67 protein-coding genes (1 of these 67 running past the window's edge) are annotated in these 56,606 nt (G+C 54.0%); 59 read left to right on the plus strand and 8 right to left on the minus strand.

Features of this window, described 5'->3' with window-relative positions:
• Positions 1–220 precede the first annotated feature (220 nt).
• The 8 genes from OCY70_RS32775 to OCY70_RS32805 all read left to right on the plus strand — a co-directional run bounded on the left by OCY70_RS32775 (position 221) and on the right by OCY70_RS32805 (position 5,782).
• A complete protein-coding gene (locus OCY70_RS32775; RefSeq protein ID WP_261948913.1) occupies positions 221–619 on the plus strand; it encodes a hypothetical protein in 399 nt (132 codons plus the stop codon).
• 409 nt (positions 620–1,028) lie between these two features.
• Positions 1,029–1,163 carry a hypothetical protein gene (locus OCY70_RS36450; protein WP_390955206.1) on the plus strand — a complete coding sequence of 45 codons (135 nt, stop codon included), beginning with the start codon at positions 1,029–1,031 and terminating at the stop codon, positions 1,161–1,163.
• Complete coding sequence (locus OCY70_RS32780; RefSeq protein WP_390955203.1) at positions 1,111–1,383, plus strand: phage neck terminator protein; 273 nt, start codon at positions 1,111–1,113, stop codon at positions 1,381–1,383. The genes OCY70_RS36450 and OCY70_RS32780 overlap by 53 nt, the downstream gene beginning before the upstream one ends.
• A 52-nt stretch (positions 1,384–1,435) precedes the next feature.
• Entirely contained in the window at positions 1,436–2,449 is a 1,014-nt protein-coding gene (locus OCY70_RS32785; RefSeq protein WP_213430767.1) for a DUF3383 family protein, read from the plus strand.
• 100 nt (positions 2,450–2,549) lie between these two features.
• Positions 2,550–2,870 (plus strand): phage structural protein, encoded by a 321-nt coding sequence (locus tag OCY70_RS32790; protein WP_390955201.1) that lies wholly within the window; start codon positions 2,550–2,552, stop codon positions 2,868–2,870.
• A 55-nt stretch (positions 2,871–2,925) separates the two neighbouring features.
• Positions 2,926–3,189 (plus strand): hypothetical protein, encoded by a 264-nt coding sequence (locus tag OCY70_RS32795; RefSeq protein WP_213430768.1) that lies wholly within the window; start codon positions 2,926–2,928, stop codon positions 3,187–3,189.
• Positions 3,190–3,372: 183 nt separating this feature from the next.
• Complete coding sequence (locus OCY70_RS32800; protein ID WP_261948915.1) at positions 3,373–5,049, plus strand: phage tail tape measure protein; 1,677 nt, start codon at positions 3,373–3,375, stop codon at positions 5,047–5,049.
• Positions 5,050–5,611: 562 nt separating this feature from the next.
• Complete coding sequence (locus OCY70_RS32805) at positions 5,612–5,782, plus strand: hypothetical protein (RefSeq protein ID WP_261948916.1); 171 nt, start codon at positions 5,612–5,614, stop codon at positions 5,780–5,782.
• 129 nt (positions 5,783–5,911) lie between these two features.
• Here the strand turns inward: OCY70_RS32805 and OCY70_RS32810 are convergent, their stop codons facing one another.
• Positions 5,912–6,067, minus strand: a complete 156-nt coding sequence (locus tag OCY70_RS32810) for a hypothetical protein (protein ID WP_261948917.1) — start codon at positions 6,065–6,067, stop codon at positions 5,912–5,914.
• A 105-nt stretch (positions 6,068–6,172) separates the two neighbouring features.
• Between OCY70_RS32810 and OCY70_RS32815 the strand changes: the two genes are divergently transcribed.
• The 15 genes from OCY70_RS32815 (at position 6,173) to OCY70_RS32880 (ending at position 15,441) form a co-directional block, all read left to right on the plus strand.
• Positions 6,173–6,409: a hypothetical protein gene (locus OCY70_RS32815; protein WP_261948918.1), complete on the plus strand. Its 237-nt coding sequence runs from the start codon at positions 6,173–6,175 to the stop codon at positions 6,407–6,409.
• Positions 6,410–6,415: 6 nt separating this feature from the next.
• Entirely contained in the window at positions 6,416–6,754 is a 339-nt protein-coding gene (locus tag OCY70_RS32820) for a phage baseplate protein (protein ID WP_261948919.1), read from the plus strand.
• Positions 6,714–7,037, plus strand: a complete 324-nt coding sequence (locus OCY70_RS32825) for a LysM peptidoglycan-binding domain-containing protein (protein ID WP_261948920.1) — start codon at positions 6,714–6,716, stop codon at positions 7,035–7,037. The genes OCY70_RS32820 and OCY70_RS32825 overlap by 41 nt, the downstream gene beginning before the upstream one ends.
• Positions 7,038–7,046: 9 nt before the next feature.
• Positions 7,047–7,280, plus strand: a complete 234-nt coding sequence (locus OCY70_RS32830) for a phage baseplate plug family protein (RefSeq protein WP_261948921.1) — start codon at positions 7,047–7,049, stop codon at positions 7,278–7,280.
• Complete coding sequence (locus tag OCY70_RS36455; RefSeq protein ID WP_390955204.1) at positions 7,258–7,374, plus strand: phage baseplate plug family protein; 117 nt, start codon at positions 7,258–7,260, stop codon at positions 7,372–7,374. Before OCY70_RS32830 ends, OCY70_RS36455 begins: the two co-directional genes overlap by 23 nt.
• On the plus strand, positions 7,367–8,155 hold the full coding sequence (locus OCY70_RS32835; protein ID WP_213431198.1) for a phage protein: 789 nt from the start codon (positions 7,367–7,369) through the stop codon (positions 8,153–8,155). The genes OCY70_RS36455 and OCY70_RS32835 overlap by 8 nt, the downstream gene beginning before the upstream one ends.
• Before the next feature lies 1 nt (position 8,156).
• On the plus strand, positions 8,157–8,480 hold the full coding sequence (locus OCY70_RS32840; RefSeq protein WP_261948922.1) for a hypothetical protein: 324 nt from the start codon (positions 8,157–8,159) through the stop codon (positions 8,478–8,480).
• A gap of 51 nt (positions 8,481–8,531) precedes the next feature.
• Entirely contained in the window at positions 8,532–8,888 is a 357-nt protein-coding gene (locus tag OCY70_RS32845; RefSeq protein WP_213431200.1) for a DUF2634 domain-containing protein, read from the plus strand.
• Positions 8,881–10,041: a baseplate J/gp47 family protein gene (locus OCY70_RS32850; RefSeq protein WP_213431201.1), complete on the plus strand. Its 1,161-nt coding sequence runs from the start codon at positions 8,881–8,883 to the stop codon at positions 10,039–10,041. Before OCY70_RS32845 ends, OCY70_RS32850 begins: the two co-directional genes overlap by 8 nt.
• Complete coding sequence (locus OCY70_RS32855; protein ID WP_213431202.1) at positions 10,034–10,675, plus strand: hypothetical protein; 642 nt, start codon at positions 10,034–10,036, stop codon at positions 10,673–10,675. Before OCY70_RS32850 ends, OCY70_RS32855 begins: the two co-directional genes overlap by 8 nt.
• A 17-nt stretch (positions 10,676–10,692) precedes the next feature.
• The gene (locus tag OCY70_RS32860; protein ID WP_261944935.1) at positions 10,693–13,512 is read left to right on the plus strand and encodes a hypothetical protein; all 2,820 of its coding nucleotides are present in this window, start codon (positions 10,693–10,695) and stop codon (positions 13,510–13,512) included.
• Between the two features lie 11 nt (positions 13,513–13,523).
• On the plus strand, positions 13,524–14,162 hold the full coding sequence (locus OCY70_RS32865; protein WP_261945329.1) for a hypothetical protein: 639 nt from the start codon (positions 13,524–13,526) through the stop codon (positions 14,160–14,162).
• A complete protein-coding gene (locus OCY70_RS32870) occupies positions 14,159–14,308 on the plus strand; it encodes an XkdX family protein (protein WP_213430592.1) in 150 nt (49 codons plus the stop codon). Before OCY70_RS32865 ends, OCY70_RS32870 begins: the two co-directional genes overlap by 4 nt.
• 79 nt (positions 14,309–14,387) lie before the next feature.
• Positions 14,388–14,804 (plus strand): phage holin family protein, encoded by a 417-nt coding sequence (locus tag OCY70_RS32875; protein ID WP_213430591.1) that lies wholly within the window; start codon positions 14,388–14,390, stop codon positions 14,802–14,804.
• Entirely contained in the window at positions 14,791–15,441 is a 651-nt protein-coding gene (locus tag OCY70_RS32880) for an N-acetylmuramoyl-L-alanine amidase (RefSeq protein ID WP_213430590.1), read from the plus strand. Before OCY70_RS32875 ends, OCY70_RS32880 begins: the two co-directional genes overlap by 14 nt.
• 76 nt (positions 15,442–15,517) lie before the next feature.
• On the opposite strand, the gene OCY70_RS32885 is transcribed toward OCY70_RS32880, so the two are convergent.
• Positions 15,518–15,940, minus strand: coding sequence for a hypothetical protein (locus tag OCY70_RS32885; protein ID WP_213430589.1), 423 nt, complete (start codon positions 15,938–15,940; stop codon positions 15,518–15,520).
• 454 nt (positions 15,941–16,394) lie between these two features.
• Between OCY70_RS32885 and OCY70_RS32890 the strand changes: the two genes are divergently transcribed.
• The 20 genes from OCY70_RS32890 to OCY70_RS32985 all read left to right on the plus strand — a co-directional run bounded on the left by OCY70_RS32890 (position 16,395) and on the right by OCY70_RS32985 (position 32,278).
• Positions 16,395–16,679 (plus strand): hypothetical protein, encoded by a 285-nt coding sequence (locus OCY70_RS32890; protein WP_213430588.1) that lies wholly within the window; start codon positions 16,395–16,397, stop codon positions 16,677–16,679.
• 164 nt (positions 16,680–16,843) lie between these two features.
• Complete coding sequence (locus tag OCY70_RS32895; protein WP_261945328.1) at positions 16,844–18,622, plus strand: hypothetical protein; 1,779 nt, start codon at positions 16,844–16,846, stop codon at positions 18,620–18,622.
• A gap of 37 nt (positions 18,623–18,659) precedes the next feature.
• Positions 18,660–19,406, plus strand: coding sequence for a LysM peptidoglycan-binding domain-containing protein (locus OCY70_RS32900; protein WP_213430586.1), 747 nt, complete (start codon positions 18,660–18,662; stop codon positions 19,404–19,406).
• A gap of 61 nt (positions 19,407–19,467) precedes the next feature.
• Positions 19,468–19,788: a phage baseplate plug family protein gene (locus tag OCY70_RS32905; RefSeq protein WP_119793197.1), complete on the plus strand. Its 321-nt coding sequence runs from the start codon at positions 19,468–19,470 to the stop codon at positions 19,786–19,788.
• Complete coding sequence (locus OCY70_RS32910) at positions 19,772–20,566, plus strand: phage protein (RefSeq protein ID WP_213430584.1); 795 nt, start codon at positions 19,772–19,774, stop codon at positions 20,564–20,566. The genes OCY70_RS32905 and OCY70_RS32910 overlap by 17 nt, the downstream gene beginning before the upstream one ends.
• Before the next feature lie 48 nt (positions 20,567–20,614).
• Complete coding sequence (locus tag OCY70_RS32915) at positions 20,615–20,887, plus strand: hypothetical protein (RefSeq protein ID WP_213430582.1); 273 nt, start codon at positions 20,615–20,617, stop codon at positions 20,885–20,887.
• Complete coding sequence (locus tag OCY70_RS32920) at positions 20,884–21,252, plus strand: DUF2634 domain-containing protein (RefSeq protein ID WP_213430581.1); 369 nt, start codon at positions 20,884–20,886, stop codon at positions 21,250–21,252. Before OCY70_RS32915 ends, OCY70_RS32920 begins: the two co-directional genes overlap by 4 nt.
• A complete protein-coding gene (locus tag OCY70_RS32925) occupies positions 21,224–22,408 on the plus strand; it encodes a baseplate J/gp47 family protein (protein ID WP_213430597.1) in 1,185 nt (394 codons plus the stop codon). Before OCY70_RS32920 ends, OCY70_RS32925 begins: the two co-directional genes overlap by 29 nt.
• Positions 22,401–23,039 carry a hypothetical protein gene (locus tag OCY70_RS32930; RefSeq protein WP_213430580.1) on the plus strand — a complete coding sequence of 213 codons (639 nt, stop codon included), beginning with the start codon at positions 22,401–22,403 and terminating at the stop codon, positions 23,037–23,039. The genes OCY70_RS32925 and OCY70_RS32930 overlap by 8 nt, the downstream gene beginning before the upstream one ends.
• 78 nt (positions 23,040–23,117) lie before the next feature.
• Complete coding sequence (locus OCY70_RS32935) at positions 23,118–24,236, plus strand: hypothetical protein (RefSeq protein ID WP_213430579.1); 1,119 nt, start codon at positions 23,118–23,120, stop codon at positions 24,234–24,236.
• Positions 24,237–24,306: 70 nt separating this feature from the next.
• A complete protein-coding gene (locus OCY70_RS32940) occupies positions 24,307–24,723 on the plus strand; it encodes a phage holin family protein (protein WP_213430578.1) in 417 nt (138 codons plus the stop codon).
• Positions 24,724–24,843: 120 nt separating this feature from the next.
• Positions 24,844–25,194, plus strand: coding sequence for a sigma factor-like helix-turn-helix DNA-binding protein (locus OCY70_RS32945; RefSeq protein ID WP_249725542.1), 351 nt, complete (start codon positions 24,844–24,846; stop codon positions 25,192–25,194).
• Between the two features lie 38 nt (positions 25,195–25,232).
• Positions 25,233–25,400, plus strand: coding sequence for a hypothetical protein (locus OCY70_RS32950; RefSeq protein ID WP_261948923.1), 168 nt, complete (start codon positions 25,233–25,235; stop codon positions 25,398–25,400).
• Between the two features lie 539 nt (positions 25,401–25,939).
• Positions 25,940–26,758, plus strand: a complete 819-nt coding sequence (gene ltrA / locus OCY70_RS32955) for a group II intron reverse transcriptase/maturase (RefSeq protein ID WP_261945327.1) — start codon at positions 25,940–25,942, stop codon at positions 26,756–26,758.
• A gap of 47 nt (positions 26,759–26,805) precedes the next feature.
• Positions 26,806–27,288, plus strand: coding sequence for a group II intron maturase-specific domain-containing protein (locus OCY70_RS32960; protein WP_261945326.1), 483 nt, complete (start codon positions 26,806–26,808; stop codon positions 27,286–27,288).
• Between the two features lie 120 nt (positions 27,289–27,408).
• Positions 27,409–28,071: an N-acetylmuramoyl-L-alanine amidase gene (locus tag OCY70_RS32965; protein WP_213431506.1), complete on the plus strand. Its 663-nt coding sequence runs from the start codon at positions 27,409–27,411 to the stop codon at positions 28,069–28,071.
• Positions 28,072–28,163: 92 nt separating this feature from the next.
• A complete protein-coding gene (locus tag OCY70_RS32970; RefSeq protein ID WP_213431505.1) occupies positions 28,164–28,370 on the plus strand; it encodes a hypothetical protein in 207 nt (68 codons plus the stop codon).
• 237 nt (positions 28,371–28,607) lie between these two features.
• Positions 28,608–29,371 (plus strand): IS5 family transposase gene (locus OCY70_RS32975; RefSeq protein ID WP_261944570.1). Its coding sequence is split into 2 segments (ribosomal slippage): positions 28,608–28,929 and positions 28,929–29,371, totalling 765 coding nucleotides; the frame shifts between segments, so codons are not numbered across the junction.
• Between the two features lie 378 nt (positions 29,372–29,749).
• Positions 29,750–30,661 (plus strand): cation diffusion facilitator family transporter, encoded by a 912-nt coding sequence (locus OCY70_RS32980; RefSeq protein ID WP_283776880.1) that lies wholly within the window; start codon positions 29,750–29,752, stop codon positions 30,659–30,661.
• Positions 30,662–31,240: 579 nt separating this feature from the next.
• Complete coding sequence (locus OCY70_RS32985) at positions 31,241–32,278, plus strand: hypothetical protein (protein ID WP_213430476.1); 1,038 nt, start codon at positions 31,241–31,243, stop codon at positions 32,276–32,278.
• 94 nt (positions 32,279–32,372) lie between these two features.
• Here the strand turns inward: OCY70_RS32985 and OCY70_RS32990 are convergent, their stop codons facing one another.
• Positions 32,373–32,903 (minus strand): hypothetical protein, encoded by a 531-nt coding sequence (locus OCY70_RS32990; RefSeq protein WP_213430477.1) that lies wholly within the window; start codon positions 32,901–32,903, stop codon positions 32,373–32,375.
• Positions 32,904–32,914: 11 nt separating this feature from the next.
• Between OCY70_RS32990 and OCY70_RS32995 the strand changes: the two genes are divergently transcribed.
• The 3 genes from OCY70_RS32995 to OCY70_RS33005 all read left to right on the plus strand — a co-directional run bounded on the left by OCY70_RS32995 (position 32,915) and on the right by OCY70_RS33005 (position 35,221).
• Positions 32,915–33,466: a hypothetical protein gene (locus OCY70_RS32995; RefSeq protein WP_213430478.1), complete on the plus strand. Its 552-nt coding sequence runs from the start codon at positions 32,915–32,917 to the stop codon at positions 33,464–33,466.
• Between the two features lie 147 nt (positions 33,467–33,613).
• A complete protein-coding gene (locus OCY70_RS33000) occupies positions 33,614–34,411 on the plus strand; it encodes a C40 family peptidase (protein WP_213430479.1) in 798 nt (265 codons plus the stop codon).
• Positions 34,412–34,600: 189 nt separating this feature from the next.
• Entirely contained in the window at positions 34,601–35,221 is a 621-nt protein-coding gene (locus tag OCY70_RS33005) for a transposase (protein ID WP_213430480.1), read from the plus strand.
• Positions 35,222–35,626: 405 nt separating this feature from the next.
• On the opposite strand, the gene OCY70_RS33010 is transcribed toward OCY70_RS33005, so the two are convergent.
• The 4 genes from OCY70_RS33010 to OCY70_RS33025 form a co-directional block, all read right to left on the minus strand.
• The gene (locus OCY70_RS33010; RefSeq protein ID WP_213430481.1) at positions 35,627–36,028 is read right to left on the minus strand and encodes a DUF4279 domain-containing protein; all 402 of its coding nucleotides are present in this window, start codon (positions 36,026–36,028) and stop codon (positions 35,627–35,629) included.
• Positions 36,025–36,654 carry a polymorphic toxin-type HINT domain-containing protein gene (locus OCY70_RS33015; RefSeq protein WP_249725529.1) on the minus strand — a complete coding sequence of 210 codons (630 nt, stop codon included), beginning with the start codon at positions 36,652–36,654 and terminating at the stop codon, positions 36,025–36,027. The genes OCY70_RS33010 and OCY70_RS33015 overlap by 4 nt, the downstream gene beginning before the upstream one ends.
• Positions 36,655–37,932: 1,278 nt before the next feature.
• Complete coding sequence (locus tag OCY70_RS33020) at positions 37,933–38,310, minus strand: permease (RefSeq protein ID WP_213430482.1); 378 nt, start codon at positions 38,308–38,310, stop codon at positions 37,933–37,935.
• Between the two features lie 41 nt (positions 38,311–38,351).
• Positions 38,352–39,458 carry an MGDG synthase family glycosyltransferase gene (locus OCY70_RS33025; protein WP_213430483.1) on the minus strand — a complete coding sequence of 369 codons (1,107 nt, stop codon included), beginning with the start codon at positions 39,456–39,458 and terminating at the stop codon, positions 38,352–38,354.
• A 212-nt stretch (positions 39,459–39,670) separates the two neighbouring features.
• Here OCY70_RS33025 and OCY70_RS33030 point away from each other — a divergent pair, with 212 nt between their 5' ends.
• The 9 genes from OCY70_RS33030 (at position 39,671) to OCY70_RS33070 (ending at position 52,980) form a co-directional block, all read left to right on the plus strand.
• A complete protein-coding gene (locus OCY70_RS33030) occupies positions 39,671–40,243 on the plus strand; it encodes a TetR/AcrR family transcriptional regulator (RefSeq protein ID WP_213430484.1) in 573 nt (190 codons plus the stop codon).
• A gap of 203 nt (positions 40,244–40,446) precedes the next feature.
• Complete coding sequence (locus OCY70_RS33035; RefSeq protein WP_261945325.1) at positions 40,447–40,986, plus strand: phytanoyl-CoA dioxygenase family protein; 540 nt, start codon at positions 40,447–40,449, stop codon at positions 40,984–40,986.
• Positions 40,905–41,183: a phytanoyl-CoA dioxygenase family protein gene (locus OCY70_RS33040; RefSeq protein WP_261945324.1), complete on the plus strand. Its 279-nt coding sequence runs from the start codon at positions 40,905–40,907 to the stop codon at positions 41,181–41,183. Before OCY70_RS33035 ends, OCY70_RS33040 begins: the two co-directional genes overlap by 82 nt.
• Positions 41,184–41,218: 35 nt before the next feature.
• Positions 41,219–41,488: a hypothetical protein gene (locus OCY70_RS33045; RefSeq protein WP_213430485.1), complete on the plus strand. Its 270-nt coding sequence runs from the start codon at positions 41,219–41,221 to the stop codon at positions 41,486–41,488.
• Between the two features lie 153 nt (positions 41,489–41,641).
• A complete protein-coding gene (locus OCY70_RS33050) occupies positions 41,642–43,834 on the plus strand; it encodes an Ig-like domain-containing protein (protein WP_213430486.1) in 2,193 nt (730 codons plus the stop codon).
• 229 nt (positions 43,835–44,063) lie between these two features.
• The gene (locus tag OCY70_RS33055) at positions 44,064–44,915 is read left to right on the plus strand and encodes an EamA family transporter (protein ID WP_213430487.1); all 852 of its coding nucleotides are present in this window, start codon (positions 44,064–44,066) and stop codon (positions 44,913–44,915) included.
• 359 nt (positions 44,916–45,274) lie between these two features.
• The gene (locus tag OCY70_RS33060; RefSeq protein WP_261944557.1) at positions 45,275–46,603 is read left to right on the plus strand and encodes an ISNCY family transposase; all 1,329 of its coding nucleotides are present in this window, start codon (positions 45,275–45,277) and stop codon (positions 46,601–46,603) included.
• Between the two features lie 194 nt (positions 46,604–46,797).
• Positions 46,798–51,426, plus strand: a complete 4,629-nt coding sequence (gene gltB, locus OCY70_RS33065; protein WP_261945323.1) for a glutamate synthase large subunit — start codon at positions 46,798–46,800, stop codon at positions 51,424–51,426.
• 117 nt (positions 51,427–51,543) lie between these two features.
• Entirely contained in the window at positions 51,544–52,980 is a 1,437-nt protein-coding gene (locus OCY70_RS33070; RefSeq protein WP_249725226.1) for an MFS transporter, read from the plus strand.
• 845 nt (positions 52,981–53,825) lie between these two features.
• Here the strand turns inward: OCY70_RS33070 and OCY70_RS33075 are convergent.
• Entirely contained in the window at positions 53,826–54,194 is a 369-nt protein-coding gene (locus OCY70_RS33075; RefSeq protein ID WP_213428896.1) for a helix-turn-helix domain-containing protein, read from the minus strand.
• A gap of 216 nt (positions 54,195–54,410) precedes the next feature.
• On the opposite strand from OCY70_RS33075, the gene OCY70_RS33080 reads away from it, so the two are divergent.
• From OCY70_RS33080 to OCY70_RS33095, 4 genes are all read left to right on the plus strand, one after another.
• Entirely contained in the window at positions 54,411–54,632 is a 222-nt protein-coding gene (locus tag OCY70_RS33080) for a hypothetical protein (RefSeq protein WP_213428895.1), read from the plus strand.
• 153 nt (positions 54,633–54,785) lie between these two features.
• Entirely contained in the window at positions 54,786–55,355 is a 570-nt protein-coding gene (gene rfbC, locus OCY70_RS33085) for a dTDP-4-dehydrorhamnose 3,5-epimerase (protein WP_213428893.1), read from the plus strand.
• Positions 55,356–55,359: 4 nt separating this feature from the next.
• Positions 55,360–56,232, plus strand: a complete 873-nt coding sequence (gene rfbD / locus OCY70_RS33090; RefSeq protein WP_213428901.1) for a dTDP-4-dehydrorhamnose reductase — start codon at positions 55,360–55,362, stop codon at positions 56,230–56,232.
• 26 nt (positions 56,233–56,258) lie between these two features.
• On the plus strand, positions 56,259–56,606 hold the 5' end (the start) of the coding sequence (locus tag OCY70_RS33095) for an ATPase (RefSeq protein WP_213428891.1). It continues 351 nt past the right edge of the window; 348 of the gene's 699 nt are visible here — the first part of the coding sequence; the start codon lies at positions 56,259–56,261; the stop codon falls past the right edge of the window.

Consider the following 56,606-nt stretch of genomic DNA (forward strand, 5'->3'; position numbering starts at 1 on the left):
GCAGTTAGGGGAAATGTCCGTTACCTATGCTCAACACAGACGGAAAAGGACATGCCGCCTGTAGTAACTGCGCTTATCTCCCCATATGTTGGGCGGTGGTACTGATGCGAATCCGACTCAAGGTAAAAGAGGACAAGAAGCAATTTCGAAAGCATAAGCAGCAAGCGGAAAGACTCTCGCGATCCGTGCCGAGGTTGGTTGGATAGGCGACCGCGAACAGGTGCTCAAGGCGATATTTAACGAGTACGGCGCTAACATACCGGTAACCGACAAAATGAGAAAAAAACTACTTACCATGGGTGTTCATCTACGCGATGACACCCATTTCATTTCTATTCCTGAGCGGCCGTTTTTACGTGCGGGATATGACGCATACGAAGGGGCGCTTGCGAGGCTTATGCAGTCTCTTGTCGGGCAAGCTTTGGCCGGCACAATCACGCCAGAGCGGGCTTTGGAGCGGGCAGCAAAGGAACTCAAAAAGCACATTCAGGCGCACATTGAAAAAGGATCCTTCGTGCCCAATTCGGAGTTAACGCAAAAGCTGAAGGGCGGGAATCATCCTCTGATAGACGAAAAGAAGCTGATGGACACGTTGGAATACGAGGTGCATATGCAATGAATCCAAGGCAGTTTGAAGGGCTGTTACGTCGCTTTTCGAAGCCTTTTCAGGTGATTGTGAAGACGGAGTGGCACTTGGATCAATCCACGGGGATTGGATTCCCGGCGGTGAGTCGGAAAACGGTCACGGACTACGGGGCAATTGTGGCCCTTCCGCAACGCACCGTGATCCAATCAGGGGGCATGTACACCGAAGAGGATAGACACCTGTATAAAGCGCGAGCTCCCCTTACAAACGGAGGTGCTACATGGAGGGCTCAAGTACAAAGTGCATGATAAAAACGATTACGCCGAGTATACGGCGATCAATCGTTACGTGCTGAAGCGGGTGAGTTTATTTGATAGACCATCAACAGATTAAAACCGCCTTCGTGGGGCCGCTGCGTAACTATCTTGGGGTGACGGTTCAAATGCAGGATCAGGCGGTGCCGCAACCTCCATACCCATTCATCGGATTCACTTTCGTTGCGCCATACGTTGATCAGTCGCCATATGGTGTTCATTCAATCCGCGAGGATAGGCACAGGATCGAAAAAACTGGCTAGGGTAACCATCTCCATTACCTGCTATGCAAAGTCGAGTCAAGACGGTTACCGGATATCAGGACAGGCTCGGGACTGGTTTCAGGGTATCGGGCGCAACCTGCTAAAGGATGCAGGCATTGTCGTCGTCAAGTTGGAAGCAACGACAGCGCGTGACACGCTGCTTACTTATGATTACGAGCGCAGGATAGGCTTCGATGTGCATCTGCGAATGGTGGTGTAATCGAATATGACGAAGACATGATCGAAAAAATCAAAATGAAGGAGTGAGGCGGATGAGCGCACTGAAGGATGTAACGGTTACTATTGACCTTGTCCAGCCGATTGGGCGGCTGGGCTTTGGTACGCCGTTGATTTATGGCGCCAAGGCGAAGGGGCATGATTTCAAGTATTATTACGAGTTGGATGCGGTCCTGAAGGACTTCCAGGAGACTTCCCCGGAATATCTGGCCGCAAAGTCGATCTTTGCTCAGGGTGACAAGCGGCCGGATAAAATCGCAATTGCATGCCGAGATACGGCAAACGAAGAAGAACAGTATTTTGCAGACCACCTCGCCAAGCTGCTCGATAAAGATTGGTATTTTCTGATATGTACCAGCAACGCCCGGGAAGAGGTGTTGAAGATCGCAGATGTCATCGAATTGGATGGCTCGAAGATGTTTTTCACCCGGACGGACAATATCGAGGACGCCAAGGCGATCCAGGCGGCAGCCATGGAGCGGACCGTTGTATTCTATCACAACTGCGCCAATGCCTACCCGGAGGCCGGATGGATTGGCGCAGTTGCGGCGGCTCCCGTTGGTTCCGTGACATGGAAGTTTAAAGAGATCAAAGGATTGAGCCCTCTTGAAATTTCAGCCACGGAGCTTCAAGAAATCCACGACGCCGGAGCCGTGGCATATGTTCGAAAGGCCGGGCGTGGCGGGACAAGTGAGGGCAAGACATCCACGGGGGTATACATTGATATCATCCACGCCAAGGATTACGTGAAATTTAATATGGAGTATCAGCTACAGCAGTTGCTCAACAATACGCCGAAAATCCCATTCACGGACGCGGGCATTGCTCTTATTGAAGGACAATGCACAAGCGTACTGAAGGATGCTTTCAACAACGGGATCATCGCGGCGGACGAGAATGGATTGCCATTGTATTCGGTGTATTTTAAAAAGCGCGAAGAGATCCCGGCGGACATTCGGGCAACGCGGGAATACAACGAGGGTTCTTTTGAGTTTGAACTGGCCGGAGCGGTACACAGTGTGAAAATAAAAGGCTCTATCAAATTTTAAGGGTGAGGTGAGGATAGATGGCAGCATCAACGAATTATGATGCAATGGATGTCACAGTCACGGTCGATGGGACATTTATTACCGGCTTTGCCGAGGGTCTATGGTTGAAGGCGAGAAGGACGAGGACAACTTCGCGGCATCGGTTGGAGCACAGGGAGATGTGGTTGTGTCCGAAGTGAACAACCCACTAGGGACCATTACGATTACACTTCAGCAAACTTCTCCTTCAGTGTCATTCCTCAACCAGTTGGCTAATGCCAAGAAAATGGTGCCCGTGTGGGTGATATATAACGGCGCACCGAAGGAGAAGTTTGGCGGCAGCCGGGCGCGAGTAAAGAAACCGGCCACGGCTAGCTATTCCAACGAGGCAGAGGATCGGGAGTTTGAACTGCAGGTGTTTGACTATACGGTTGAAAGCTAGTCGCCAATGAAGGGCGGCTTTTTTTATTCCACTATAACTAAGGAGAATGATTCAAATGTCAAAGAAACAGACAACGGTTGAAATTCAAGGCGTAGAGTATACCTTCCAGCATCCAGGTGTCCGGGAGTCCGTCCGCTTGCGGGACCGATCCAAAAATAAGAGTGGGCAACTCGTCGAGGAAAAATATTATCAAGAATTGATGACGCACGTCATTGTGCAGCCAAAGGTGAATTGGGATTACTTTGACGAGCACCCAGATGTATTTGACGATGTAATGCTGGCAGCAGTTGAATTTTTGAACCCGCCCAGCGACAAGTAGTGCGGAATATAAACAACGCGCCAAGGAGAATTGGGCCTTCTGGCGCGTTGTTTTGTCTGATGGTGGTATTACGTATTCCGACGCATGCGAAATGGATTGGGACGATCTTAATGAGGCAAACGCTGCACTCGATATCCTACATGCCCAGAGCCAGAGAAACAAACAAAAATAAGGGGCGGTCGCATGTCACTCCGCAAATTAACAGTAGATGTCGGATACAACATAAGTACCAGCCCTCTTGAAACGCTGGATAAGCGCCTGAACAAGCTTTCCGGCACAAACTCCAAAGTGTTTGAGCGGATGGAGTCGAGCATGGGGCGGGCCGGAAAGGCGATGCAAGGAGTTTCGCAAAAATCGGGAGCAATGGCCTCCGCTGTATCGAAGTCACAAGGCATCACAGCCCAGGCTGCGAAAGCGGCTGATAAGGCTGCAGCAGCGAATGAACGATTGACGAAGGCCGCTGACCGGCTGCAGAAGGCAAATGACGCGGCAGCCAAGGCGACCGAGAGGGCAAGAGCTGCAACAGCAAAAGCTGCTGAGGTCGCAGCGGTATCTACCAGCTCGCAAGAGAAGGTTACCAAAGCGATACAAAGAGCACAGGCGGCCAACGAAAAGGCTACGGCTGCCGCTGTGCGTGCCCAAAAAGCGGATGAAAAATGGCGTATTGCACAGGAACAGGCTGCAGCCGCAGGCAATAGGGTTAGGCAAGCATCTAACAGCGTCACGCAGGCGGTAGACAGGCAAAGCAAAGCCGCCCAGCGGGCAGCAAAGGAAATGGACCAGCTCCGAAAAAAATACGGAGATTTCTCCAACGGCTCTTTGAAGGCGCTGGATCAGATTGACCAGGCGTCCGGCAGCATCCGTTCTGCCGGCGTAGCCATGGGGGCCGCAGGCGGCGTTCTCGCGGCAGGAATTGGTTCATCAATCAAGCTTGCAGCAGACTTTGAATCGTCAATGTCGAGGGTTGGTGCATTGTCCGGTGCTTCGGTCGAGGAAATGCAGCGACTTACTGATACTGCCAAAAGGCTTGGCGCTGAAACAGTATTCACCGCAAGTCAAGCCGCTGAGGGTATGCAGTTTTTGGCGATGGCGGATTTTAAGACAAATGACATGATTGCGGCCATGCCAGGGCTACTTGATACAGCGGCAGCGGGGCAGATTGATTTAGCCCGTGCGGCAGATATCACATCGAACATTCTAACGGGTTTTGGTATCGAGGCAAAGGATACGGCAAAAGTGGCTGACATACTGACAGCAACTTTCACTGGGTCCAACACTGACATGAACATGCTTGGCGATACGATGAAATATGTTGCCCCTATAGCGCGTGCATCCGGGCGCTCGCTAGAAGAGATGGCTTCGGCAACCGCGATGCTCGGCAATGCAGGTATACAAGGAAGTGAAGCGGGCACGGCATTGCGTGCAATAATGATCCGGTTGGCTAAACCAACTGCCGAAGCAAATAAGGTCCTTAAAGAACAGTTGGAAATTGAAACTGAACGGGAAGGCAGAGTACTTTCTCTTTCTGAGGTAGTGGGACAGTTCGTCGAGAAGACAGAGGGTTTAACGGAGGCCCAGAGAGTGGCTGCTGTATCAACGGTAGTCGGCACAGAGGCCGCTAGTGCATTTTTGGCGTTGATGGATACCGGGCAACCAGCTTTAGAGGGCTTTACAGACAGGCTCGAAGAGAGTGGCGGTATTGCAAAAACCATAGCAGATAAACAACTAGACAACCTAAACGGGGCTATGGAGAAGGTAAACTCAGCTATGGAAGGCGCAAGGCTTTCTATTGGGGAAACGTTTATCCCTATTTTAACAAGTGTAGCAGTTTTCGTAAAACAAATTAGTTGCCCGCTTTAATAGCCCTCCCTGAAGGTTTGGAAACAAGGAATAGCCACATATTCACGGCGATAGCTGGTGCGGTTCTGTTGCTTGGTGGGAGCCTTGACGGTCCTTGTCTCATCCTGCCTAATGTGGTTGGAGGATTTAAACTGCTATCGTCGGTCGTGCCCTCTCATCATGGGGAATATCGGGGCCGATGCTGATAGTCATTGCAGTTACTAGACTGCAGTCGCCGCGGCTGCATATCTTCATCATCAAGTATTGGGAGCCTATATCGGCCTTTTCCAGGAGATTGTTTCTGGGCGGCAACGGTTCGGGTATTTTACAGCAACATGGAATGCTATTGTTGGCTTCCTGGTCGATATCGTGGAATGCCCATAAAGACCACGGCGGTCAACACCTGGGGATGGCATTGTTAAACACGGTGATGGCGTATTCAGTGCGCTCCATTTGTTGAAAATATCCGAGGCATCATTCGCTCGGATTGTGAACGGCGTCAGAATGATTTGGGAAGGGCTAAAGCTGTACTTTAGCGCAGCATGGACGGTCATCAAGAATATTTTCTTGGGTGCGATCCTTTTTGATAAAGGATCTCTTTACTGGCAACTTCAGCGCTATGAAGAGCCACGCCATACAGATTTGGGATAACATCAAGGGCGCTATGGGGCAAGCGTGGGAAGGTATCAAACTGATATTTTCCGGTGCTCTCGAAGCCGTCAAGGGCTATCTCGAAGGGCATGGAACAACATAAAAATTGCCGCTGAACTTGCTTGGAACGGTATGTCTACCTTCTTTTCGACACATGGGAAGGCATCAAAGGTATGACCAGCAGAATTTGGGATGCCATCGTTGAGAGCATAAAAAAAGCGATTGGACTGGATCAAAAATCTGCCCGGGCCAGATGTGGGAGATGGGCAAGAATGCAATCACCGGGTTTATAGATGGTATTAAAGGTGCTGCGAAGGCCGTGGGCGATGCGGTTACTGGTGTCGCAAACAGTGTAACGGAAGGGATAGAGGATGCGCTCGATATTCAACTCTCCTTCTCGTGGTTATGAAGGAACTCGGGAAGTACACAGGCGAAGGATTCCAGATCGGGATAGAAGACAAGATCCCGGGAAGTATCCCATGCCGTCAATGGTATGGCAACGGCAGCCGCAACCCCTCAAGCACCTCAAACAGAGGCGGAAGGACTCGCGCCAACGTACAGCAATACGTCGGCAAATAGCAACATCATAATATCGCCCAATATTGAGATAACGATAAAAGGCGGCGGAATCAACCAGCGCCGCGAAAAATACCGCCCAGGAAGTCAAAAGGAACTTGAGAACTTGTTTAAATCATTCGGCATGAAAAATCCGCAGTATATCGAGGGGTGAGGTTAGATGGCAACCATTGACGGCATACAAATTCATGTCACAAACGAAAAGCCTTCATATTCCGTTCGGGTATCTACCTACCCTATCGAGGGCGGGGCCGCCATTACGGACCATGTGGAGCCTCAACTCGTGACCCTATCCCTAACCGGGAAGTTGGTAGGCGAGGATGCGGCGAAGAAGAGGAAAGAAATACTGGGGAAGATGAATTCCGGCACAACGGTTAAATATGTTGGCCGGAATTCCTTTATAAACTGCATCATCGAGGCTTTCGAAAGCGAACACGAATATAAAGTGGCAAAACGGCATGAATTTTACAATGCAGTTGCGAGAAATCCGCAAGGTTAAGCCGCTTTTTTCTACGAAGCTGCCAGCCAAAACTCAGACCCTTGTCAAGGTGATGACAACGGCCGGCCGGCAGCAGCTCAAGACCACAAAGCAAAGCAAGACAAAAGGCACAAAAGCAAAAAGCCAAGGACCAACGGGAAAGAAGCACACGGTTCGAGAAGGCCAGACGTGGGAAGCGCTGGCGTATACGTACAAAGTACCCCTAAAAACTTTACGTTCTTGGAATACGCAAATACCAAAAGGCACCCGCCTGAAACCAGGCATGGTTGTCATCGTAGGTTAGGAGGGGCCTATGGAGTTTATACCGATTGAAAAAGACAGCATCCCTTATCAATTTGACATTGCGCTCGGCGTAGACATCTTCACCTTTGAAGTGAACTACAACGAGCGTTTTGACTTTTTTACACTCGACTTGATGAAGGATGATCAAGTGTTGCTTCAAGGCGTGAAAACTCGTATACGGCGTTCCTGTTTTTGCAGGCATCGAGGACCACCGCTTTCCGGTGCCGTTGATTGTACCGGTTGACGAGGCAGGCAGGGAAACGGCCGTAACCTGGGGTAACTTCGGGGAGACCGTGTTTCTTGCATATGGAGAAGGCGAGGGAGAAGAAGATGAGTGAATCTTATGGCCGTGTTACGGAGTTGATTGTTGGTGGGCAGACGTTGAAGACGCCGGACCTAGAGATTCGTTTTGACGTGCCGTTTGATGATGATCCAGATCCAAACGAGGCCAGGATCGAAATCTACAACCTGAGTGACAATACGATAAACAACATCGCCCATCATTCAAAGGTTGTGCTGAATGCAGGATACAAAGGGGATGTCGGAACCATTCTTTCTGGTTACATCTCTTTTTATGAGACTCGATGGGAAGGGCCTGACAAAATTACAACCTTCACAGTCCTTGACTCGGAGCCATTGGACAGCCGGACCATTCCGAGCATTTCATATGCGAAACAAACGAAAGCCTCCACCGTCATTAGGGATTTGCTAAAGCGAGGTAACCTCAGCGCGGTCGCCTTAAGTTTGGTCAAAGATGTTGTTTACACAGAGGGGATGACCGTTGAGGGCTCCGTTGTTGATGCTATCAAGAACGTTGCCGCCGATTGCCAGACCTCCTGTTACATGCTCAAAGGGCAGTTGTATATTCGGCCACTTACCCAAGGCGACAAAATAAACTTTGTACTTTCACCGAAGACTGGCCTGATCGGTTCACCTACCTTTTTTCAGGACGACAGCAGCGCGGGTTATCAGGCCAAGTGTCTACTGAATCACCGATTGACAACAGGCAGCCTGATAACCATTGAAAGCCGCGTTGTCGAGGCATCACTCCGCGTGCGGCGCGGCCGACACTCTTCAAGTGGCAGTGATTTTACCACCGAGATAGAGGCGGTGTTTTAAAATGGCACAACTTGATAAGAGCTTGAATGGTTGGCTTGAAAATGCGTTGCGCCAACTCCACACGGCCACAATCGGGAGAGTGGCCGCATACGACAAGGAGCGACGCCGTGCAACCGTCCAGCCGCTCATCATGCAAAAGATGATGGGCAACCAGCCGAGTCCGCATGCATTATTGACGGATGTGCCCGTATTATGCCAGCGCTTCGAGGTGGATGGCGTGGAAAAGGACTATGTACCCGTTTTTACGGCAGGGGGATGTAGTTTTGCTGATATGCGTAGAGCGTGCCATGGATCAGAGTCTGAATGGAGCCATGGCATACCCTGATTCTAGGCGCAGGCACAGCTTGTCGGATACGGTTGTAGTAGGGGTGATAACGTGAATTTTCGATTGGACAGCACGGGGGACCTGATTTTCGCAGATGGCGAATTACAAATGGTATCCGGGCCGGAAGAGATTGCCCAAGCTGCCCGTGTGGTGCTGGGTACGAATCTTGACGAGTGGTTTTTGGACCCCGATGCAGGCACAAGCTATGATGTGCTGCTGCAGAAGCAGCCGAACGAAGAGGCGATTCGCGAAACGGTTTATTCAGCCCTTGAACAAGTTGAGCAAATACAGAAGGTTGATAGCATCGACATTCGTTTCGACAAGGAGAATCGAATGCTCCACATCTTTTTCACTGCGACCGCAGTAAATGGGGAGAAGGTAGAAAGCGAGGTGAGTTTGGATGCTTGATGCATCTGGATTCAAGCGGATGCGGTACAGCGATTTACTGGAGCAGATGGAAGAACAGGCGCGGGCAAAATACGGTGAAACCACGAATACATCGGCACTATCTCCACTCGGGATCATCCTACGGATATTCGCTTTTTTTCTGGCCTATGTTTGGCAGGGAGTGGAGCACGTATACTACGCGGCGTACCGAGACACAGCAACCGGCGTGAGTTTGGACCGCCTCGCTCCGCAAGTGGGGATTAAACGATTCCAAGAGGAATTTGCATACGGAGAGTTAACATTCATAGGAACGCCAGAATATACGATACCGGAAGGCACAATCGTCGGCACCGCCACAGGAAAATATTTCGTGACAAATGAGGATCTGACTCTCGATAATGACGGCAAGGGTTCTGTGGGGATCGCGGCCCAAGAAGTGGGAACAGGATGGAACGTTGCAACTGGCACAATTGTGGCTTTGCTCAATCCCGATGCGAATATCCTCTCTGTCACGAATCCGAGGCCAACAACAGGCGGACGGGAGCGAGAGACGGATGAAGAATTTCGCGCCCGGTTCCAGCAATCGGTAGCGGGCGGCGGCGCGGCCTCTGTCGATGCCTTGCGAGGGACGCTATTACGGTTGTCTGGTGTTCGAGCGGCGGCCGTGATAGAAAACACCTCACTTACTACAGATGCGGCAGGCAGGCCCGGGAAATCGTTCCAGTGCTATGTGTTGGGAGGCGATGAGCAAGAGATCGCAGCCGCCATTTTCGCAACAAAGGCTGGCGGTATCGAAGCACACGGCGATATTGTTCGCGAGGTTACCGATGTCGCAGGTTACAAGCACAAGGTCAAGTTCAGCCGTGCTGAGGAAGTTTTGATTTCTGTTCATGCGAAGATAAAGCGAACTGTTCAATACCCGGCTGACGGTGACGAAAAGGTGATATCCGAAATCGTGCAGTACATCGGCGGGGAGCACGACGGTAAGTATTACAACGGCTTGTCCATGGGGGCGGCCGTAATATACAACAAATTAATTAGCGCGGTGTACAGGGTTCCAGGCGTGGATGATGTAGAATTGCTGCTGAACGGTGATTCGAAAAACATTGAAATCGCCCCTCATCAGGTGGCGAGGATTCGGGACCAGAATATCGAGGTGACCAGCCGTGTTTAGCGTGAAGGACATGCTTGGTCGGTTCACCGATGCGTATAACAAAAACCCTGAGAGCAATCTTGGAAAACTGGTGTCAATCCTACACTCTCAGCTTACAAGCCTGGAAGATACGCTGGACAAAATTCAGGAATGGCGAGACATTGACCGGGCCCGGGGAACAACCCTGGACAGGATCGGGGAAAACGTAGTGCAGCCGCGTGGAGCTGCTACCGACGAAATTTACAGAATTTTGTTGAAGTCGAAGGTAGCGCGAAACTTATCGAAGACGGACATTAACACGATCATTGAAGTTTTAGCTTTGGCCCTAGATTGCGATTTTTCGGAAATTCGAATCGAGGAAAAGCATGCGGACCCGAACGAACCGGAGCCGGCCGCACTTTCTTTGCTACGTGTGCCGATAGCTCGCCTGAACGAAGTGGGAATGTCACCGTACCAGTTCGCGCAGATCATCCAAAAAACAGTGGCTGCAGGCGTCCGGGTTGCACAAATTGATTTGTCTGGAACCTTTCTCCTGGCGTCGAAGCGAGCGGAAGTTGAAAAGAGCAAATTTGGGCTCGCGGATATCGCTATGACAACAGGCGGCACCCTTGGAACGGTCTATATGCCGGGCAATGACTACGAATTACCGATTTAGGGAGGGAGAAGATAGGAATGCCATTCAATAAAGAATTACCCGAATGGAAGGCAGCAGGAATACAACCTCCTGAGTCAAAACGGGTGAAGGGCTGGGAAGTTGAGGATCGGCCGCCAGCTGATTGGCTCAATTGGCACATGAATCGATCCTATGAGGCGCTGCAGGAGCTGCAGGAAAAGGCTGCGGAGAAGGATGATGTATCGAAGGCACTTAAAGATGCCAAGGAATACACGGACCAGAAGGCTCAGGCGGTTACCCCCGAAAGCATCGGGGCTGAAACGCCAACAGGGGCCCAAGAGAAAGCGGATGCTGCCCTTACAGTGGCGAAGCAGTACACCGATGAAAACATCAACGTATTAAGGGCGGATGTTGATAGCAATACGGACGAAATACGCAACCTAAAGCAATCTGTCGATCACGTTTTAGGCAAGCCCTTGGGGATTAAACCCGGCCTCCAGGTGGTGGAGGTCGAGAATGATACGCCGTTCCAGATGGGGGAGATAAAGGGCCGGACACTCATCAACCTACTAGGACGAGTTGGAGACTGTGAAAATACAGCCGATTGGTCTGCACCCGGACCCGGTGTTAAGGCTCTAAGCACCGAGCGGGTATACGGATCCTTTTCCATCGAAGTGGCGAGTACGAAGGAGGAACAGGCGGGATTTGGTATTCGTTCCAATGGTGCTGTAAAAGACCTGGATAAATACTATATTGCCGTCGGGTATATTCGAAACATATCCGCTCAGTATGTACACCTCTCCTTTGCAGAAGTGAAGAGCGAGGCCAATGTAACATCATGGTTCAAGTCGAATGGGACAGTCAAGTCCAATCAGTTCACATATGCATATGTCGCTGTTTCCCCCGTGGATCTCGCTGGCAAAGACAGGGTGGAAGTCTACGTCCGAGGCGTAGCATCAGAAGCAGGCCAAAAGATATCTGCGGATGGAATCGGGCTGTATGAGATCACCGAGGCCGAGTACAATGCAATTGAAGGCATGACACCGGAACAGGTTGCCAAACGCTATCCATACGTAGACAGCATGACCAACGTAAAGAACCCATACGCCATCGTAACGGGAGGCAATCTGCTGCCGCCGTTTTATGAAGCCGATCGGATCACTGTCGCATCGAAAGCGACAGTGGTAGCCCCTTATGAATTGCGTTTTGGCGCTGGTGGAGACGGGGACTTCCTGGCGTATCATCTATCGGTACTGCCGAATCAGACATATGTATTCTCGCTCGAAAATTCCGGGGTGTCATGGTGCATCACGGAACTAGACTACAACACGTTCGTTGTCCCATACGGTACGGATACTTACCGCTCCTTCAACGTTGGTAGTCGAACGCAGATTGCGCTAGTACTCAAAAGCTTTTCCGCCGATATTGACGTATCCTGTAAAAACCCGATGCTCACCGTCGGAACCGAAGCGAAGCCCTTCGTACCGCAGCAACGTAGCATGATCGCCTTCGAAACGGAGCTCGCCGCTCATCCGGTAGACGGCAGCAATCCCGATACGCTCTTTATGGGAGACGATGGGCTACCGTATGTGCTGGAGCCGTGGGGGAAGGTTACGTTGGATGGGTCCCATGTATGGAAAAGACATTCTACACAAAACGACTTTAAAGTCCTTTCTGCAAATGATTGTGTTCCAAATAACAGTTCCCCAGCAGATGAAGATGACTACGGCAGACTTTTCGTTACAAAATACAATGGCAGTCTATTAAGCGTAAATGATAAACCTATAAATGTAGAAAATTGGGGTTTTAGTGATGTTACTCGCATTTTCACATCTAATGCTTATATTTCAGTGCACAATAATGAAAGTGGATGGGGAGGAAATTACAATCCGGAACCCGACGAGATTAAGGCGTATTTTAACGGTTGGAGGATGTACCAAGAAGGGAGCCGCGAAACTCCATATACAAGTGGTAAAAAGCAATGGTTTAAGATAAATAAGCCAAGCGATCCAAGTGTAGCTGACACGCCAACAACGTCATATCCGGAATGGACGCCTTACCGCCTCCAATACCTGAAGGCGAAGCCAACCGTCGAGCCCGTCAGGAATTACGAGTTGGGCGCGACACTCTCCGCAGGCTCTAACATGGTCGAGGTCGGCAGCGGTATTGTGATCCGGGAACGGGCGAATCCAGCGCCCGGTGTTAGCGATGAAGGAAATATTAACAATGCATATCTGCCTGCAACGATGCTCCGACACAGGACACATGTAGCTAGTGCAATAGTTTATAAAAATAACGCAATTGACAGGGCGTGGATCGCGAAGGGCGACAATGTTTTACAAACTGAACCTAGTTATTACGACCCAACCGCAATCTACCACGTCACCTATACGATGCTTCATCCAACTCTTGCGCCTCCAATCAGCGGCACCGTGGCGGCCAACCTGCGTGGGACTGTGTCGGACTTGGTGAAGGATGTAGGTGACATCGGGCGGCGGCTGTCGGTGGTGGAGACGCAGAAGGCGGAGAAGGATGCGCCACCTCCTCTGCGGATTAAACCTACATTATTGAATGGGTGGGTAGATTATGGATCGCCTTTTGAACATTCGTTCTACTATAAGGATGATTCGAATGTTGTTTCGATTGAGGGCTTGATAGGTAGGGGAACGGCAGCGTTGGGTACATCTTTGTTTATACTTCCAACAGGGTTTAGACCTGACAAATCGCTTATTTTCCCTGTGCTTGGATGGGTAACAGGTGTAGGCGAGGCTCTTGTCCGCATTGACGTGGATCCAACGGGGATTGTAAAGATTGGCTCGCCTAATGCAAAAAATGATTATCTCTCATTGCAAGGTATATCGTTCCTTGCAAATAAATAAGGAGGCACGACATGAAAGAAGCAATCATAACCGACCTATCCGGTCGCTACATCGAACCGACGCTCGTTGCGGACTCCGTGACGGGCGTTTTTGATCGGCGGGAACCGGTTGAACCGGACGAACCCGGCAGCCTTCCGCAGTCTGAACCGGAGCAGCGTGACGACGAGCAGCCTGACGAACCGGAAACGGTACTCGTAGGCTACACCGTAGCTGTGCCGATGCCTGACGGGCTGTATCAGCCTATATTCGATGTCGAGGGCTACAGAGCAGCGCAGGAGGCTTATGAGGCTGCATACGCCGAATACATGGCCGTGCTGGCCGAGCATGACCCGGAGAGCGACGATCCGCTGCCGGAGCCGCCGCAACCCGTGGACGGCCCAAGCTTCTGGCGGAACGGACTCACGGACGAGGAAATCGAAGCGCTGAATCCGGATCCGCAGCCGTCACAGACCGACGCGCTGGGCCAAGAATTGACGCAAATGAAAATCAGGAATATCCAGCAGCAGAGCGTCATTGATGGCCTTGGCAAGGAGCTGACCCAATCGCGCCTGGACAGCATGCAGAAAAAGCAAACGATCGACAGCCTGGGCGGGGAGCTGACGAATGCCAAACTTGAAATCATACAGCTTAAAGGGGGACAATCGACATGAATTTCTGGAAGCTCGCTTTTGAATGCCGGTGGATCGATGCAGAGGGACTATGCGCAGCCGTGAAGACGGAGGCCAATCCGTTCGGGGAGATTACGCCGCAGGAGTACGAAAAGATTACCGGCCAGGAATACCCGGTAAAAGAGTAGGCGCCGCGCCATAGAGCCGGCGCTATATTTATGCCCTCACGGCAGCGTGGGGGCTAATTTTATCCAAGGGGGAAATGACGTGGAAAGAGTAGATTTGGTTTTGAAATGGGCCGGGGCTTTCACGACAAGTGCGGTCACATATCTGTATGGAGGCTGGTCGGCAATTTTAGGCGCTCTGCTTGTTTTTGTAGCTATTGATTACGCCAGCGGCGTAGCTGCAGCGTGTAAGCGCGGAGAATTGAAAAGCAGCGTCGGATTATGGGGAATTGCCGGGAAGGTGTTTATCTTTGCAATGGTTGCTGCCGGCCACCTGATCGATAGTATCCTGGGTGACTCTCATATGTTCCGTGACACGATCATTTATTTTTACCTTGCGAATGAACTGCTATCAATCATTGAGAATGGCGGAAAGCTCGGGGCTCCGATTCCGCCAGTCATAAAGAAGGCTGTTGAAGTGCTTCAGGGTAAAGGAGGCACTAACGATGATCGAAATTAAGCAACGGCTGCTGCCTGACGGCCGACCGAACAAGCCGAGTCGCCCGATGAAGCCGCAGTATATTACGATCCATAACACGGATAACCTGACCGGCACCGCTGAATCACACTCGCGGTATATTTTAAACGGCAGCGGTGGCCGGGAAGCATCTTGGCATTATACCATCGATGACAATGACATTTATCAGCATCTGAGGGACGACGAACAAGGGTGGCATGCCGGAGATGGAAGCGGACCCGGTAATACATCATCCATTGGCATTGAAGTCTGCATGTATAAAGACATGGACGAGCCGAAGGCGTGGCAGCGGGCGGCGGAGCTGGTCGCGCTGTTGTGCAAGCGGCATGGAATACCGATCAGCTGTGTTGTGCCGCATCGCCAATGGAGTGGGAAGGCATGTCCGAGCCGGATACTGCCGAGATGGTCTGAGTTTGTGAAAATGATAGAGAAGGAGCTGGGGGCATTGGAAAAACCTAAGCAGCAGGATTATGTCGGCCATTGGGCCGAAGCGTCTATTCGGCGTGTGATGGAAGCGGGGATCATGAATGGCCGTAACACTGGATTCGCGCCGAATGAACCGATTACGCGGGCAGAGATTGCTGTTGTAGTGGATCGTCTGCTGAAAAAGCAGGGGTAATATAAGGTCTAGGGCCAAGCCTACTCCCTGTTGCATGATAAGAGCCGTAGGATACTTCCTACGGCTCTTGTTTAACTTAAAAAGCTCTAGAGGAAAACTCGAATTGATAACCACTTCCGCCATCATTGGGAACAATGATGTATCTATAGAAACCTGTATATTTTCTCGGTCTAAAAGATTTTGTTATTCGATTTTTGGTTTTAGTGGTTTTTCCTATCGCGACTTGTTTATTGTCTTCGTTATAGATTTTTATTGTCATTCCTACACCGTCTTTATCCCACAGATGGTAACGGATTTCATTACCGAAACTAGGCTCATAATAAAATGAACCTTTATACTCTCCCTCATCTGGTATTTCATCTTCGACTATATCCAGTTGATCCATTGTGCTGAATTCTGGAACCGCCTCCTCCAGAATAGGCCTTGGTTGCGCAGAAGCAGATAAAACGGGAACTGCAAACAAAGTCAAAGCAGTTAAGGTGAGCAATACCTTTCTCATTTAAACACCCTCCTAAAAAAAGTATAGGTGACTGTAGTAAATGATGGGTTTCTAAGTTTACATTACCATATTTCTGGTAAAAAGAAAACCATAGTATATTGGAGCGCATCATGTCATGGCCAACATGAAAGGGAGATGGATCGGAGGGAAATACACCTGCATTAGATGCGGGCGCCCCGTGTACGACGCATTCGGAAAAAGATGAGCCCCGGCATTATGCCAGGGCTTTTCCATTACCCTTTTTACCCACAACTTTCCCACAAAAATGCTGCTAAACCGTGCTTTCCGGTGCCTAACCGTGCATAACTAAAAATCCCGGTAAGCCGCGTCACTACAGCATTTTTGCAAAGGTTGCCCAACGGTGCATAACGTCCGCGAATTTGAAATTCAAGTGCTGGATTACACGCATCGGGTGAACTAATTTCCATATCGGGATTCGGAAAGGGTGAATAAAGTGAGCAAGCAACAGACGGTAACGATCGAGCAAGAGGAATATGTGCTGCAGCATCCGGGCGCCCGCGCCCTGATGCGGCTCTATGATGTGGCGCTCAAAGCAGACGGGGGATGGAAGCTGGAGCCGTCGATGGACTTTTTCCTCCAGCATGTCATTGTGGCTCCGCGCCTGAGCTGGGAAGCGCTTGAAGAGAAGACCGACATCATGACGCCGCTCTGGCTCGAATGCGCGCGCTTCCTGAGCATGGTGGATACGCCCTTGGAATCCGAATCATCCGACGTATAGACATTCCATCTCCCGCAATCCGCTCCGGCAATTGTTCTGGCGCGTCGTCCTGAACAGCCGGGGCGGCATTACGTATGCGGAAGCGAGCGGCATGAGCATCGAGGAATTATGTGAGGCCGCCGCCGCTATGGAATGGATGTACGGGACAGGAGGGGGGCAAGTCAATGGATGATCGGATCACCAAAAATGTGCACCGCGAGCTGCGCACGATGAACGGCAAGCTGGACGAGATTGGCTCCGTGTTCCGGATTATGACGGACAGCATACTGGAGCAGATCGCGGAGATGAAGCGCGCCGCCAGACCGAAGCGGGGCGGACCCGCCCTGGCGACCGGCGGTATCGCGTCGGACGTGAAGTCGATCGCGAATATGATGCGAAGACAGGCCTCGATTCGCCCGGCCGGGCAGAGCCTTGCGCATGCGGCCCAGCCGAATGCGATGGGGCAGCAGTTGTCCGCTTCGCTGTCGGCGCTTCAGAGCACGACGGTCGTGGTGCAAGTCCCGGCAAAAGCGGAGGATAAGAAGTCAGGGAATGAGGAGAAATCGTACTGGCAAAAAGCGCTTGAATTCGCGAAAACCGCCCAAGATTATGTCTACGCCGCGAGCGACAGCATCACGAAAGTAAAAGATGCCATTGAAAATGTGGAGTTCGTGAAAAAGCTGTTCAGCGGGGAATCCGGCAGCCAATGCAAATGCTGCTGCTGCCAGGGTGGAGGAAGCGCGTCGTCCGGCCTCGCGGGGGGAGGCCGGGGCAAGAAGAAAAAGGTGGGCCGGGGCAAACCTCTTAAGCTGAAGAGAGGAGCTCCAGGCCGAAGCGGCGGCGAAGGAGCGCAGCGGCAGAAGGAGCTTGGCAACGCTGTCGCTCCATCCAAGAGCGGAGCCGCCGCGCCGCCGGGCAAAGGCGGTACAGCCTTACCGGCGGCCAAAGGCGCTCCGGCCGCGTCGCCAGCCAAAAGCGCTCCGGGGGCGTCGCCGGCCAAAAGCGGTCCAGCCACTCCGCCGTCAGCAGGCGGGACGGCTGCCGCCCCGCTGGCAACCGCCGCGTCGTCCGCTTCGGCTCCGCAAGGCAAGAGCGCATCGGCGTCCACGCCGTTTGTGCGGGGGCGACGGAAAGTAACAAATCCCAAGCCGAAGCGGGGACTTTTGAAAAAGGTCGGAAGCTGGGGCGCGGTGGCCGCCATGGCGGGCGACTTCGCCTTGAATATGTTCGGCCGCAAGAAGGAAGAGGAGGCGGAAGGCGGCACTGACGTCGCGATTGCGGCAGCGCAGACGACGGCGGAGACCGTGCAATCGGTTCAAGCGGCCACCGGGACGATGGCGGATATCGCCACTTCGACGTCAACCGCCTCGGATGTCGGCAAGGCCGCCTCCGCCGCGAAGAAGACGGGCTGGTTCGGCAAGCTGCTGAAAGGCGCTCGCACCGTGAGCAAGGCGACGAGGTTTCTTCGCTTTACGCCGGCCGGATTTTTGGGCGGACTTGCTTTGGATGCCGGGCTGTGGGCGGCAGAGAAGTTTTTGCTGCCAAAAGAGGAGGAACAGCCCGCCGCCGCGCCTGACGTGAAGAAGCTGAGCGTACAAAGCCAAATCTCCGCCACGACGGTTGCTGCGGGAACGTACCGGCCCATGGCAGAGGCTCCGTTGGCGTCTGCTCCGCCTTCTCCATTACCGGAGCCTGTCCATTCCGGCAGCAGAGGCAGCTTCGGTCCGCCTCTTCCTGCCGGGAACCGGAGCAGCTTCGATGTCACCGCGAACAGCAACGTGGTCATGAATCTGAATGTGAACGGCTATATCGATATGCGGATGATCGAGGAGATTAAGCGGATTGCGCGGGAGCAATTCGACGCGTCGTTCCGTTCGTTCGAGCGAAGCATCGCAAGCAAGCTGCCGCCGCCGAAGCCAATGCCGAAGCCGGTGGTTGCGGAAGGAGGCATGATGTCCTATTAGTGCGCGAAAAAGCAAGTTAGGCGGAGTCGAGCTGTTCGTGATTTCCGAGGAACCGGAATATTCGGTGCAGGTAAGCAGCCATAACATCGAGAAGGGCGGCATGGTCACCGATCATGTGCAGAGGGATACGGTGAGCCTGCATTTGGAAGGCTTGCTGATCGGGCCGCAGGCCTCGAACTACCGGCATCGGCTCGTCACCGCGATGAATGAAGGGAAGCTGCTGCAATATAGCGGTCGCAATATGCTGTTGAACTGCGTCATTACGAGTCTGCGGACGACGCATGACAATTCGATCGCGAACGGCATGTCGTTCGCGATGACCTTGAAGCAGGTCAATCTCGTCAAGATCGCGTACGACAAGCTGCCGCCCAAGCGGAAAGCGGCCGTCAAGCCGAAGAGCCGCTCCGGCAAGCGGAATACGGCTTACCGGCCGAAGCCGGACGTTCATGTCGTGCGCCCCGGCCAATCGGTCAAAGATATCGCGGCCTACTACCAGGTCAGCGAAGCGGGGATTCGGGCCGGGATGAAGCTCGCCGGCATGCCGGGCATCGCGCAGGCGGGCATGATCGTGGCGCTTCAGACCGGGAAGAAATTGCTGTCGGACCAGAGCAAGACGAAGGCGAAGGGCGATCCGATACGGATGTATCGCGTTCAGCCCGGCGACAGTTGGCCCTCGATCGCCAAGCAATTCGGAATCAGCGTAACGGCATTGCACGCCCTGAATTTCAAAAGGGTCAGCACCTATATGAGTCCGCCGCCAGGAACGGTCATTCGCGTAAAATGACGCGATCCCATTGGGAGAGCCCGCCCCATTTGACGGGCGGCGGACAGAAGGGGGGAGAAGCATGGCAATCATCCGGATCGACAAAGATCTGATTCCCTACTCCTTCGATATGGACTTGGGGGAACGAACATATACGTTCGAAGTGCGCTACAATGCGGCGCATGATTATTTTACGGTGGATCTGTCCGAAGGGGATAAGCCGCTGGCGCTCGGCGTGAAGCTCGTGTGGGGGATGCCCTTGTTCGAGAGCATGGAGACGCGCGAGTTCCCGCTGGAGGTCATCGTGCCGTATGGCGACAATCCGGGAGAGTTGATTACTTGGGACACGCTGGGGCAGTCCGTGCACCTTCATTTGGGGGATGACGATGGAATACTTATATAAGCGCGGCTGCGAGATTCTGATCGGCGGATACCGCTTCACCTATGGAGACTTGACGATGCACGTCATCGCCGATTTCGACGACGACAAGGAGCCGAGCGAATCGACGGTGGAGATCTACAATTTGTCCAAGCATACGCTGGCGAATATTCGGACCGGCATGCGCGTCATCGTGAACGCGGGGTACGGCAAAGACCTCGGCACGGTGCTCCAGGGCCGCATCGTGGAGGTGAGGACGAAGCGGGACCAGACCGAGAGAATCACAACGATTCAAGTAAAGGATGACGTGGCGGTATCTCTTTATGAGATGGCGCATACGTACCGGCCCGGGACGAAGGCGAGCGAGATCATTCACGATCTGATGACGCGGGCGCAGATTCCTCATGGACCGGTAGATTTGGAATCGGATCACGCCTATATGAAGGGGTTTATCGTGAATGGCGATCCGGTGGACGCGATTCGCCGCGCGGCTTCCGCCTGCAACATCGGCGTATATACGCGGCAGGGGAAGCTTTATTTTCAAGCGCAAAGCAAGGGGGGCGGCGGAAGCTCCATCGTCAGGCTGTCGCCGAAGAGCGGCTTGATCGGCAGTCCGCAGTCCTATGAAGAGGACAAGGAGGCCGGGGTCCGGGCGACATCGCTTCTGAACTACCGGCTGCATGCGGGCGCGCAGATCCGGCTCGTCAGCGAAGAGTTCGAGGGCGTGTACAAGGTGAAGCGGGGCAAGCATACGGTGTCGGCGGATCAATTCCTGACTGAGGTGGATTTGGTCAAAATCTAGGAGGTTGTCATTTTGGCGTAATTGCGTTGGAGAAGGAGGTGGCGCGCATTGGGAACCAATCGGGCGGTCAGCGCCCTGGAGGCCTGGATCGATCATAAGATGTCCGGAACGGCGGGTGCGCAGATCGGCACGGTTGTCCGTCTGGCGTCGGGGACGGCGGATGTGGAGCTGGACGGGGAAGCCGGCCTCATCCGTTATCAGCTCCCGATGGTGGAGCAGGCTCCGGACATCGTGATCGAGCAGGGGAGCCGCGTCCTGGTCGTGTTCACCGAGGCGGGCCAGAACGGCGGCGTCATTGTCGGAAAGGTGGCGGGATCATGAGAACGTGGGCGCTCCATGAAGGAGATATTCGGGTAACCGATGGAGATATCGCCTGGATCGACGGGCGCGAGGAACTGGCGCAAGCGGTTCGCATTCGGCTGAGCACCCGCTTGGGCGAATATTTTTTGGCGCCGGATATGGGGCTTGATCATGAGCGGCTCGTCGGCAAGCAGGTAAGCGAAGACAGCATTTGCGAGGCGATTATGCGCTGCATCGCGGATGAACCGCGCGTGCAATCGGTGGAAGAGGTAACCGTGGAATGGGATGCGCATTCGCGCACCGTGCAGGCGCGTGTCTTGATGACGAGCGCGGACGGAGAGGAGGTTGAGCTTGTCTATGCTGACAGCAGCGGGATTGAAGCGTAAGACGTACCATGAGATTTATGAGGAAATGGTGGCCGGCGTAAGCAAACGTCTGGGCCAGGATATCAATATGTCGGAGACGTCGCCGCTCGGCATGATGATGCAGGTGTTCGCCTGGCATTTGGCGGAGCTGTGGGAGGATGTCGAGCAGGTGTACCATGAGTCGTACATTCAATATGCGACAGGCGTCCAATTGGATGCTTTGGCCGTATTCTACGGTCTGCGGCGGAAGCTGGAGCAGGCCGCGCACGGGCGCGTTCAGGTCACCGGAACCCCGAATTATACGGTGCAGCCGGGAGTGCAGGTCGGCACGAAGTCGGGGGTCTGGTTCACGACGGACGAGGCTTGCGTGCTGGGCGAGAGCGGCACAGGCGAGGTCACGGTGACGGCGATGGTGCCGGGCAGCAGCGGCAACGTTCCGGCGGGCGCGGTCACGGAGCTGCTTACTTCGGTAAAGGAGATTGCGGCGATTACGAACCCGGACAGCATGACCGACGGACGCGAGCGGGAAAATGACACCGAGTTCCGCGATCGGCTGCGGGCGGCGCGGGACGGCAGTCATGCCGCCACGGTGGACGCGATCGTAACGGCTCTGCTGCAGCTTCCGGAGGTGAAGTCGGCGGCTGTGCGCGTGAACGACACGATGGAGACGAACGCGGAAGGCGTTCCGCCGAAGTCGATCCGTGCCTATGTGCATGGCGGGCAGTCGGAGCAGATTGCACGGACCCTTTTCGAGAAAAAGGCGGCCGGCATCGGCACCGACGGCACGGAGAGCGTCAAGGTGCGGGATGTGAGCGGGAACGAGCATGAGATTTGCTTCAGCCGCATGAAGCTGCTGGATGCGCATGTGGAAGCCGTCGTCAAGGCGGGACCGTCGTTCCCGGCACGCGGCGAGGACGACATCATTACCGCGATCGCGCAGTATATCGGCGGCGTCGGCGCGGATCGGCAGGATTATACCGGCCTGCCGCAAGGCTCGCGCATCGTGTACAGCCGCCTGCTGGCGGCGATTCAGAACGTGGACGGCGTCGAAGAAGTGAGCGAATTGAAGGTGAAGCTGGGCGCGGGCGACTGGGTCAGCGGCAACGTCGATATTCCGCTGTACGAGGTGGCCCGCGTGGCGCCGGAGCGGATTAAGGTGGCGGTAAGCGATGATTAAGCTGCATGACGTGATGGCGCTGCTGCCGGATGTCATCGCCAAGGAAGACAGCCGCTTCGCCCAACTTGTGAGCGTCTGGCTGGAACAGATGAACGAGATTCGCGCCACGGTGGAGCGCATCTCGGCCTGGAAGAGCATCGAGGAGGCCGAAGGCGCCGCGCTGGACGACATCGGCGGCAATCTGGGCCAGCCCCGCGGGCAGGCGACCGATGAGATCTACCGCATCCTGCTGCGCTCGAAGCTGGCCCGGATGAATGCGAGCGGGGATATCGATTCCATCATCGGCGTGCTGGCCTTGGCCCTCAATGCCGATCCGTCGGTTCTTGCGATCCGGGAGAAGCAGAACGACGCCCATGATCCCGAGCCTGCGGCGATTCAGGTCGTCAAGGTTCCTTACGAGCAGTTGAACCGCGTCGGCATGAGCCCGGCGCAGTTCGTCCGGCTCGTGCAAAGCGTCACCTCCGCCGGCGTCCGCGTGGCCCAGGTGGATCTGTCGGGGACGTTCGAGCTGTCGTCCGTGGCGGACGAGCCGGAACAGAGCGAGCATGGGCTGGCCGATGAAGCGATGACCGTCGGCGGCACGCTCGGGGATGTGTATACGCCGGGACATGACTATCCGATTCCGGTGTAAGAGAGGTTTTTGTATAGGGAAAGCAGACTTGAAACGGTCTGAAACTTTTTCGATAGATTCGATATGGGAGGGAGCCATATGGCATTTCAGAAGCCGCTTCCGGAGTGGAAGCAGCCCGGCATCCGTCCGCCGGAGTCCAAAATCAAAGAAGGCTACCAGGTTCTCGACAAGCCTCCAGCCGCGTGGATGAACTGGCAGATGAACACGACCTACGAAGCCTTGGAGGAATTGCAGGATAAGGCAGCCGAGAAGGAGGACGTCTCGCAGGCGCTGGGAGAGGCGAAGGCGTATACGGACGAGAAAACAAAAAATTTAGAGGCTCCTGTCAAATCCGTAAACAGCAAGACGGGTGATGTTGTTCTAACTGCGGCGGATATTACAGGCGATAACGGTGACTTCTCGGTTCCCGGTAACATCACATCTGGTAAGCAAGTATCGGCTACAGGCGGCTTTGTAACTCCGAAGGATGTTCACGCACGTGACATTGCGACTTCCCGCAATCTGGTCGTGTCTGGAGAAACAAATTTATCTAGCCGGGTATTTATGGTGGCGCCAACTGATGCTTCAATTAACCCAGAGTTATGGTTCTATAAAGGTGACGTTAAGCGCGGCGTATTATGGACATCTATGGCTGGAAATTCTAATTCTATAAACTTACGCCCGCAAAAATCAGATGGCACAAATGCTCCCGGACTAGCATTAACAGAAGATGGCCGTATGATGTACAATGGCCGGGATGTCATGGCCGAAATCGATTCTGCAAAGCAATCTGGCGTTGATGCAAGAAGTAAAATAGCGGGTGCCATCAACGCCAAGGGGGTGCCGGCATCCGCGAATGACGATTTTTCTACACTTGCTTCGAAAATCGGGCAGATTAAAATGAAGATTAAAGATTTACAATCTGCCAAAGGGTCGACGAACGGTCAAGAGAAAATTGAAATAGATAATCTTGATTTTGAACCGCTTATCATTCGGGTTGACTTACGTTTGAGTGTATACCGAGTTGGTGTACGAGCGCAAGGATGGTATGTAAAAGGAATAAATGATTCATATTATATAGATTTTTATGATGGCAATGAATCTTATTATGGAACTACACGGGTAGTTTGGTTACCCAGAGGATTTACTTTGAATAGCTCCACCTCAGACTACCGCGCTAATCTATTTTATGCAAGTGATTGGATCGCTTACGGCTGAATAAGGAAAACGCTATTTTTACGCCCTCACGGCAGCGTGGGGGCTATTTCACGCAAAGGAGGGACCACACATGGAAAGACTGGACGTGCTTTTAAAGTCAGCCTTTGCGGCGGCGGGCGGGACAGCGGCGTTTTTGTTCGGCGGCTGGCCGGCGCTGCTGCAAGTGCTGCTTATCATCGTAGCGATTGATTACGTGACGGGCGTGATGGCGGCCGGGGCCGAAGGGCGGCTGCGCAGCAGCATCGGGCTGATGGGCATCGCGCGCAAGGTGTTTATTTTTTTCGTCGTGGCGGTGGCGCATCAGGTGGACAGCGTGCTGGGGGACCAGCATTTGCTGCGGGACGCGACGATTTTTTTCTATTTGGCCAATGAGCTGCTGTCGATCATTGAGAATGGCGGCCGCCTGGGCGTGCCGCTGCCGCCGCTCATTAAGCAGGCGGTCGAGGTGCTGCGCGGCAAGGGCGAGATTCGCGACAAGAACCAGTAAGCGCAGTTCCCTGCAGCCAAAGCCGTGACCTAAACTGCGTTCAAAAGGGCTGGTTCTGCGACGGAAAGAGGACGGAATGCCGGGCTTTTGAACAGCTATCCACAGGGGAGGAATGACGAAGTGACTCCGCAGATGACTCTTATGGAACGTGTTCGCAAGGAATTGTATCGCAGAGCCTGGAGGCTGCAATACCGGGCGAAGGCGGCCCGCTGCCGCGAGATATCATGGAGGGCGGAATCCTTCGCCGCTCCCGATTTCACGGCGCAAGCCGACAACCGTATGCTCGTTCGGCAATTGTTGCAGGAACTGCCCCGCGACAAGGGGCGGGTTATTCTGTACAGCCTGTATGTAGAGGACGAGACACAGGTCCAGATTGCACGGAAGCTGAACCTGAGCCAGCAGGCGGTGAGCAAATGGAAACGCAAATCCCTTCACCGATTATGTCAGAAGCTGAGTTCGCTGAATGGCTGAGGCGGGTCCGGCAGCATGATAAGGACGCTCTGTTGCGCTTGCTTCGCTATTTTGAGCCCGACATTCAATATATGTCCCGCTTCATGCGCATGCCGAAGGAGGATGCGGAGCAGAGCCTTCGCCTGGAGCTGATCGATCTGCTGAAGCATGCCGAGGGTATAAGCATGAGCAAGGAAGCCATTTGCATAAGGACTGCCGCGGCTTGAGAGGGCTGCGGCTTTTTTCATTTTCGCGCGCCTAGCCAAGCTAGGCACAACTAGCCGGTGTGAGTCCGGTCGAGGTAAGAGCCAAGTCGCCTCGTAGCTGACAGGCAACTGGTGGAGAGACCCTAAGGTTGAAGCCCTGTGACAAAGTAACTCTCAAGAGAGTGCGAGCAAATCAGCAGGCCGTAACATGAAGTGAATCCTGCCGCATCGTCAAAAAGAACCTGCAAAGGACAAGAGAGAGCCGAGCCTCGGAACATTGGGCGAAGGCCATGGAACGCGTGAAGCTCTTGGAAACGCAGACGCGGAAGAACTCTCCGGTGTATGGGGAACGGCATGTTGAGAAAGTTGTGTCTGGAACTGGGGAAACCCTACCTCGCACGGCAACGCCGTAAAGAGCGACCCTATAAGCCCGAAAGGTGAAGTGGCGAGCTGCGAGAAGGGTGGCGGAGGGGGTTGTAGTACCCGTGAAGCAAGGACAACACAACCTTGTGGAGGAAAGAGCCCCTGCTTTGTTCACGTACTGGAGGAGGTAAGAGTCAGTGAATGCCCAAAAGGCTAACTACGCCAAAGTAAAAGCTCAACAACTCCAAAACGTACTATATCTAGCGGCCAAGGAAAATCCGAGGCGGCGATTTCATGCGCTGTACGACAAGGTACACCGCGGCGACATTCTTTGGGAAGCATGGAAACGGGTCAAGGCGAAGGGCGGAAGCGGTGGAGTAGATGGCATAACCATCGACCACATCGTCAAAGAGTTCGGGGAAGAGCGATTTGTCGATGAAATCCAAGGTAAGCTGAGGAACGGAAAATACCATCCACAGCCTGCAAGACGGAAAGAGATACCCAAACCGGACGGCAAGATGCGCCCGCTTGGTATCCCTGTCATCCGAGATAGGGTCGTTCAAATGGCGACCAAGATGGTTATAGAACCGATCTTCGAAGCGGATTTCAAGGATTGCTCCTACGGATTCCGGCCCAAGCGAAGCCAGCATGATGCAATCCGGCATATCCGCCGAGCAGTAAAGAAAGGCGTATACTGGGTCGTCGACATCGATATCACCGGATATTTTGACAATATCCCGCACGAGAAACTGATGCGACTGGTGGAACAGAGAATTAGTGATCGACGAGTGTTACAACTCATCCGCAAGTGGCTCAAGGCAGGATTCGTGAAAGATGATCAGTTTCATGAAACCGACCTCGGGAGCCCGCAAGGCGGAGTCATAAGTCCGCTCTTGGCAAATATCTACTTGAACTATCTGGATACCATCTGGGAGAAGAAGTTTGCGGAAGCAGGAACACTGGTGCGTTATGCCAATGATTGGTCATCCTGTGCAAAACCAAAGAACAAGCTCTGAGGGCGATTGATGTCCTCAAAGCGGTATTTGGAAAGCTGGAACTTGAAATGAACAAGACGAAGTCCAAACTTGTTAACCTCTGGGGAGACAAAGAAGGCTTCGACTTTCTGGGGATGCATCACCGGAAAATACCGAGGATGATGAAAAGGAACAAGGAAGTTCATGTTCTTCGCAGTTACCCGTCAAAGAAGGCGATGAAGAACATGAAGCAAAAGGTAAAGGAAGCAACAGAACCGCGCAATCGTCTATTCTGGACGATGAACCGGATGGTAGATGAACTCAACCCGAAGATACAGGGATGGAGGAACTACTATGGTATAGACTCCTTTGCTGACCAGTACCTGAACAAAATCGATTGGTACATCCGTAAGCGTCTCACCCTGTTCTGGAACAAGAAACGTAGCCGTCGTAACAAACACAGCAATTCCCGGCAAGCAGCCATTGCTGCACAACTTGCGGGATTAAGAAACTCGCCAGCTAAGGGAAGTACCGTAATGCCGGAGGAAGAAGAGCATCGGAAAGCCGTATGAGGGAAAACCTCACGTACGGTTTGATGAAGGGGGAACTGAAAAAGTAAAGAAGAGGGTTTTCGCCCTCCAATGAAATTTCAGTTCTCTACTCTACAACAGAAATAGAGAGGACGATAACGAATGAGTCTGGACATTAAGCAGCGGCTGCTGCCTGACGGGCGGCCGAACAAGCCGAACCGGCCGATGAAGCCGCAGTATATTACGATCCATAATACGGACAATCCGGCTCCCGGCGCCACAGCCGAGGCACATTCCCGCTATATTCTGAACGGAAGCGGCGGGGAGAAGAAGAGCTGGCACTATACGGTCGACGACCGCGAGATCTATCAGCATTTACAGGAAAATGAGCAGGGCTGGCATGCGGGGGACGGCAACGGACCCGGCAATCTGCTGTCGCTTGGCGTCGAGATCTGCATGTACGCGGGGATGGATGAGCCGAAGGCGTGGCGGCTGGCTGCGGAGCTGATCGCCAGGCTGGCGGAGAAGCACGGCATTGCCATGGAGCGTATCGTTCCGCACCGCCATTGGAGCGGGAAGGCTTGCCCATCGCGTGTGCTGCCGCGCTGGCAGGAGTTCATGAAGCTCGTGGAAGAGCAGCGGGGAGGACAAGGCAAGCCCGAGGAGCGGGATTATGCGGGCCACTGGGCCGAATCGTCCATCCAGTATGCGATCGCCAATGGAATTATGGCGGGCCGCGGTTCCGGGTTTGCCCCGAATGAGCCGGTCACGCGTGCCGAGCTGGCGGTCGTCGTCGAACGCCTGTTCAAGCAAATGAAAGCATAGCCCTTCCTGTGCCCTGAGGCTATCCGGTTCTATCGCCATCTTTTTGGGAAATGGTAATAGAAAAAAATGAAGCTCTGCATAGGGAGGAGATTATGGATACCATCGAGATCGAACCGGGACGAGCCATTGGAACGATAAAGCTGGGGATGAGCAGAGGGGAAGCGGAGGAATGCATTCGCCAATATGCTTCCCGCTATGAATGCCGCGATGATATATCTTTTGATTTTTCCTCGTACTTCATGCCGGAATATGATTCGAATGATCGCATGATTCCGCTGCAAATGACAAGCGATGTGTAGGAGCATGCTCGTTGTCTTTGCCATGGAATCAATGTGTTCTGTACGAAAGCAGATGACTTGGTTGTGGTTAGGGATAAGATTTCTCCATACGCGCGAACATGGGAAGCATCCGCGGGCGGCAGCTATGTATTTCCGGAGATTGGACTTGCTTTCTATCGCTCAAATTCTATTTCCAAGGAAGAGCTAGGGCGTGTACGCAAACTATCGAAATAGCCAAATATCTGGTAAACTTATCCTATGAGAAGACGATATGAGATACGAGATGACCAATGGGAACGACTCAAAGACCTCTTGCCACCGGAACGGAAACCACAGGGTGGACGTCCGGCAATCGATAACCGAAAAATGTTCAATGCCATGCTTTGGGTGATTCGTTCTGGTGCGCCTTGGCGAGACTTGCCAGAGCATTATGGCTCCTGGAGCAGTGTCTACAGTCGTTTCCGCCGCTGGGAGAAAGCAGGCATCTTTGATCGAATGCTAGACGTTCTGGCTGCCAATCCCGATGACGAAAGTGTTATGCTCGATGCTTCCATCGTTCGTGTTCACCAACACGGCGCGGGGGCAAAAGGGGGCAGCAATTCCAAGCCATCGGACGATCACGCGGAGGATTAACCAGCAAGATTCATGCCGTTGTAGACGGCCTTGGCAATCCGCTACGCTTCGAAGTAACCGCAGGCAACATCAATGATTGTGTAACGGGTTATGAGATCCTGCAAACCCAAGACATACAAGGTAAACATGTTTTGGCGGATCGCGGATACGATACCGATAAAATCATTGCGCTTTTGGAAGAGAAACTGGCCCATTCCGTCATTCCCAGTAAGAAGAATCGCACGATCCAACGTACAACCGACTGGTGGTTGTATAAAGAGCGTCATCTGGTCGAATGCCTGTTCAACAAACTCAAACATAATCGTCGGCTGGCAACTCGGTACGATAAATTGGCCTGTACTTTTGTTGCCTTCTTAAAGCTGGCCTCTTCCATGATCTGGTTGGCTTAAGGTTTGCATACACGCCCTAGAGGAAGAATGGTTTCTGGCTCAATCCCCGGAGGAGCAGGAATACTTGAAAAAGAAAGCATGGTCTGATCTAGGGATTCTCGATAGCCCCCGCAAGTATACGCCGCCCCCATCAGGTACAAGGTAAAAGGATGAAGCAGTGTTGCCTCTCAGCAACTTTCCTTAACGGTCCCAACTTTTCTACCTGGCAGCAACAGGTTGTTGCCGGTTCAAGAGTTGTATGGGGGGTCAACACTGTTTCTGTAGACCCACACGGGATCCGTCTGTTACGATAGTAACTCAACATGAGCGCTGAAAAACTCCATCAGCTCGATGATAGTTGTTCGTAGTGGCGGATAGATAGCGGGGGAGGGCTTGACCGTGAGTGCGGATGTATACGCGGATATGAAGCAGGGAGAAAAAGGGGCATGGATTAGCATTGCCGCTTATATTGCCTTGTCCGGCGCCAAGCTGATGATTGGCTGGATGTATCAGTCGCAAGCGCTGCAGGCCGACGGGTGGAACAACCTGACTGATATTATCGCTTCGGCGGCCGTCCTTATCGGTCTGCGCATCTCGCAGAAGCCGCCGGATCGGGATCATCCGTACGGGCATTTGCGGGCGGAGACGATCGCGGCGTTGATTGCGTCCTTCATTATGGCGACGGTCGGCATCCAGGTTATTCTGTCCACCGCACGTTCCTGGTTCGCCGGGGAAGAGAGCAGCCCGAGCCCGATTACCGGCTGGGTCGCCTTGGGCAGCGCGGCCATTATGCTTGTCGTCTACGCCTACAATAAGCGTCTCGCGACCCGGATCCGGAATCAGGCGCTGATGGCGGCACAGGACAATCGTTCCGATGCTTTTGTCAGTATTGGCGCGGCGGTGGGTATCTTCGGCGCCCAATTCGGACTCAACTGGCTTGATCCGCTGGCGGCACTGACCGTCGGCCTCCTGATTTGCAAGACGGCGTGGAATATTTTCCGCGAGGCCACCCATACGTTAACGGACGGCTTCGACGAAGCGCAGCTGGAGCGGCTGCGGAAGACGGTGGAGAGTACGGAAGGCGTGCGGGCGATTCGCGAGGTGAAGGCCCGGCTGCATGGAAGCCTGGTGCTGGTGGATGTCGTCGTGCTGGTCGATGCGGGGCTGAGCCTGGTGGAGGGACACCGCATCTGCGACGATATCGAGCAGCGGATGCAGCGCAAGCATAATATTGCCCATGTCCATGTTCACGTCGAGCCGATGGTGTCCGGAGCGGAGCAGAAGCGGCCGCAAGGCCAGGCGGCTCATTAAGCGGATGCCGGATCGGGAATCGTATTCTTGTAACGGAAAAGCGTTCGGAAGACTCTGATTCGGATCAGACTCTTTTGGGCGCTTTTATGTGATCAGGCGGGGTACGGCGAAACCGAATAGAAGGTTCTTTTTTTGAAAAAAACGATTGACAAATGACATAATTTTTAAATATGATTACGTTAACAAACATTCCCAATAATGGTTGTGAATGTCCGATGACCTCTTCTTTTATGGCGAAGCAATCATCCTGCATACCCGCTTGACGTACGATTTGATTTGCTTGGCGATAAAGAAAATCCGGGTCCGGAAGGGGAGAAATAGCGCAGCCTGATTTCGTGTTTGGTTATCGGTAAAAATTTGTGGTCTTCCCGCATGCCCCTGGTTCAGTCTCTTCTATGTGTGTAAGCCGACTCTATTTCCAAGTTCACTCCAGTTGCAGCATTCTTGTTGCCGTCGGGCGGCTCCAAGCGCTTTGCTTTCGCTTCATGTTCTTGAACCCTTGCATTCTTCAGATTGCACATCACCTATGTAAACGCCCTCCTTTATGTTTTTTCACTCTCGTATTCAACAGAAATAAGCATGGCCAAAAAAATCGAAAAAAGAATAAGAAAAGAGGTTGATGCGAATGAAAACAAGGTTTTTATCGGTTTTCGTCTCTTTCTTGCTGCTTATCTCGCTTGTGCCCCCGGTAGCCTCCGCTTCCAAAACCATTCGATCCCTTCCGGGTGGAATTTATATTCTATTACCTTTGCCAGTGCGGACAGTGACAACGGACTTTGCGCGCAAGGGGCCAAAAACTGGACGGCGGCTGCGGGGACGACCATGACCGAGACATCGTCGTCCCAGAATAAATGCTATTACCGGGACTATCCTGAATCATGGTATGGCCTGTACAGCAAATATAGCTCTTACTTTACGATTAAGGTGAACAAGAGGTTGCTGGCTCGCGATTTCCCGAATCAAGTCTGGAACGCCAGTCTCAGCTCCGCGACTCACGAATTCGGGCATGCCCAATTTCTGGGGGATCATGATACCGCGGGCGAGGGAGTCTACGGAACCACGTCCATTATGAGCTACAACCGCAATCGCGCCACGATGACTACGCCTCAGTCTCACGATTTGAGCGACCTACAACAATTAAGAAATTCTTCTGCCGCGCCTTCCTCCGCGGATGAAGCCGTCTTTGCGGATTTTCCTAACTACCATATTGAAGAATTGTTAGATGGCAAGACCGACTTGGTTGTCGTTGCTCATGTCGATGCCGTGAGTGAAATCCGGGAAAACGGAGCCGATCCGCTCGCTTCGCATCAAGAGGCTGTGTTGCGTATTGATGATACGCTGTATGGCCAGGCAGAGTCGCCAACGATTAAGCTCTATCAATCCGTTGACAAGGTGAAGGCCGGCCAAAAATATTTGCTCTTCCTCTCGTCCCGGCCGGATATCGGGCAATATGTCGTATCCGATGGCGCCTCGCAAACGATTGTCAGCCAAAATCAACTGAAATCGAAATCGTTTCGAGCCGCCTCCGACAAAAAGCTGACCGTAAACATTAAAGGCATTCAAGGACAATATTCGAATGAGGAGCTGAGGCAGCTTTTGAACGAAAAGTATAAATAAGGGCGAGAAGGGGGAACAGTGATACAGGTATACATGAAAAGCGTGCAGGAAGACTCGGAGTTTGAAACCGATTCTGCCTGCACGCTTTTTTGCATTAGGAAGGCGACTCGTCCGCCTCCGCTTCCAAGGCCGTGATGAATTCCTGCGGCTGATCGAGGCAGAGCGCGACATGCTTCAGGTCGCGGCGGCTTCCGAACCGGCCCGTGACCGAGACGGGGGCGGCCAGCTCCAGCATGATGTTCGGCGTGCCGAACAAGGGGGAGGCCGTATGGCGCAGCTTATCATTCGGCAGCGGCTCCTTCAACAGCCGGACGGCGGCAATCCGATCCCGGGGAATATCGGCCCAGATGTCATGCGCGATACGGATGCGGATGAGGCGTTCCGTCACCAACACCGGGTTCAGCTTCGTCAGGCGGTAATCCGCGATCAGGACGAAGATGAGGTAGACGTTGGAGAGCGACAAGATCCAGGCCGCTGCCGCAGACCATTGGTGCACGAGAAAATGGAGGCCGATTCCTTCCAGGACGAGCAAATGGATGGCGCCGATGACGACGACCAGCATGCTGGACTGTTCCGTCGGCTGAAGGCGGCGGCATGCTCTGGCGTATGCGGCTTTTTCCGCCAACTGAGGAAGGCATGGCAGCCGATAGAGGCTTCATGCGCGAGCCGTCCCAGCTTCTCCAAGGGTGCCGTCCCGGCGAAGGCGAACCGGATAGCGTCCACGGGAGAAGCGCCGCCGCTCCGCGATTGGCGGTAGGCGGCTCGAAGCCGCATCGCACAGTAGAACGCATATGCCGCCAATCCGAGTCCGGCGCCGAGCGCGGCCGAGTCAAGCGCCAGCCGGAGCTCGGCACTCTGAAGCGGCACGAACAGCCGGGCGGCGGCATAACCGGCGAGGACGGCGGCGACGGGGAAGTCAACAGCATGGAAATATCAGCCGCAACGACCAATAATAGGATGGAAAATGGCCGCGAAATCGAATTTCGGGACATCCGAACCATCCAAAACACTCCTCTCCAAGTCTCTCAACCATTTTCTATAATATACCTCAATTTCCTGGTGAATAGTTACAAAATATTCTTTTTTCTGACTGGTAATAGGCATATTGAACTAGAGATGGTTACAATTTTGTCTATTTTTAAGCAGATGGTCGGATGGTTTCCCGTGTCTGGCTCTATTTATAATTAGGGCAAGTTGTTTATGGGATGTCATAACATTTTTAGTATAACTATTAAAAAATACTATTCTTTGACATCTTGTTCATATGAACAACAACTCAATATTCCGTTGCAACGTCACAATCACACCACTGTTTACAACAACAAGGAGGATGACATGAAAAAACAACTACTGCTAGGATTATTGATGGTAACGATGGCCGGACAAGTATTCGCGGGGGTGTCCCATGCTGCCGAAGCTCCACAGGCTGCAGCGGCGGCGCAGCAGGTATCGACAAGCCAGACGGGCAATATTATCGCTTCGGTTAATTTGCGCAAAGAACCCTCTACTTCTTCTTCGGCTATCCGTTTGATGAAAAAAGGCGAGAAAGTTACTATATTGGACAAGCATAACAGCTACTGGTATAAAGTGCAGGATGAACGAGGCAATACGGGCTATATGAGCACGAGTAGCAAGTACATACAGGTGGCTGGTTCGTCAACAGGGAATAATTCATCATCGTCAAGCCAGTCAGCCGACATCGAGAAGGTCATCAAGGTCGGACAAAAATATTTGGGCACGCCATACGAATTCGGCTCCAACCGGAACAGCACTAAAACGTTCGATTGCTCCGCCTTCGTCAGACAAGCCTATAAGGAAGCGCTCGGCATCGTGTTGCCGACGGATTCCCGCAAGCAAGGAAGCTGGATTAAGTCCAATTCCACGCCGAAGACAAGCATCAGCCAGCTGAAGCGCGGCGATCTCATGTTCTTCATGTCCTATAAAGGCTCCAAGGCCTCCGCTTATAAAAACGTCAACAAGAGCACGGAACGGATTACGCATGTGGGGATTTACTTGGGAGACGGCAAAATTCTGCATACGTACTCCCAAAAATCCGGCGGCGTTCGGGTCGACAATGTGCTCAACACCACTTGGGAACACCGCTTCCTGTTCGGCGGCAGCGTCGTGAAGTAGGTTTGGAATCGATTGCACACGGTTCTAAAGGCACTTCTGTTGCCTTGGATCTGAAGAGAGGCCCTGTGGGCAATGTCATTCAGATAAGGCGCGGAAACCATAATCAAGCACAAGAGCAGGTTATCGAAAAGATAGCCCGCTCTTTTTTTTGTTTCAAAAGAAAATCAAGACTTAACAGGGTAGATGGATATGTGTGGCGAAGACCGAAGGGCGCTGGCGACCATGGTCGACCGTTCCCCGATCAAGGGAAAAACCATTGTGCTTGCCGATCGAGGTTATGAAAGTTACAACAATTTCGCGCATCTGGAATTCAAAGGGTGGAGCTATGTCATCCGGGTAAAGGATTTGAATTCGAATGGTATTCTTTCGGGATTGCATTTGCCCGTTGACGGAGAGTTTGATCGGGACGTTCATCTGACACTCACCAAAAAACAAACCAAAGCGGTCAAGGCTCACCCAGAGATGTACAAGTTCGTCCCTTCCACGTCAACCTTTGATGTTTTGGATTTGCACGAGAACTTGTTTTACCCGACTTCCTTTCGGGTGGTTCGTTTCGTCCTGCCGAGTGGCGCTTTTGAGACCGTCATTACGAATCTTACCGCCACGGATTTCCCACCGGGTGAAATCATGTCTATGTATAACATGCGATGGGGCATTGAAACCTCATTCCGGGCATTAAAGTACACCGTCGGTCTGACGAATTTTCATGCAAAGAAACGAGAGTCCATCACCCAGGAGATTTTCGCAAGAATGATCCTGTACAATTTCGCTGAAATGATGACCTCGCACGTCGTCATTTCCCAAAGATAAAAGGCACCCCTATCAAGTCAACTTCACGGTTGCCGTTCACGTGTGTAGACACTTCCTGCGATCAAGAGACGATGAACCCTCGCCCGATGTTGAAGCACTGATCCGCAAAAACATTTTGCCGATTCGACCCGTTCGCCCAGGGCAGCAGAATACGCGTAAAGTCCGCTGGAAATCAGTGGTTAGCTTCGTCTATAGAGTAGCATAATTCGTTTCATATGAACATTTTTTTAAGCGGATCTTCCCTCCGCTTTGTTTGCTGTACACTTTTTTCCTTGCTTGTATACAAAAAAAGAAACGGCACAGGGTCTTTTCCCATGCCGTTTCAGATTCCTATGTTTTCGGCTCTTGTCTGTGAGCTAAACTTAATGACATTGGCCCTACTCCGAGGATATTCCGCTATAGAAACTAATAAATATACAAGTCTATATAGAATTCCGATTTAATATCATTGGCAAATTCAATAAACCTGCTATCAAAGTACATTGAAGGCTTTTCGTTGTTTTCTACATTTACAATTATCGCAAATAAAAAGTCTAAATTATACATAGCTTTTATTTCTTTTAGCACATTAGTTTTTGGGGATATTCGATTAATCATTTTCTCGAGTTGTTCATTAATATCTAAAGATTCTTCATACCCCGTGCTAATAATCCAACAAGAATCTTTCCGAGTGATACTTTTCCCTGGTATAGCATCTCCTTTCACCCAGTTGTGGTGGGGAATCATTTCTAGCTTTTCTGTCACCATATTAGGGTTTAATTCATCACCGGTTATAATAAACTCAACCATAACATTTGTTTTTTTCAAGCAAAGAACACCTCTCTAATTAATATATTCGCCCGTAGGAATGCCTTCTCCCTTCCCCCTTTTTTATAAACGAAAAGCTGGCCTGAATCTTTATCTTTATAAATATCGTATTTTGAAATATTTTTCTTACCAACGACGTCCCCTTTCAGTTGATGAGCATCAATATTATTCTTTTTGAGATAATTATCTTTAACTAAATTAATATTTTTAGGTGCCTCACTCATGCTTTTAGAGCTAGAACCACCGCCTCCTCCTGAAGGAGCCCTCATCGGGATATTTCTCATTCCCCCGGCTCCGCAATTATGCGTCCAAATTTCCAACTCTGTTACAAAATAATTATGTACTCCTTCGACACGGAAGTTATACACGGTCGTGCTGTTTTTCTTAATCTCGATCCGGTCGATCGGATACGGCTTGCCTTCTGGATTTTGAAGCAGGTCGCCTGCCTTAAGGTGCCTTGCCTCTATCCAGCCTCGGCCAGGAACCCAGAAGGGATGCTCTTCCGTTGTCGTTATCGTTATTCCTTTGGCTGTAATTTGGTATGTCTCGTCTGCCTGTCTTTTGAACAATTCAACAACCGTATTATATCCTGTTTTCCCTGTTCGTTCATCCTTTGTCAGAACCAAAAATACTTTAAAGATTTGTAATGAACTCCGAAATGATGGGTTTGTATAGTGGGCTAATCACTTGTGGTGGTGAAAGAGGAGCGCAACTTGAATCAGATGGGGAAATAGATTATATTGAAAATGTATCGGTTAGTCGGTACGGGTTGAACTGCTTCAACTGAAAAAAAACTATCGTGCTGTTCCGGACAGTTGTATAAGGAAAGCCCATGAATCAGGCTGGGTTTAATCCGATTCATGGGCCTAGGTGCTACGCTAGGTGTTACGCAAATTGTTGAAGCAGTTCAACCAGCTTAGGGATGGAATCACCTATAAATTGCAAAACAGCAATAAAAATAGACATATTAGTCACCTCCTTGATGTAATGAAAGAAACTGTAATGTTCCTTACACTAAATATATCGGCATGTTAACCCAGTTTTTGTAGTGGTTTTATTATGTAAAACAAAAAAATATGATTTTTTTGCATGATATTAGTTCAACAAAGAATAAGGTAAGGTTTAAACTTCTTCGAGACCTTTAAGATGTACCCCACTAAATAAATGGTGTATACTGGAATCAAATCCGGATGAACCGGTGAAAAGGAGCTCTGCTGGCATTGTACTGGAGTTGAGTCCGTATAAGCGGCGGGGCAATGATAACTTAGTTAGGGAAAACATCTAATGGTAAAGAGTTTAAATATATATATCGAACGATTTTTAGATGGGATAATCGGCCAATTAATTTTTATGTTGACACCATCGGTACAGCATGGCAAAGTCACACCACACGTGTAGATTATAGTGGATTATACCAGTATGATTATGGAAATAGTATTTTTGAGCCTGGTTTTTCATCTATTGATGTGAGTTCAGTTTATGGTACAAGAGGATACATTGACATTAACTATCATAATGATGGCCCCCACTACGGCTGGCTTGAAAATGAGGTGAGAATCCCTAGAAGACATGAACTAGAAACTGGATCGTTCGCTTCAGCATATGGTCACTCCTGGCTTCCTGTCAACAATGTAACAATAAATATAAGATCAACTGGAATTACATTTTCAGGGTTTGGTGATAAATGGAGTTGGGATAGTACTTTTACAATCGGAAAAGGGCACTAATTAAGAGTTTATCAAGTTACTTTAAGAAAACAGCCTCAGACCATTACTGGGTCTGAGGCTCAAACTATAGACAGTGTAAAAAGAGGCCGCGAGGGCCTCTTTTCTCGTTCGCGATATACTATCGCGATATATTCCGCGCATGCGGGCATGACGCCGGAGCGCGTGAATGGCGGCAGGTCACTGGAACTTCGGCGGTTCCTTCTTATGCTCGTCGATGACCGGCATCGTCCGGTATTTCTTCGTGCGCGCGAGCCGGACCGCTCCGAAGGAGCTGGCGGCGCCGAGCGGGAGCAGCAGACCAATCGCCACATATTGAAGCGTCGCGCTCCCGGCCACGACATAAGCAATGACGAGGACCATGAGCGGTGTGTAATCGAGATAGCGGACAAGCCAGTGCCGCCGTCCCCAACGGCTCTCCACGACGCCGAAGCAGATGAAGCCGGCAATAATCAGCGCGGCGAACACGAAGGAATTCGTAATCCAGCCGAGCGTCCTGGCGAGCAGGGCCAGTCCAATGATAATATAGCCTGCGAACCCTACCGGGGTGAACATCATAAGTGAATCATTCCTTTATATTCAGTATGGCGGATGCTGCGTCAGAGCAAATCAATGACGGCGCGCGGGCATCGGTCCGGCTTCACCGCCGGGGAAGGCCCGAGCTGCCGCTTCTGCCGGAGCGTCTCGTAGTGTTGACTCAAATCATGGAACCAGCGGTCGATGGTCTCCCGCGATTCCAGCAGTTCCCCGAGGCCGTGCTCGATGAAGAAGTCACAGTTCTCCTCCTCCTGCCCGGGAATCGGCGCATGGAAGAGCATCGGGATGCCCTTCATCATCCCTTCCGTGCAGGTCATGCCTCCCGGCTTCGTAATAAGCAGGTCGGAAGCGTCCATCAGCATCGATACTTCCTGCGTATAACCGAAGATCCGGATATTCGGATGCTGGAAGATCGGGTCCTGCTCGATCCGGTGCATCGCTTTCTCATTGCTTCCCATACAGAGGAGAAGCTGAATCTGATCCCGGTACTTCGTCATATAAAGCAGCAGCTCCTCGTCCAGAGCGAGTCCCCAGCCTCCGCCCATCAGCATGACGGTCGGGAGCGGCTTCAGGCCGAGCCGCTGCTGCGCTTCCGCTTGCGGGCAGCGCTGCCAGAACTTCGGGTGGACGGGGATGCCGGTGACGATGATATGCTCGGGGGAAATGCCCCGCTGGATCAGCTTCTGCTCCACCTCGGGGGCCGAGACGAGATATTTGCTCACTTCGGGCGTGATCCAGGTGCCGTGCGCATCATAGTCGGTGATGAGCGTATACAAAGGAATGTCGAATCCGGCCCGCTTCAGCCGGGAGACGACGATATTGGGAAACGGATGAGTGCAGACGATGGCATCCGGCCGCAGCTGTCTGATAACATGAGAAGCTTGCGTATAGAATATGCGATGCAGAGCCGATTGCGTAACCCGGTTCAGTGATTTTTTATATTGCTTGCGGTAGAGCAGGCCGACCAGCTTCGGAGATACGCTGACCGTCTTGCGATAGGCTGCAAAAATTAAGGGAGCGACCGTTGGGTTCAAAAATTTGCCCAGCTCCATGACGCGGGTCTGCACTTCCGGCGCCAGCTGCCTAATCCCGACGGACAATGCATAGGCTGCCTGCGTATGTCCGGTTCCGAAGCCTTCAGACAACAGAAGAATTCTTTTCTTTCGCATATTCTCACCTACTCTCATTATAACCGGAAAATGAAATGGAAGCATCTTATTGCATACGGAAATGCCAACGGGCAGACGCGGTCCCGCAAGCTGTCAAAGTTGAAAACAGGCCGGATATATGCTATGTTCAATAGTATAAAGGGAATGACCGGAAAATTATATTGGTCATTTAGTCACATCAGCCTCCCGTCGGAGGGAAGGAGGCGGAGTACATGTCCGTTGACCGCCGTAAGCTCATCGTAGATGCGGCTGCCCAATCCTTTGCCTTGTTCGGCTATAAGGCGACAACGATGGATCAAGTCGCCAAGATCGCCAAGGTAGGGAAGGGGACGATTTACACGTTCTTCACGAACAAGGAAGAACTCTTTGATGAAATTTTACAACAATTGATTATGGAAATGAAAGGGATTGCCGACCGAGAAATTCAGGAAGACAAGCCTTTCTTCGACAATCTGTATCGTGTCCTTGATCGGGTGCTTGAATTCCGGGGCCGCCATGAGCTGGCCATCAAGCTCTCGCAGGAAGTCCGAGACCTGGGCACGCCAATGGCCCGCGAGGCGATTCAGAAGCTGGAGAATGAGCTGCTCACCTACATAGAGTGCCAGGTGCGTCTCGCCATGGAGAAGGGCGAAGTGAAGGGGCATAACCCGAAGATTATCAGCTTCGTCATGCTACAGATGTACAAGGCGCTGACGACGGAATGGAACAAGCTGTACGATCCGCTTGACAAGGAAGAGATTAAGTTCCATTTCCGGCTTCATTTTATGGAAGGGCTTGCTCCATAGAGTCTGTTGGCTACTATAGAGGAGGTACCCGGTTGGCGGCTTGCAAGGCTGCCGGCCGGGTATCTTTTTGTTGTTCCGCCGGGAGCCGGAGGCGAGACCTGAAGATATGCATACTTTTCCCGTGCAAACCAAAAGCGCTCCCGCGCTTGATGGCTTACAGTGTTGCTATGATGTAAATCACATAAGCCAAAGGGGATGAGGGAATGAGCGCAACAATATGGTCGGCATCCGAGGTGGAGCATTACCGGAACAATGGGTACCTTATTCACAAAAAACCGCTCTTCGGGCCGAAGGACCTGGCCGAGCTCACCAGCATATTCGAGGAGCAGCTGGCGCAAAAGGGCGACAAGCTGTCCGATGAACTGGACACGCCGCATTTCCGGGATGAGCGGCTGCTCCGCTTCCTGTTGAGTGATGAGGTGCTGGACGCAGTCGAGCCGCTGATCGGCCCGAATATCGGTTTGTGGTCGAGTCATTTTATCTGCAAAGACCCGTATACGGGGCGGGCGACCCCGTGGCATGAGGATTCGGCATATTGGAAAGGGCGTCTGGACCGCTTCGACAAAATCGTGACGGTCTGGCTCGCCATCGACCGAAGCACGAAGGAGAACGGCTGCAGCGGGTCATTCTCGGCACTCATGTCAACGGGTTATCGGAATATGTGGACGCGGACGGGAAGGAGAATCTGTTCCCGACCCAGATCAAGCAGGTGGATGAGTCCAAAGCGGTCTGCTTCGAGCTGAAGCCGGGCGAATGCTCGCTGCATGATTCCCGGATTATCCACGGCGCGGAGCCGAACCGGAGCATGAACCGCCGGTGCGGGTATACGATGCGTTACTTCTCGACCGAGGCGAAGGTGATTCCGGAGAATAACCAGGGCTTCAAAATATGGCTGGCCCGGGGCAAGGACATTGCGGGCAATCCGTTCTGCAACGTATAATAAGCGCAAAGCTTGAGGGGAAAGTGGGGAGGAGAATGGGCCATGCTACGCCTGAGCGGCTCCGCAATGAACAATATATGTCGCTCTCGTCCCCTTTTCGCATTTTCCGCCATCATATCGATACGCGGATCGAAGTGCATTGGCATGAATTTTTTGAGATGGCGCTTGTGGTTGGCGGACAAGGCATTCATGCGGTGAACGGAACCTCCGTCTCCCCCATAGGCCAACGAACAGCCCCGGCGGATAACGTCTGCCGCGGGCTTTTTTGTGCTGGATGGTACAGCCAACGGCCCGGTGAGACCTGAGTGGATAGATATAGGACAGAAGCCCTAAATCGAAAATCTCCGCTTATATTTTTATTTCATAAGGTAACATTCTGGCCTCTTTTGTCCGTTATATTAACTATCAGTAAGTTGTCTATTGAGTGCAAAGCAAGGCTGGAAGGGAGAAGATAACGAGTGAACCCAACGTGGAAAAAAACATCGTGGCTCAGCATCGTGTTGGTATGCGCGCTTGTGATCGGCTTGCTGCCGTTTCATGGAGTGGCTAACGCAGCGGATACGGTAACCGACGTCCACTTTGAATCGGATGTATCACCGGTTCATGTCATCGTGGAGGGACAGTCCGTTCAATTGAAGCTGATCGGCACGATCAAGGGAGAACAGAAGGATGTGACCGGCCTGGCGGACTGGAGCTCCTCCAATCCGAGCGCGGTCACGGTAGACGCGGGCTGGGTAAAGGGCGCCGGCAAGGGGACTTCGGAGATTACGGCGAAGTACCAGGGGTATACCGTGAAGAAGACGGTCGTCTCCAATTATATGTATGATGAATTGAGCATACGTTCCGCAGACACCGGCGTAGACATCGATAAAGAAACGACGCTTTACCTCGGCATGAAGCCGAATTGGAAGGCGTTTGCTTTTGACAATGACGGCAATACGGAGAACGATGTGACCACCGACGCTACCTGGAGCTCTTCCAACTCGAGCGTCGTCGAAGTGAACAAGGGCAAGCTTACGCTGAAGGAAAAGGGCGAAGCCGAGATCACGGTCAAGCATAAAGGCTTGACCAGCAAAATCAAGATCAAGGTCGAGCTTCCGTACGAAGAGCTGATATTGTCTCCGGACAAGCTGATTGAATTCGAATTCGGCGATGCGGCGGTCAACGTGATCGCGAAGGCGAAGACGAAGGATGGCAATCTGGAGGATGTAACCGATAAGGCGGATTGGTCGACGAGCGACAGCGGCATCGCGGAAGTGAAGGACGGTGCCGTCAAGCCGATTGGCGTCGGCACGGCCACCATTACAGCCACCTATCTGGGCGCGACGAAGTCGGTTACGGTCGTTGTCCGTCCATCGTACCAAGCGATGCGCATCTCGCCGGACAAGAAGCAGACGATGCTCCTGGGCGACGCGCCGCTGCAAGTGCAGACATTCGTCCTGAACTCGGCCGACACGCAGGAAGAGGTCACGCATCTTGCGGAATGGACATCGAGCAATGTGATGGCAGTGACGGTCGAACAGGGCCGGGTCTATGCCAAGGCAGCCGGGACAGCGACCGTGACAGCGAAGTACAAAGGACTGTCCAAATCGATCGAAGTCAATGTCATTCCGGCGATAGAGAAGCTGGAATGGCCGGAGGAAGACAAGGATAAAGATGATGACGGCATCCGCAAGATGGATATCTATATGGAAGAATCCCAGAGCCTGCCGAAGGTAAGCGCGGTTACGCTGGGGGGAGACACCGTTGATGTATCCGATCTGGCGGTATGGACAAGCTCCAACACGGGCGTCATTTCCATTAAAGACGAGAAGATGAAGGCCGAGAGCCGGGGTACGGCGACCCTCACCGCGACCGTGCGCGATCATACGATTTCGATGGAAGTGACCGTGAAGCGCAAGGCGCTCATTCTCCAGTCCAGCACGGCGGAAATGAATATCGTGACGGGACGGGAGCAGGCGGTCCCGGATGTGACGGTCATCTATATGAACGGGGATGAGGAGAATATCACCTCCGAAGTGAAATGGGAGTCGAGCTCTCCAAATCTGATTGTCGTGAATGGAAAGATCAAAGGACTGGTGGCAAGCAAGGTGACGTTGACCGGAACCTATGCCAATGTCAAAATATCGGTTAAAGTTACGGTTGAAGAAGAAGTCGTCCGCTTCGAGATTGAACCGGAGAACGTCACCTTGAATGTGAAGAAAAGCCAGAGCATCAAGGTAACGGGCTACTACAAGAACGGAAAGAAAATTTCGCTCGGCTCCAAGGTGAATTGGAAGTCGGACAATGAGAAGATAGCGACGGTGAAAGGCTCCTCCGTCAAGGGAGTCGCCATCGGCAGCACGCTGCTGACCGGCGAGTTCCAGGGACAGAAGCTGGAAGTTCAGGTGACGGTGAAACCGAAGCTGACGAAGCTGATTGCCGAGCCGGGCAGCCTGAAGCTGACCGCCGGCCAGAAAGCGAACTGGAAGGTGAAGGCGATCTACGACACCGGGGAAGTCGTCGATGTTACTTCCTCTGTCACGTTCGTGCCATCCAACACGCATGTGAAGGTGGAGCGGGGCAGCGTGCAGGCCGTGTCCAAGGGCTCGACCAGCGTGAAGCTGACCTTCGATGGCAAGAGCACGTCGCTGCGTGTCAGCGTGAAATAAAGCAATCATGCACGGCCTGCCGGCTTCCTGAGAAGCGGCAGGCCGTAAGTATTTGACGGGGCAGCCTCGGCGTAGAAGGAAAACCGCGTATCGGCGTTTTTTGCATTGGCAGCGGATTCAAATCCCGACTTGTCGTTCACGGCAGATGTGATACAATAGCATTATTTTATGGTACCGGACTATTCGTCCCTGGCCAAGGGATGGCGACACGAAAGAAGGAACGCAAAACATGATGGTTTATGGCCTCTTGCTCGTCATCGCATCCGCATTCACGCATGCGTTGTGGAACTTGTTCGCCAAGCGCAGCCTGCACAAGGAATCGTTCTTGTTCTCGCTCCATGCGGTTGCCACGGTTTTGTTCTTGCCTTTTTTTATCCGCGATCTGATCGCGATGACCTGGACATGGGGACATGCGCTGCTCCTTATCGTCTCATTTCTGCTGCAGGGAACTTATTTGTATCTGGTGTCCCAGGCCTACAAGGCAGGCGAGCTGTCGCAGGTGTATCCGATGATGCGGGGGACGGCCGCGCTGCTCGTGCCGCTTGTCAGCGTCTCCCTCTACGGGGAGAGCATGTCGGTCATCGGCTGGCTCGGGTGGGGCCTGATCGTGGGAGGGCTGTTCGGCCTGAGCGGCATGCTCTCCGCGAAGCAGAAGGATAAGTCGTGGTGGATTGCGCTTGCCTTGACGACCTCGGTCGGCATGTGCACCGCGGCATACACCTTGACCGACAAAGCCGTCGTCGAATTTTTCAGCCCGCTGGGGCTGATCGAGATTTCGAATATCGGCGCCGTTGCCTTCCTGGCGCCTGCCGTAAAGCGTGCAGGGCTGCTGCGGCGCGAGTGGCGAGCGAACTGGAGCACGATCGGTCTCGGCGCGGTGATTTCGCCAGGCTCTTATCTGCTCTTCCTGTTCGCGATGACCTTGGGGCCGCTGGCTCATCTGGCGCCGATACGCGAATTCAGCATTGTTATCGGTACCCTTCTCGGGTATTGGATTCTGAAGGAGAAGCAGGGCAAGAAGCGGCTTGTCGCATCGACGATTGTCGCGGCCGGAATGGCCTTGATCAGCATATGGGGCTGAGCAAGACAGAAATCGATAGGAGAATGTAGCGCAGACTGTGTCTTCAGCAAAACGGGAGGCGCAGTGTTTTTATTCATATATATGAATAAAAATTCAATCTATACAGGAATGATTAGTAGTATTCTTGTGAATTAATTAATAATATGTAGGATTGTGCAAAAAAATTATCAATGGGTGCAAATCGGGGGAAAGGATGCTCCTGCATGCAAATTTAGTGTTAAATACTGATAATATAGGCTTGATCCCGCCATCCGAAGAAGTTATCGGATCCATAAAAACATTCAATGTTGTTCTTCTGTGATAATGTCACCCTATAACTGTTCTGAGATAATGTCACTATGGGACAGGAGATATTGACATTGACGAAAGCAGAAATGAAGAAGGTACTCGTTGTGGAGAAAATCATAGATGGGCGGATGACCAATAGGGAGGGAGCGGCAGCGCTGGGTTTATCAGAACGCCAAGTCATTCGGCTAAAGAAGAAATACCAATCCGGAAAAGGAGCACAAGAACTTATACACAAGAATCGGGGGAAACAGCCTCATCACGCCCTTCCCAATGAAGTGAAGGAACGAATCGTTGAGCTGTACACAGCCAAGTATTACGGAAGCAATTGCTGCCACTTCGCAGAGCTTCTTGAGGAGCATGAATCGTTGACACTGAGCGCTTCCAGCGTGAGACGTATCCTTCTGGCTAGTGGGCTCAAGCAAGCCAAGCAGCGGCGTCGCAGTAAAGCCCATCCGCCACGGGAACGCAAACCGCAAGCCGGCATGCTGTGGCAGATTGACGCAACTCCTTATGCATGGTTGGAGGATCGGGCTTCATCCTTTACGCTGCATGCTGCGATTGACGATGCAACAGGTACCGTTGTCGGTGCCGTCTTTCGTCCGAACGAATGCCGGGAGGCCTACTCTCTAGTCATGCAGCAAGGGATAGAAAAATACGGGGTTCCCCTTGGGCTTTACAGTGATCGGCATACGATTTTCCGGTCGCCTAACGAAAAGCTGACGCTCGAGCAAGAGCTCGCTGGGGAGACCAAACCGCTCTCCCACTTCGGCAAAGCGATGGCTGACTTGCATATTGAGCACATCAAGGCAATTACACCGCAAGCCAAGGGACGGGTAGAACGCCTCTGGCAAACATTTCAGGATCGCTTGGTGATCGAACTGCGGCTTCTTGGCATCAAGACGCTGGAAGAGGCGAACGCGGCTCTGCCCAGCCTATTGCAGAAGCACAATCACAAATTTGCCATAGAGCCAAAAATGACCGATTCGGCTTACCTGAAGCTTGATCCGTCTATCGATTTAAATCATGTGTTCACGCTTCGCAATTATCGGCAACTCGGGACCGGAAACACCCTCTCGTACAACGGAAAGTGCTATACCCTTGCCCAGCCTGCTTCCCTTCGTCTGGATGCAAAAACGACGGTTGAAGTGCGGGAGACGTTAACAGGGGATGTATTGTTGTGGCACCAAGGCCAGCCCTGGGCACTCAAAGAAACTCAGAAGCCACAGCGCAAGACGTCTGGATCAAAAAAGGCGAGTTCTGCGTCGCCACGCAAACCCGCCCAGAATCATCCGTGGAAAACCACGTATGATAACACTAAAAATAAGCGTACCACAAAAAACAGTTCGTTCCAAGATGCAATGTATTCGCAACATAATAGCTATGCAGAGGTCACCTGGTAAGGCTGACCTCTGATCACACAAGTGACATTTTCATAGCACAGTTAAAGTGACATTTTCACAGACGATTGACACCATAAAAACATTCAATTGCTCTAAAAAAAACATGATGATAAAATGATGAAACAATACAAATGCATAAATATGTGATTTCGTATGTACAGAATACATTTTCATCAAGAAAGGACGGTGCCCTCATGAAGCCGAATGGTTTCCCTCCACAACAAGGCTTGTATGATCCCCAATTCGAAAAAGATGCCTGCGGCATGGGCTTTGTCGCTCATATCAAGGGAAAGCGGTCCCATGATATCGTCCGGCAAGCGTTGGGCATGCTCGTCCGGATGGAGCATCGCGGCGGCCAAGGCAGCGAGCCGAACACCGGGGATGGGGCAGGAATCATGCTTCAGCTTCCCCATGCATTTTTTGCGCAAGCGATGGCCGCTCAAGGAGTTGAGCTCCCTCCGCCCGGAGACTATGCCGTCGGCATGCTTTTCCTCTCCCCGGATGAAGCGACTCGTGCCGGGCAGGAGGCGGATCTCTGCAAGCTGATTGAGGAAGAAGGGCAGACGCTGCTCGGCTTTCGGACGGTGCCAGTGAATCCGGACGGCTTGGGGGCGACCGCCCTCGGAGCGATGCCGTCCATCCGGCAAGTGTTTATCGGCCGCGGGAAAGATCTGCGGGAAGGAGCGGGAAGCCCGCTCGATTTCGAACGGAAGCTGTATGTGATCCGCAAGCGCGCGGAGCGAACGATCCGCTACGCGGCCGGCGCAGGGGACGGCGCGATGTATATCGCGAGCCTGTCCAGCCGCACGATCGTGTACAAAGGAATGCTGACGACGGAGCAGCTCGGCCGTTATTATTTGGATTTGCAGGAGGAGTCGCTGGATACGGCGCTGGCGCTCGTTCATTCGCGCTTCAGCACGAATACGTTCCCGAGCTGGGAGCGGGCCCATCCGTACCGGTATATGATCCACAACGGGGAGATCAATACGCTTCGGGGCAACGTCAATTGGATGCATGCCCGTGAGAAGCAATTCGAATCCGAGGCGTTCGGCGTCGGACTCGAGGAGGTCCTTCCGGTCATCCAGGGAGACGGCTCCGATACGGGCATGTTCGACAATGCGCTGGAGTTTCTCTATCTCGCTGGCCGGCCGTTGTCCCATGTCGCCATGATGATGGTGCCGGAGCCATGGGCCAACGATGAGCGGATGGACGAGGCGAAGCGGGCGTTCTATGAATATCATAGCTGTCTGATGGAGCCGTGGGACGGACCGGCCGCGATGGCCATCACCGACGGGGTCCAGATCGGGGCGATTCTCGATCGGAACGGACTGCGCCCTTCCCGCTACTGGGTGACGAAGGATGATATGATTATTCTCTCTTCGGAGACCGGGGTCGTCGATATCGCGCCGGAGCAGGTGCTCCTAAAGGATCGCCTCCGCCCGGGACGGATGCTGCTGGTCGATACGGAGCAGGGCCGGATCATTTCCGATGAAGAGGTGAAATCCGCTATCGCGGGGGCACAGCCGTACCGGCAGTGGCTCGATGAGCATCTTGTCGATCTGGAAGAGGTGCCGGACGCCCCGCGGATGCCCGCGCCGGAGCATGTAAGCGTGCGCCGCCGCCAGCAGGCGTTCGGCTACACGTTCGAGGATCTGCGCAAGGTGCTGGAGCCGATGGCGTCCAGCGGGGTGGAGCCGATCGGCTCGATGGGCTATGATGCGCCGCTGGCCGTGCTGTCCCGCCGTCCCCAGCGATTGTATAACTATTTCAAGCAAATGTTCGCCCAGGTCACCAATCCGCCGATCGATGCGATTCGGGAAGAGATCGTGACGGCGACGGGCACGACCATCGGTCCGGAGCGGAATCTGCTGGCGCCGGGGCCGGAGAGCTGCCGCCAGATCAAGATCGAGAATCCGATTTTGTCGAACGAGCAATTCGCGAAGCTGCGGCATATCCGCTTGCCGGGCTTCCGGGCGATCACGCTGCCGATCCTGTTCACGGCATCCCGGGGAACAGACGGTCTGCGCGAGGCCCTTCAGACGATGTGCGAAGCGGCGGATCGGGTCATTGCGAAGGGGCATAATCTGCTTATCCTCTCCGACCGCGGCGTCAGCGAAGAGGAAGCGGCCATTCCGGCGCTGCTGGCGGTATCCTGCCTGCATCACCATCTCATCCGGCAGGGGACGCGGACGAAGGTCAGCCTGCTGCTGGAATCGGGCGAGCCGCGGGAAGTGCATCATTTCGCGCTGCTGCTCGGCTACGGCGTAAGCGCGATCAATCCGTATCTGGCATTCGAATCGATAGAGGATATGATCCGGGAAGGGCTGCTCGCCGGCGTCTCGCCAAAGCAAGCCGTGAAAAATTACCGGAAAGCGGCGATCAAAGGCATTGTCAAAGTTCTGTCCAAAATGGGGATCTCGACGATCCAATCGTACCGCGGAGCGCAAATCTTTGAAGCGGTCGGCTTGGATCAGGCGTTTGTGGAGCAGTATTTTACCGGAACGCCGTCCCGCATCGGGGGAATCGGAATCGAGGAGGTCGCCCGGGAAGCGCTGCAGCCGCATGAGCGGGCGTTCGCCGCGGCGGAGCATCGCGACCGGACTCTGGATCCCGGGGGCGAGTACCAATGGCGGCGGGACGGGGAGGAGCATCTGTACCATCCCCGCACGATCCATGCGCTGCAGCAGGCATGCCGCAACGACGATTATGGGCAGTACAAGATTTATTCGAAGCGGGTGCAGGGCGAGGGCGAGCGCCATTACACGCTGCGCTCCTTACTGGAGCTGAAGCCGAACGGCCCGGCGGTCCCGCTGGAGGAAGTGGAGCCTGCCGAGAACATTTTGCGCCGCTTCAAGACGGGGGCGATGTCGTTCGGCTCGATCTCGAAGGAGGCGCATGAGAGTCTGGCCATCGCGATGAACCGGATCGGCGGCCGTTCGAACTCCGGCGAAGGCGGCGAGGACCCGGCGCGCTACGAGCGGGATGAGAACGGGGACTCCCGGCGGAGCGCGATTAAGCAGGTCGCATCCGGGCGGTTCGGCGTCACCTCGCAATATTTGGTGGAGGCCGACGAGATTCAGATTAAGATGGCGCAGGGCGCCAAGCCGGGCGAGGGCGGACAGCTTCCGGGCCGCAAAGTGTATCCGTGGGTCGCGGAAGTGCGCGGCTCGACGCCTGGCGTCGGACTCATCTCGCCGCCGCCGCATCATGATATCTATTCGATCGAGGATCTGGCGGAGCTGATCTTCGATCTCAAAAACGCGAATCCGCGCGCCCGCATCAATGTGAAGCTTGTCTCGGAAGCGGGCGTCGGAACGATCGCCGCCGGGGTCGCCAAGGGCAAGGCCGATGTCATCCTGGTCAGCGGCTACGACGGCGGCACGGGGGCGTCGCCGCAAGGCTCGATCCGCCATGCGGGCCTGCCGTGGGAACTCGGCCTGGCCGAGACGCATCAGACGCTGCTGCTGAACGGGCTGCGGGAGCGCGTCGTGCTGGAGACGGACGGGAAGATGATGACCGCCCGCGATGTTGCGGTCGCCGCGATGCTCGGGGCCGAGGAGTTCGGCTTCTCCACCGCGCCGCTGGTCGCCCTCGGCTGCGTCATGATGCGGGTCTGTCAGCTTGATACTTGCCCGGTCGGGGTCGCGACGCAGAATCCGGAGCTTCGCAAAAACTTCAAGGGCGATCCGGAGCATGTCGTCCGCTTCATGCGCTTCATCGCCGAGGAGCTGCGGGAGCTGATGGCGGAGCTTGGCTTCCGCTCGCTGGAGGAGATGATTGGCCGCACCGATCTGCTTCAGGCCAGTGCCGACATGCAGCGCCATGAGAAGCTGCGGCATCTGGATCTGTCGCCGCTCCTCCATCGCCCGATGAGCGCCGCAGGGACCGGCGCCGCGGCCGGCAAGGAAGCGATGGCGGAGCGGAAGGAGCGGGAGCTGGCCGCGACCCTCGATGCCCGCGAGCTGATCCCGCGCGCCAAGCTGGCGCTGGAGCACCGCCATCCGGTGGAAGGCGTGTTCGCCATCTGCAACGAGGATCGGGCGACCGGCACGCTGCTCGGCAGCGAGATTACGCGCCGCCATGGCGCCGCCGGCTTGCCGGAGGACACGATCCGGTACAGCTTCCACGGCTCGGCGGGGCAGAGCTTCGGCGCGTTCGTGCCGCCTGGCGTGACGCTGACGGTCGTGGGCGACTGCAACGACTATGTCGGAAAAGGGCTGTCCGGCGGCAAGCTGATCGTGCAGCCGCCGGCGGAAGCGACGTTCCGGCCGGAGGACAATGTCATCATCGGCAACACGGCGCTGTACGGGGCAACGAGCGGCGAGGCGTATATTCGCGGTGTGGCGGGCGAGCGGTTCGCGGTGCGCAACTCCGGCGCCGAAGCGGTCGTCGAGGGCGTCGGCGATCACGGCTGCGAATATATGACCGGCGGAACGGTCGTCGTCCTCGGCCCGACCGGACGCAACTTCGCGGCCGGAATGTCCGGCGGCATCGCCTATGTGCTCGATCCGGAACGCGTCTTCGCTGGACGCTGCAATCTGGAGATGGTCTTGCTGGAGCGGCTGGATTCGGAGGCGGAGGAAGAGCAGGTCCGCCGCATGCTGGAGCGGCATGCGGCCTACACCGGCAGCGTCCTTGCCGAATGTCTGCTGGCGCGGTGGGAATTGACGCGCCAGCAATTCGTCCGGGTCATTCCGAAGGATTACAAGCGGATGCGGGAGCATATCGCGCTTGCGGAAGCGTCCGGAATGACGGGCAAGGATGCGCTGCACGCGGCATTTATGGCCAATGTAAAAGATTTAACACGTGCCGGAGGCAACTAAAATATGTTACGATAGCCTTGTTTCGCAGTGCGGTCCTCCCGGAGGGCCGGCGGCGGAACAAGGCTATTGCCCGTTGGCGGGAAGGCCTATCTTCCGGGGAACTGACGGTGAATCTGCATGAAACTGATGCCGCGCGGCATGATGAGCAAATATACAGGGGAAATGAAAGTATTTATATGGGCCAGCATGATCAACTCGACCGGCGGCGCGCTGATGTGGCCGTTGACGACGCTGTTCGTGCATACGCAGTTGAACCGGTCGCTGGCGGATGCAGGCTTTGTCATTTTAATGCAGATGCTGGGCGGATTTTTCGGCCAACTGCTGGGCGGGGGGCTGTATTACCGCCTCGGGGTGCGGAGGCTGTTAATCGGCGCGCTGGCCGCCACCTCGCTGCTGCAGGTGTCGCTGGTCGTGACGGCGCATGCCGACTGGTGGCTCTACGTGACGACGATGACGGTGCTTGGCCTGACCAACTCAGCCTCGATGCCGGCGATCCAATCGTTCGTCGGCTTCCGCTGGGCGGATCGGCGGGAGGAGCTGTTCAACGTCATCTACGTCGGGAACAATGTCGGGGTCGCGCTGGGCACCGCGCTGAGCGGGGTGTTGGCGGATATCTCCTTCAATCTGACGTTCGTGCTCAACGGGCTGACATCCGCCGGCTTCGCCTTGTTCTTCTACCGCTTCCTGCGGGGACAGAACGAGGACGCGGCCGCGCCCGGGGCCGTGAACGGAAGCGCAGAGAAGGGCGCGACGGAGAATGGCACGTTGATTGAAGGAGCGTCGGTAGATGGAGTGTCGGTCGATGGAGTGTCGGTGAATGGTACGCCGGTGAATGGTACATCGGTGAATGGAGTGTCGGTGAATGGAGATTCGGCGGATGGAGCCGGCGGGCAGGAGAAAACAACTGCCGCCCGCGCCCGGCGGGGCGTTCTGCCGGAGCGCAACCTGTGGGAGAAGCTGTCCGCCTACCGGATCTATCTATTCATGTCGGTAGGCACCTTGTTCATCTGGCTCGCCAATTCCCTCTGGGGAACCGGGGTGGCGCCGCATATTGCGGATCAAGGGATGAACTTCTCTATGTACAGCCTGCTGTGGACGCTGAACGGAGTGCTTATCTTCGCGGCGCAGCCGATCACGTCGTGGATGAAGCGGACGATCGCGGTGCCGCTGACATCGCAGTTGACCTGGAGCGCAATCTTTTACGGATTGGCGTATGTCGTCATCTGGTTCCTGCCCTTCTACAGCGGCTTCCTGCTGGCGATGGCCCTCGCCACCTTGGGCGAGATGCTGGTCTCCCCGGCGGTGCCGGCCTTCCTGGCGGCCCGCGCAGGGCGGGAGGCGCCCTTCTATATGGGCGTGTCCGGTGGAATTGCTTCCATCGGGCGCATGATCGGCCCGTATGTGCTTGGCCTGACCTATGATCACGGCGGCCTCGACGGGGTATCGTTCATCTCCGTCCTCATCGCGGTGCTGGCCGTCCTCAGCTTCGTTACCCACGCGGCGCTGCAGCGTAAGGAGCGTTCTCCGCAACATGACATGATGATGCACGGGTAAGGGCAGAGTACAAGCAATAGCTTCCCATTTTCAACATATCTTAAGGAACACAGCTTTACAAAACCTATCTGAAGGAACGTAGCTGAACATAGCTTTACAAAACCTATCTGAAGGAACGTAGCTGAACATAGCTTTACAGATCTATCTTAAGCAACATTGCTAAACTCACTGGGACATCCTCGTTTGAAAGGCGGGGGTGTCTTTTTCTCCTCTTTCAGTGGCATGATCGCCTCTTTTGAGCCCCCCTTGTTCTTCGTATGATGCACCGAGGATAGCAAGCCTGCAATTTTACATCATTTTATGGATGTACAGGGTTTTTTCGGTGCGATTCCTGCGAAAATACAGGATTTTCGTCCATTCTATCCCAATCCAAAACGATAAGAAGGAAAATTGATGTACATTTGCAGTATTTTTGTTCTCGAACAGCGGGCTTGGCACCAATCCTGCAATTTTGCAGGATTTTTGTGCTGCTGAACGCGGTGGGCTCGCTGCGGCCTTGATTCGTCTCTGACTACCGCGCCTTCCGTCAGCCCTGGAGTGATTTGCCTCTCCTTGGCGGGGTTTGCTCCTGCTCTAGAGTGATTTGCCTCTCCTTGGCGGGGTTTGCTCCTGCTCTAGAGTGATTTGCCTCTCCTTGGCGGGGTTTGCTCCTGCTCTAGAGTGATTTGCCTCTCCTTGGCGGGGTTTGCTCCTGCCCTGGAGTGATTTGGCTCTGACTTGGCGGGGTTTGCTCCTGCCCTGGAGTGATTTGGCTCTGACTTGGCGGGATACCTTCCTGCACCAGTATGATTGTTCCTGCACTAGCGAGATTTACCTTGCGCCAGCGCCAATCGCCCCTGCTCGTCCTATCGCATCATCCGCTCCGCCCGCACGAAGGCGACGAACCGGCGCGCTTCCTCGTAAGTCAATGGCTCCCCGTCGACCTCGAAGCGGAGGCGGCTCAACGCCGCCGGATCCGACAGCTCGATGCCGGGGGCGGCTTTAGCGGGCTCCGAATCCGGCTGAATGCCTCCGCGAGGAAGTCGGCCTATCAAATAATCAACCGAGACGCCGAATAGATCGGCTGCCCGTATCAAGGTGTCGAAGTCGGGCTTGCGCCGATTCTTCTCATAATGCGACAGCGCCGCCCGCGTAATGCCGAGCTTCTCCGCCATCTCTTCCTGTGTCCAGCCGCTGCGCTCGCGCAGCTGCCCCAGGCGGCTTCCCAACTCCATACGGTTGCCCCTCCTTTGCATTGGAAACATATGCCCCATCCTGTATGCGGCTCCGGATGTGGGGGCGAATTGAACCGGCGCCGTTACAACGCTCCGGCCAGGCGTGCGGCCGCCATGGAGGGGGCCGGCTTTTTCCCGCCGGTTTCCGTCTCATTATAGGCCGATTGCGTCCGGGGCGCAATGTGTGTACAGTGCCGGCCCGGCTTGAGTCCCGGCTTGGCTTGCAGTCCCGGTCTGGCCTGTTCGGGGACGCTTCTCGGCGGACAAGGCGCGCTTCAGCAATTCGCCGGCTTGCCGATGGCACAGCTCTTCGAAGCGGTGCGGAGAACGGTGGCCGGATACCGGACCGCCGGTTCTGCGCGAGAGTCTCATGCCGCTGAAGAGCGGCCGCAGGCGGCGGGATCATCGTTCGGGATCCGCGGGCATATATATAAGTAGGCGTCGCTATGATTCCAGCCATACAGACGCTGCGCTGCGGTTCTGCATAGGATGAGGACATAGGTCTTCCAGCGCGCTCGGCGAGGCGTCCCGCGATAGGGCGCGGCCAAGCGGCTGAACCGTCCGATTCGTCAGAACAAGGAGTTGGGATCGATGAAAATCATATCTACGCCGCTGGACGGCGTTTTGATGTTGGAGCCGAAGGTGTTTGAAGACGGCCGCGGCTTTTTTATGGAAAGCTATCATCGCGAAAAATGGGAGGCTTCCGGTATTCCGCAGACGTTCGTGCAGGATAATCATTCGCTGTCTGCCCGGGCCGGCACGATTCGCGGGCTGCATTACCAGTTGGAGCCGATGGCGCAGACCAAGCTGGTCCGGGTGCTCGTTGGCGCCATCTATGATGTGGCTGTCGATATCCGCCGCGGTTCTCCGCGGTTCGGCCAATGGTTTGGCGTCATTTTGAGCGCTGCCAACAAGCGGCAGCTCCTTATTCCGCCGGGCTATGCCCACGGATTCTGCACTCTGGTGGATAATACCGAGGTAATGTACAAGGTGGATGCCCACTACGCGCCGGAATGGGATCGGGGAGTCCGGTGGGATGATCCCGCCATCGGGATTCCGTGGCCGGCTTCGAATCCGATAATGTCGGACAAGGACAAGGCGATGCCGCTGCTGGAAGACGCCGAGACATTCTCCCTGTCCAGTCTGGAGCGAGGCGGGTGAGATGATGAATCAGGGTGGGATTGTACTCGTTACCGGAGCGGAGGGCCAGCTCGGCAAAGATATGATGGCGGTGCTGCGCCGCTATAGCGTGCCGGCCCGGGGCTACGGCCGCCAGGAGCTGGATGTGACGGATGCGGAGGAGGTGCTGCGGATATTCCTGCGGGAACGGCCATCCGCCGTCATTCATGCCGCTGCTTACACGAAGGTGGACGAAGCGGAGCTCAATCCGGATCTGGCGTACCAAGTCAACGCCTTCGGCTCGCGCAATGTCGCGGCGGCCGCAAGCCAGGTCGGCGCGAAGCTCGTCTACGTCAGCACGGATTATGTGTTCGACGGCCGGACGACGAAGCCGTACACCGAGACGGCCCGCACTCGCCCGATCAATGTATACGGCGCGTCGAAGCGGGAAGGGGAGCGGTTCGTGCAGCTCTTGCAGCCGTCCTCCTTCATTGTTCGCACGTCGTGGGTATACGGGCCGCATGGCAATAACTTCGTCAAGACGATGCTGCGTCAAGCGGCGGTCCAGCCGGAGCTGAAAGTGGTGCACGATCAATCGGGGTGCCCTACGTATACGCTCGATCTGGCCGAGATGATCTTGCGGCTGCTGCGGACGAACCGCTTTGGAACCTATCATGTCACGAATGCCGGGATCTGCTCCTGGCATGAATTCGCGCTTGCGATTATGGAGGAGGCGGGCTTGTCCGTCAAGGTGCGTTCCGTGCCGACATCGCAATTTCCCCGTCCGGCCCGGCGGCCGTCTTTTTCGGCCCTGGAGGGATGGGCGCTGCGCTTGAACGGTTTTCCGCCGATGCGCCCGTGGCGCGAAGCGCTGGCGGATTATTTGCGCCGCTATGCTGCGGGCGGTCCGGTTCGTTAGGAATAACGGGCAAAGGAGGGGTAGTCATGCGATGCGCCGTACTGGGAGCGCGGGATGGGGGCCTGGACCTGGCCTGGCGGCTGAGGAAGCTCGGCCATGACGTCTGGCTCGTCCTCCCGGAAGCCGAGGAGGCCGAGCGCTGGCGCCGCGCCTGCGCCAGCCGCATGCTGTGCACGGTGCATGCGGACTACGCCGTCCGCCGTGCCGATGCCGTCGTCGTGCCGGGCTCCTGGCCGGGCGGCGCGGCGCTGGCGAATGCGATGCGCCTCGCCATCGTGGCCGCGCCGGCGGCTGCGCCCGGCTCGACGGAGCGCCTGCGCGGGAGCGGGAAGGCAGGACCTGCGACCGATGTCGCGTATCTGCCTCCCGCCTGG

It is taken from the genome of Paenibacillus melissococcoides, from assembly GCA_944800085.1.
In the GTDB taxonomy this organism is placed as follows: Bacteria; Bacillota; Bacilli; order Paenibacillales; family Paenibacillaceae; genus Paenibacillus_B; species Paenibacillus_B melissococcoides.

Excerpts from the sequence above, each read along its gene's own strand:
- OCY70_RS32830 (WP_261948921.1), top strand. The coding sequence starts at position 7,047 with ATGGAGTTTATACCGATTGAAAAAGACAGCATCCCTTATCAATTTGAC.
- OCY70_RS32935 (WP_213430579.1), top strand. The coding sequence starts at position 23,118 with ATGGCATTTCAGAAGCCGCTTCCGGAGTGGAAGCAGCCCGGCATCCGT.
- OCY70_RS32930 (WP_213430580.1), top strand. The coding sequence starts at position 22,401 with ATGATTAAGCTGCATGACGTGATGGCGCTGCTGCCGGATGTCATCGCC.
- OCY70_RS32860 (WP_261944935.1), top strand. The coding sequence starts at position 10,693 with ATGCCATTCAATAAAGAATTACCCGAATGGAAGGCAGCAGGAATACAA.
- OCY70_RS32985 (WP_213430476.1), top strand. The coding sequence starts at position 31,241 with ATGGCCAAAAAAATCGAAAAAAGAATAAGAAAAGAGGTTGATGCGAAT.
- OCY70_RS32895 (WP_261945328.1), top strand. The coding sequence starts at position 16,844 with ATGGATGATCGGATCACCAAAAATGTGCACCGCGAGCTGCGCACGATG.
- OCY70_RS32865 (WP_261945329.1), top strand. The coding sequence starts at position 13,524 with ATGAAAGAAGCAATCATAACCGACCTATCCGGTCGCTACATCGAACCG.
- OCY70_RS32925 (WP_213430597.1), top strand. The coding sequence starts at position 21,224 with ATGCTGACAGCAGCGGGATTGAAGCGTAAGACGTACCATGAGATTTAT.
- OCY70_RS32995 (WP_213430478.1), top strand. The coding sequence starts at position 32,915 with ATGGCAGCCGATAGAGGCTTCATGCGCGAGCCGTCCCAGCTTCTCCAA.
- OCY70_RS33045 (WP_213430485.1), top strand. The coding sequence starts at position 41,219 with ATGGGCCATGCTACGCCTGAGCGGCTCCGCAATGAACAATATATGTCG.
- OCY70_RS32910 (WP_213430584.1), top strand. The coding sequence starts at position 19,772 with ATGGAATACTTATATAAGCGCGGCTGCGAGATTCTGATCGGCGGATAC.
- OCY70_RS32795 (WP_213430768.1), top strand. The coding sequence starts at position 2,926 with ATGTCAAAGAAACAGACAACGGTTGAAATTCAAGGCGTAGAGTATACC.
- OCY70_RS32870 (WP_213430592.1), top strand. The coding sequence starts at position 14,159 with ATGAATTTCTGGAAGCTCGCTTTTGAATGCCGGTGGATCGATGCAGAG.
- OCY70_RS32905 (WP_119793197.1), top strand. The coding sequence starts at position 19,468 with ATGGCAATCATCCGGATCGACAAAGATCTGATTCCCTACTCCTTCGAT.
- OCY70_RS32780 (WP_390955203.1), top strand. The coding sequence starts at position 1,111 with ATGGTGTTCATTCAATCCGCGAGGATAGGCACAGGATCGAAAAAACTG.
- OCY70_RS32785 (WP_213430767.1), top strand. The coding sequence starts at position 1,436 with ATGAGCGCACTGAAGGATGTAACGGTTACTATTGACCTTGTCCAGCCG.
- OCY70_RS32820 (WP_261948919.1), top strand. The coding sequence starts at position 6,416 with ATGGCAACCATTGACGGCATACAAATTCATGTCACAAACGAAAAGCCT.
- OCY70_RS33025 (WP_213430483.1), bottom strand. The coding sequence starts at position 39,458 with ATGCGAAAGAAAAGAATTCTTCTGTTGTCTGAAGGCTTCGGAACCGGA.
- OCY70_RS33020 (WP_213430482.1), bottom strand. The coding sequence starts at position 38,310 with ATGATGTTCACCCCGGTAGGGTTCGCAGGCTATATTATCATTGGACTG.
- rfbD (WP_213428901.1), top strand. The coding sequence starts at position 55,360 with ATGAATCAGGGTGGGATTGTACTCGTTACCGGAGCGGAGGGCCAGCTC.
- OCY70_RS33000 (WP_213430479.1), top strand. The coding sequence starts at position 33,614 with ATGAAAAAACAACTACTGCTAGGATTATTGATGGTAACGATGGCCGGA.
- OCY70_RS32960 (WP_261945326.1), top strand. The coding sequence starts at position 26,806 with ATGAACAAGACGAAGTCCAAACTTGTTAACCTCTGGGGAGACAAAGAA.
- rfbC (WP_213428893.1), top strand. The coding sequence starts at position 54,786 with ATGAAAATCATATCTACGCCGCTGGACGGCGTTTTGATGTTGGAGCCG.
- OCY70_RS33070 (WP_249725226.1), top strand. The coding sequence starts at position 51,544 with ATGAAACTGATGCCGCGCGGCATGATGAGCAAATATACAGGGGAAATG.
- OCY70_RS32850 (WP_213431201.1), top strand. The coding sequence starts at position 8,881 with ATGCTTGATGCATCTGGATTCAAGCGGATGCGGTACAGCGATTTACTG.
- OCY70_RS32940 (WP_213430578.1), top strand. The coding sequence starts at position 24,307 with ATGGAAAGACTGGACGTGCTTTTAAAGTCAGCCTTTGCGGCGGCGGGC.
- gltB (WP_261945323.1), top strand. The coding sequence starts at position 46,798 with ATGAAGCCGAATGGTTTCCCTCCACAACAAGGCTTGTATGATCCCCAA.
- OCY70_RS32965 (WP_213431506.1), top strand. The coding sequence starts at position 27,409 with ATGAGTCTGGACATTAAGCAGCGGCTGCTGCCTGACGGGCGGCCGAAC.
- OCY70_RS32790 (WP_390955201.1), top strand. The coding sequence starts at position 2,550 with ATGGTTGAAGGCGAGAAGGACGAGGACAACTTCGCGGCATCGGTTGGA.
- OCY70_RS36450 (WP_390955206.1), top strand. The coding sequence starts at position 1,029 with ATGCAGGATCAGGCGGTGCCGCAACCTCCATACCCATTCATCGGATTC.
- OCY70_RS32840 (WP_261948922.1), top strand. The coding sequence starts at position 8,157 with ATGGCACAACTTGATAAGAGCTTGAATGGTTGGCTTGAAAATGCGTTG.
- OCY70_RS33075 (WP_213428896.1), bottom strand. The coding sequence starts at position 54,194 with ATGGAGTTGGGAAGCCGCCTGGGGCAGCTGCGCGAGCGCAGCGGCTGG.
- OCY70_RS32815 (WP_261948918.1), top strand. The coding sequence starts at position 6,173 with ATGGCAACGGCAGCCGCAACCCCTCAAGCACCTCAAACAGAGGCGGAA.
- OCY70_RS32920 (WP_213430581.1), top strand. The coding sequence starts at position 20,884 with ATGAGAACGTGGGCGCTCCATGAAGGAGATATTCGGGTAACCGATGGA.
- OCY70_RS32885 (WP_213430589.1), bottom strand. The coding sequence starts at position 15,940 with ATGAGAAAGGTATTGCTCACCTTAACTGCTTTGACTTTGTTTGCAGTT.
- OCY70_RS32970 (WP_213431505.1), top strand. The coding sequence starts at position 28,164 with ATGGATACCATCGAGATCGAACCGGGACGAGCCATTGGAACGATAAAG.
- OCY70_RS33055 (WP_213430487.1), top strand. The coding sequence starts at position 44,064 with ATGATGGTTTATGGCCTCTTGCTCGTCATCGCATCCGCATTCACGCAT.
- OCY70_RS32880 (WP_213430590.1), top strand. The coding sequence starts at position 14,791 with ATGATCGAAATTAAGCAACGGCTGCTGCCTGACGGCCGACCGAACAAG.
- OCY70_RS32835 (WP_213431198.1), top strand. The coding sequence starts at position 7,367 with ATGAGTGAATCTTATGGCCGTGTTACGGAGTTGATTGTTGGTGGGCAG.
- OCY70_RS33005 (WP_213430480.1), top strand. The coding sequence starts at position 34,601 with ATGTGTGGCGAAGACCGAAGGGCGCTGGCGACCATGGTCGACCGTTCC.
- OCY70_RS33030 (WP_213430484.1), top strand. The coding sequence starts at position 39,671 with ATGTCCGTTGACCGCCGTAAGCTCATCGTAGATGCGGCTGCCCAATCC.
- OCY70_RS33035 (WP_261945325.1), top strand. The coding sequence starts at position 40,447 with ATGAGCGCAACAATATGGTCGGCATCCGAGGTGGAGCATTACCGGAAC.
- OCY70_RS32800 (WP_261948915.1), top strand. The coding sequence starts at position 3,373 with ATGTCACTCCGCAAATTAACAGTAGATGTCGGATACAACATAAGTACC.
- OCY70_RS32825 (WP_261948920.1), top strand. The coding sequence starts at position 6,714 with ATGAATTTTACAATGCAGTTGCGAGAAATCCGCAAGGTTAAGCCGCTT.